The following is a 57,671-nucleotide window of genomic DNA, read 5'->3' as shown; positions in this document are numbered from 1 at the left end:
TCTTTGATATTCAGATTCATCGATGCCTGGACCTGCATCTTCTACCTGAATCACCACCTGCTTATTCACGCTCTTCAGCGTTACTCTAATCAAACAGCCCTCTGGCGAGTATTTACTCGCATTGGAGATTAAATTTTGCAGCAGTATGCCCAATGAAAACTCATCCCCTCGAATATTTGCACCTTTTCCAAGTAGTTCGATTTCTTGCTTTTTTGCTTCAATTTGTGGAAATAAACTAGCGATCACTGTTTGGCAAAGCGCCGCTGTGTCTATCGTTTCGAACTGACCTTGGTATTGTTCGGGGTTAGTACGGTTGAGCAATAAAATTTGTTCGACTACATGACTCATACGTTCGATACCTTGCTGCAGATATCCCATGTTGGTGTGGGTAGTATGGTTATTGTTAAGTTCTATAGCCAAATTATGAGCATTGATCTTCAAAACGCTTAAAGGTGTGCGTAATTCATGGGCTGCATCAGAGGCAAAGCGTTTTTCTCGAGAAAAAGCAGCGTTGAGTCGTTCAAACAATTGATTTAAGGTTTCTAGGACTGGACTGAGTTCGTTACCTTGATTTTGCTGCTCAATAGGACTGAAGTCGTCGGCTTTTTTGGATCGTAATTTTTCCGATAGCAGTCGCAAAGGGCGCAGCCCTGAACTCACTAATAAAAATATAATAATAGCTAACAATGGAATACACAGCACTAGTGGCGTCACGGCAGCTAGAATCATTTGCTCTGCTAGCTCAAAACGTCTGTTTACAGGCTGTGCTACCAACACCCATTTGTTGCTCGATTCAAAAAAATGCCCGAAGGTACGCCAACGCTGCGCTAAAAAATTATGCTCAGAGAACTCATTTTTGAAATCACTAATAGCGGTGTCTAAACTGGGGTTGGAGTTAACAATTAATTGATTGTGCTGCCATATTTGAAAGATAAAAGCGGCATCTGTTTGTGGTGTTAATGACTGAGTACTTAAGTCGGTAATGTCGACTAAGACAAGTGTTAAAGAACGTAACTCGTTATCAAATACACTGGTCGCTTTTGCCATACTGCTGCGGTAACCCTGAATCGCAGCTGCAAAAGTGACCAATGTAATTACCGACAATAAAATCAGCGTTAGATAACGGCGTATAGACACATTTAGGACTCTATTTTGGAGGAGGCTTTAATGCTGTACCCTACACCGCGAATTGTTTTGATAAAAGCCTCAGGGAGTTTTTTACGAAGATGGTGAATATGCACTTCCACTGCGTTACTCGCTACTTCTTCGCCCCACTCATACAATTTAGACTCAAGCTGTTCTCTTGATTGAATTCGCCCTGCTTGTTCTAAGAGTACTTTTAACAACATAAATTCTTTGCGAGATAACTCAATTAATTTACCCGCAACCTTTAATTCATGAGATGCACAGTCTAGGTTGACTTCTCCAATTGTAATAGTTGCACTGGTTGCGGTACCTAACCTTCTTTCAATGACACGCAAACGTGCAATCAGCTCGTTTACATCAAAAGGTTTACTGAGATAATCATCCGCTCCTTGATCTAGCCCTTTAATTTTATCGTCAATAGAATCTCGAGCCGTCAATATCAGCACTGGCAACTTTATATTTTTTTGCCTTATTTGTTTTAGTAGCGCTAAGCCATCCATGTCAGGTAAACCTAAATCAAGGATAAGCATGTCACATTCATTGGTTTCGATGGTGAGCAGTGCCGATCTGGCATCGGCCACATGGTTTGCGGTAAATCCTTCTGTTCTCAGAGATTGATGTAGCGCACGGGCGAGTGGTAAATCATCTTCAACTAGTAAAATTCGCATAGCAGTCAATGCTTCTTATTGGTGGATTACAACTTAGCTTAAAAAGTAGAAATAGGAAAATTAACTATTTTAAGTGAATAAGGTAAAGCGCAAGCTTAATCGGGTTTTCTTAAGTCATCCTTAAGAGCTGGATTGGCTGGGGGCTTATCTTTACGTTCAAACTCACCCTCGATGATATCTTCAGATTGATTTGGCCTGTGACCTTGTTGCTGGTGTTGAGTATAACTACCATCAAATGATTGATTCACTACCCTAACTGATAAATGTTTGAGTAGTCCTTTGGCGATAAGGGGGCGGGTCATAGGTAAGCTCAATAAAAATCCAATTCCGTCGGTGATAAAACCTGGAGTAACCAATAAGATCCCTGCAATGACCAATAAAAGACCTTCAGCCATTTCTTGACCTGGCATAGTGCCAGCCTGCATTTTTTGTTGGGCTTGCATCAAGGTACTGAGACCTTGTTGCCTCACTAATTGTGCTCCTGCAAAAGCAGTTAAAATAACGATGGCCACTGTATACCAACCGCCAATTTGCTCACCCACATTAAGCAATATGGCGATTTCGACAATAGGTAAAACAGCGAATAATAAAAATAGTTTAAACAAAGGTACCTCGTTATTTGGGTTATACGCTACAAGCTTTAGGTATAACCTACTTTTGATGTTGTGTTTGATATAATACTGGTATTAAAACCCCAAAAACCAAGTGGTGCATTGTTACAGAGTGTTGCGCCATTTGTCTAACGAGTTAAGAGACTGAGGTGTGTTTATCTTAAATTCAGGTAATTTCACTCAAAAGTGAAATTTGCCAGACTGAGTTAAGGTCTGTAAACAAAGTAACGTGGGGCCTTAATTATTTGTTAAGGTTTGTCCATTAAAGTATAAATAATAGTCATTGGCATTTCGCCAAGTTACCTTTAGATAAGAAGTATTGTAGATGAATTTGAGTTTTAGATATTTTGTTTTAGCACTGACTTTTGGTTTTTTCTGTTCTGCGAGTATGGCGCAAATGGAAGATCCCTTAGCCAACCTGTTTGGTGAAGAGCCGGAATTTTTGCAAGTTGATGAAGCGTTTCAATTCGACTTCAAGCAACAAGGTGATCAAGTTGTCCTAAGCTGGATTATTGCAGACGGTTATTATTTGTATAAAAAACAGTTTAAGTCAGTGACTAAAGGAGTGGAGTTAGGCACGCCAGTTTTTCCTGCCGCCGAGCAAGTTGAGGACGAATTTTTTGGTTTGTCGGATGTGTTTCGTGGACAACTGGATATTACTTATCCTGTTGTTACTTCAATCCAAGATGGCATTGTTAAAATTCGTTATCAGGGCTGTGCCGATGCCGGTTTGTGCTATCCACCTACCACCAAAGAGGTGTATCTAAATCAGGTTGGCGCTGTTGCAATGACAACGTCTGAACAACCAATACAAACTTCAAATGAAGATTCAACCACCACAGCGCCCATTTCAGAGCAGTTTGAATTAGCTAGCTTATTGTCCAGTGAACAAAGTTTATTTGTCACTCTATTATTATTTTTAGGCTTAGGAATTGGTTTAGCCTTTACACCTTGTGTGTTCCCTATGTATCCGATTCTATCGGGCATTGTGATTGGTCAAGGTAAAACTATTAGCACCTCGCGGGCATTTACATTGTCTTTTGTGTACGTCCAGGGCATGGCAATTACCTATTCGTTATTGGGGCTGATAGTGGCTTCGGCTGGCGTTCAGTTTCAGGCAGGTTTACAACATCCGGCTATTTTAATCGCTTTAATTGTCATCTTTGTTTTGTTGGCCGTAGTGATGTTTGGTGCTTATGAACTGCAGTTGCCTTCGTCATGGCAAGAAAAGCTTAATGCCATGAGTAATAAACAAACCAGCGGAAGTTATATAGGTGTATTAGTGATGGGCGCCATTTCTGGCTTAGTGGCATCACCGTGCACTACCGCGCCGTTAACGGGGATTTTGTTATTTATTGCCCAAAGTGGCGATTTAGTTCTAGGATTCAGCGCACTGTATGTGTTGAGTCTAGGAATGGGCATTCCATTGATTTTATTTGGTATTACAGGTGGTAAATTGTTACCTAAAGCAGGTAATTGGATGAATGTGGTTAAAGTCACTTTTGGCTTTATGATGTTAGCGGTTGCCATTATGTTTGTAGAGCGCTTAGTGAGCCATATCGCTACAGATTTTGCTTGGACACTGCTTGGATTAACAACTTTTACCTATTTTTATGTGATGAACCAAAATAGCCCAACAACTTTCTATAAGGGCCTTCGGGCATTATTGATATTTATTGGCTTGTTTGTTTCAGCCGGTTATGGCTATCAAACCATTAGCGCTCTGGATCACAACAAAACTGCGGTGCAGTCAGCAGGCAATAATACAGTCGCTCATCCGACATTTCTTAAAGTCAGCAGTATTGAAGATTTCAACCAGGCATTAGCAGAAGCTAATGCGCAAGGTAAATCAGTGATGTTAGACCTGTATGCTGATTGGTGTGTGGCCTGTAAAGAGTTTGAAAAATACACGTTTTCAGATGGTCAGGTAATAGCAGCGTTAAGTGATTCAGTTTTAATGCAAATTGACTTAACGGATAATAGCGAAAATAACATAAGATTTCAGGAGCACTTTTCGGTGTTGGGGTTACCTACCATTTTGTTTTTTGACACTCAAGGAAATGAAATCAGCACCGCAAGAGTCACAGGGTTTATGCGAGCAAAGCCGTTTGCTCAGCATATAAATAATCTTTTCTCTAAATAAGTCGAACTGGGTGTAAATGTGCGCTGTTATTTAAGATTTTGTAGCGCCGCAAAATATTTTGTATCTATATTTTCTATGCTTATTAGCTGTAGTGCCTTTGCTAGTTCGCCTAATTACTGCATGGATAATTGGGCATGTGTTGAAAAAGTAGAACAAAACAAACACGTCAGTTATTGGCTCTACAATAAAAAACCTTTTGTAGTGTCAGTGACCTTGGATGTACAAACAAGTAACTTAAAGTCCTCAAATAGCAATCAGGGGCAATACATTGTTAATCAAGTACTTCAAGGGCATCAGCGAATCAAAGTGCTTGAATTGCAACCCATGCACCAAGGTCAAAAAATCTGGTATGACGAATCTTTTTACTGGACGCCTGGCAATATGCTAGCAGTGCATCATGGAAATATTGCTTATCAGTACCCTTACGCCAAAGGGGCTTATTTTCCTATAGTGCAAGGATTTGGTGGCGGATATAGCCATAGAGGTGCGTCTAAGTACGCGGTCGACTTTGCCATGCCCATAGGAACACCCATACATGCGGCGAGGGCAGGGGTGGTGATTGATTTAGTTGCGCAGAATTCGCGAGGTGGTGCAAATCGGAGATACGCCAAATATGCCAACTATGTAGTCATTTTACATGATGATGACACTACAGGTGAGTATTATCATCTAGAAAAAAATGGGGTTGCGGTAACCTTAGGTGAGCGCGTAAAAGTAGGTCAAAAAATAGCTTACTCAGGTAATACAGGTTTTTCTTCTTTACCCCATTTACACTTTGCAATTTATCAGGCAAAACCCTTTGGCAAGTATCAATCACTTCCTTTTGTATTTGATTAAACTTGCCAGATGTATTTTCGCCTTAAACTACTCTATGGCTTATCGAGTACCAAAAATTTTATCCCCTGCATCACCTAGCCCAGGCAATATATAGCCTTGTTCATTAAGTTTTTCATCCACAGCCGCGGTATAAATTTCAACGTCTGGATGGGCGCTTTTTACTGCCGCTAAACCTTCAGGAGCAGCCACTAGAAACAACCCCATAATATGTTTACAGCCTTTTTGTTTTAATAAGTCGATGGTGGCGATAAGGGTGCCACCTGTGGCCAACATAGGGTCGACTATCAATGCCGTGCGTTTTGGCACGTCTTTTACTACTTTATCGAAATAAGCGACTGGCTGCAGGGTTTCTTCATCTCGATACAATCCTACTACGCTAATTTTTGCATTAGGAATGAGTTTTAGTACTCCATCCAACATGCCTAAGCCAGCACGTAAAATGGGTACAATTGTTATTTTCTTTCCTTTGATTTTCTTGATTTTTATTTTTTGACCATCCCAAGCTGTGGTCTCAACAATCTCAGTTTGTAGCTCCCTCGTTGCTTCATAAGTCAGTAAGTTGCCTACTTCACCGGCTAATTCGCGAAAATCTTTGCTACTGATCCCTTTTTCACGCATTAAGCCTAGTTTATGTTGAATTAAGGGGTGATGAATTTCGTGTACAGCCATATTAAGTTTCTCGTAATTATTGTGGAGGATTATAGGACTGAATAAATTTAAGTCCGTGCTCAAGGCATTCAGGATAGAACTGTTGAAAGCTAGACTCAAGTAAATCACTATGTTTGAGTACAAAATACTGAGCTTGTTCAGCGAACAGCACTTTATTTTTTAATCTATTCTGAATACTCGAAAAAGCGTGGAAACAGGTTTCTCGATGAATATATTTATTTAGCCATTGATGAGTCTTTAAACGTTCTGCTTGTTTGTTAAAGTGCAAGTTGTCAGCCAGTGAAAATTGCTCCAGTTGCTGATAAAACTGAGTAAATACCTTGTTAAAGTGAGTACTTGAGTAATTGTCCCAAGATTGCATGAGTAGATAATCAAAGTAGATATCAATGATTACCCCAGCCATTCTACGAATATCAGAAGGGAAGTTTTGCCTCAATTCACTGATTAATGGATGTGAATCAGTGAACACATCTATGCTTCTATGTAAGCGAATGCCCTTTTCAATTTCCGGAGGTAAATGCTGTAGTTGGCTACCTTTAACAAAGTCCCCAAGAAAATTTCCCAATAAACTTGTTCGGGTGTGACAGCCAATATGAATGTGTGCAATATAGTTCAAATTAAAAAGGCTCTTTGATTAAAAGATTAATAGCGCTGAGTAAAAACATAATATTCATTAACTTTGCAGCAATCTTCGCTGATAAGACCAGTATTTTGCTGCTAATTTCTATTTGCTCTCTATAATGGTCAGATAATTTAGGTTATTGTGTATTTATTGCACGAGAAATGATTTTTAAATGTTGTGTTTCCTATTGAGGCACACTACATAATCTTATTATTTAATAAAATGGTAAATCAGTGAAAGTATTAGTCATTAATGGCCCAAATCTAAACATGTTAGGCAAACGTGAGCCAGCAACTTATGGCTCGCAAAACCTACAACAAATTGTCAGTAAACTGGATGACTACGCCACTTCGATAGGCCTGAGTTTAACCCATTTTCAGTCAAATGCGGAACATGAGCTGATTGACACCATCCATAATGCTTTTGAAAAAATAGACTTTATCGTGATTAATCCAGGTGCATTTACGCATACAAGTGTTGCGTTAAGAGACGCACTTTTAAGTGTGTCTATTCCTTTTATTGAGGTACATTTATCCAATGTACATGCTAGAGAAGCATTTAGGCAGCATTCCTATTTATCCGACATTGCCCAAGGGGTCATTTGTGGATTAGGCGCACAAGGATATGAATTCGCTTTAACGGCGGCTAAACAATATTTAACAAAATAAACATCAGCAAAAATTGCTTGCTGAATAACTGACTTAGAGAGATAAAAATGGACATACGTAAAATTAAAAAACTGATAGAGCTAGTGGAAGAGTCTGGCATATCTGAATTAGAAATTACTGAAGGTGAAGAGTCAGTGCGTATTCACCGTGGTGTCACTGCTGCACAAGTTGCTGCGCCTTTGCAATTTGCACCACAACCACAATTAGCGCCTGCTGCACCCGTTGCTCAAGCTGCTCCTGCCGCTGCGGCTCCTGAAGCAGCTCCAGTTATCAGTGGTCATACTATGTGTTCACCTATGGTAGGGACTTTTTATCGCTCGTCATCTCCAGGTGCTAAATCCTTTGTTGAAGTCGGTCAAAAAGTGAATGTTGGTGATACCCTTTGTATTATCGAAGCAATGAAAATGATGAACCAAATTGAGTCTGACAAGGCTGGTATCATCAAGCAAATTTTAGTTGAAAATCAAGAACCAGTAGAATTCGACCAGCCTATGTTTGTGATTGAATAAAAGGTTTATGACAATGTTAAAAAAAGTCCTTATTGCGAATCGCGGCGAAATCGCTTTGCGAATTTTGCGTGCCTGTAAAGAGTTAGGCATTAAGACTGTGGCAGTGCATTCTACTGCTGACGAGTCACTCAAACATGTGTTGTTAGCTGATGAAACCATTTGTATTGGTAAAGCCTCAGCCACAGAGAGTTATCTCAATATTCCGCGCATTATTGCCGCTGCGGAAATAACTGATGCAGATGCCATTCATCCCGGTTATGGTTTTTTAGCTGAAAACGCCGATTTTGCCGAAGCAGTCGAAAAAAGTGGCTTTACATTTATAGGGCCAACTGCAGACACCATTAATCTAATGGGTGATAAAGTCTCCGCTATCAAATCTATGAAAAAAGCAGGTGTCCCCTGTGTACCAGGGTCTGATGGACCTTTGGGTGAAAATGAAGCGCGAAATAAAGAACTTGCTCAAGGTATTGGATACCCGATTATTGTTAAAGCCGCCGGTGGTGGTGGTGGTCGTGGTATGCGTGTAGTGCGCAGTGAAGAAGAGCTTATTTCATCTATTGCCATGACAAAAAGTGAAGCCGGTGCAGCTTTTAATAATGATGTTGTTTACATGGAGAAATTCCTTGAAAACCCTCGTCATGTGGAAATTCAAATTTTGGCCGATGGCCAAGGAAGCGCTATTCATTTAGGTGAACGAGATTGTTCTATGCAACGTCGCCATCAAAAAGTGGTAGAAGAAGCGCCAGCACCGGGCATTACCCCTGAAATGCGCGCTGCAATTGGAGCAAGGTGCTGCCAAGCCTGTATTGATATTAATTATCGAGGTGCCGGAACCTTTGAATTTTTGTTTGAAAACGGTGAGTTCTATTTCATTGAAATGAATACACGTATTCAGGTTGAACACCCAGTATCGGAAATGATTACAGGGGTTGATTTAATCAAAGAGCAACTGCGTGTCGCAGCAGGTCAAAAACTGTCTATCACTCAAGATCAGATACAAGTGAAAGGCCACGCCATTGAATGTCGTATCAATGCCGAAGATTCAAAAACCTTTATTCCAAGCCCAGGTAAAATTACTAAGTTTCATTCACCAGGTGGCCTAGGCGTGCGGTGGGATTCACATATTTACACAGATTATGTTGTCCCCCCTTACTACGATTCAATGATAGGTAAATTGATCACCTATGGCGAAACGAGAGAAGTGGCTATTGCGCGAATGCGTCATGCCTTGGATGAATTAGTCATTGGCGGCATTAAAACGAATGTCGATTTGCAGAAAAGCATCATGGCTGATGAAAGTTTTGCCGCTGGTGGCGCGAATATTCACTACCTTGAGAAAAAACTAGGAATGGGTGGTCATTAACCTGTCCTAAGAGTGAAAGTGATAAATAAAAAGAGCGTTTCTTCGCTCTTTTTTTATGCGCGTGTTTAGGGCCGTCAGTCTAATGTTATACTAGTGAAAATTTCTAATATTGAGTTTGTTAATGCCTTGGATCCAATTAAAAATCAACAGCCAAGCTGAAAACGCTGAGCAAATTGGCGAAATGTTATCAGCCAATGGGGCGCAAGCCGTGACCTTCGTGGATGCCAAAGATACTCCTATGTATGAGCCTAAACCTGGAGAAGTCATGTTATGGCCTGATACACAAATAGTGGGTTTATATGACGCGCAATACGATATGACCCGGGTCATAAGTCAACTGAGTAAGTCCAAACTCTTAGGTAAAGACTTTAATCACAAGTTAGACCAATTAGAAGACAAAGACTGGGAAAGAGAATGGATGGTAAACTTCCATCCAATGCAATTTGGTGAACGTTTATGGATATGCCCAAGCTGGTGCGATGTACCTGATCCCAATGCTGTGAATGTGATGCTCGACCCCGGATTAGCCTTCGGGACTGGTACTCACCCTACTACTAGTTTGTGTCTTAGATGGCTAGATAGTTTAGATCTATCCAAAGCGACAGTGGTTGATTTTGGTTGTGGTTCAGGGATTTTGGGGATTGCTGCCCTTAAATTGGGCGCTAAACGTGTAGTAGGCATTGATATCGATCCACAGGCATTATTGGCCAGCCAAGATAATGCCAATCGGAATGATGTAGGCGAAAAAATTGAGTTATATTTGCCTGAACATCAACCAATATTAGAAGCTGATGTGGTGCTTGCGAATATTTTGGCAGGGCCAATAAGAGAGTTAAAACAAGTTATCTCAGCTTACTGTAAACCCGGAGGGAAGCTAGTGTTGTCGGGGATTTTAGATAATCAGGCAGAAGAGATTAACGCTTTGTATAGCGACACTTTTAGTATGCAAACCATTGCCATTGATGGTGAGTGGGCTAGGGTGTCTGGGATTAAAAAATAGACGGGTTAACCCATCACAAGTATCAAGGGATAAAAAATGCGTATTAGATTTAAATCATCACTACTTATTAGCAGCTTAGTCTTCTCATTAACAACAATCGCGTTAGAAATACAGCCTTGGCAAAAGGCAGAAATAACAGAGGTTTGGGAGCCAACACCTGAGGTCGTTACTTTTGATAAAAATAACCTACCATCGGATGCAACAGTATTGTTTGATGGCTCGTCTTTAGATCTTTGGCAAAGTGTGAAAGAAGGTAAAGCCGAATGGTTACTACAAGATGGTGCTATGACTGTGGTTGCGGGTACAGGTGATATTAAAACCAAAGAGACGTTTTGTGATGTGCAATTACATATTGAATGGAAGATGCCCACCCAAATAACGAATGAACAAGGAGAATTGTTAACTGGACAAGGTCGCAATAACAGCGGCGTTTTTTTGCAGCAACGTTATGAAGTTCAAATACTCGACTCCTACAACAATAAAACCTATGCCAATGGTCAAGCTGGCGCCGTGTATAAACAACATATTCCATTAGTGAATGCCACTAAGGCTCCGGGTGAATGGCAAAGTTATGACATTATATATACCGCGCCGGTGTTTGATACTTCGGGAAAACTCAAAACTAAAGGGAAAACAACAGTTTTGCATAACGGTGTTTTGGTCCAAAATAATGTCGAAATACAAGGTGTTACTGCTTGGATTGGGGCACCAGTTTATGACGCGCATGGCTGTGATTCCATTCGCTTACAGGATCATGGAAATCCAGTAAGTTTTCGGAATATTTGGTTAAGAAAGTTATAACAAGCCAATAAAAGCTTGAGGTTTTCGGGTGACGGATTGTTATGTGCTAATCCGTCATATCCATAAGGCTAAGTTAACCCCCTCCATAGATATACTCGTCACAACTCCGAGGGATTGAACACCTTTTGTTACAGTCGAAGGGGTTATTTACCTTGTCGAGTTTTGAAATAATAGGAGCCCACTACAGTTTAATTTCTTTTTCTAAGTTAGAGCAATAAGCTCATATTCATTTACAGCCAGCTGTTGCTGGAACTCTTTAATTACCTGAGGTTTGATTTGAAACTACATCATCTTGGATTAGCCGTAAGTTTAGCTGCGAGCATGTCAGCTATAGCAGAAGAAAACGATAATATTGAAAATATACTAGTCACTGGAAGTTATAGCGCTATTGAGCAAGCGCAACTCACTTCGTCAGCCATTATTATAGAGCGGGATGCATTATTAGCGTTAAGTCCACACAGCTTGGTTGATGCATTACGTCAGATGCCGAGCTTATGGATCGAATCACAAGGAGGCCCGGGTGGCTTAACTTCTATTGTGATGCGTGGAGCCGAAAGTAATCACACATTAGTTTTGGTGGATGGTGTGCAATTAAATGATCCAACCAACACCCGTGGTGGGTCTGTCGATCTTAACCATATAAACATGCAATCCATTAAACGCATTGAAATTATTCGAGGTGCGCAATCTTCCGTTTACGGTTCTGATGCTCTGGCGGGTGTTATTCATATTATTACTATGGAGCCAGGAAGTAAGACTGAAGTGAACGCTTTTGCGACATTTGGAAGTGATGATTATTATACATACGGCGCTGGGATTTCTGGTTCGGTAGCCAATCTTGGCTATTCAATTAAAGCCCAAAAGAAAGATGCTGGAGAACCCCTAGAAGGCAGCAAGGCCAAGAACAAGGATTTGGTGGCAAAACTAAATTGGCTAGGTGACGCGCACCAAATTGATGTTGCGTACCGTTATTTTGATGGCAGCAATACCACCTACCCTGAGCAAAGTGGTGGGCCCAAATTTGCTCAAAGTGAAGATTTGGACAGTACTGATTACCTTAACCAGCAGGCTGCAGTTAATTGGTTATGGCAAATCACGCCTTTATGGAACAGCAGGGTGTCTAGTACTTGGTTTAGTCGCGAAGATAACTACCAATCGCCAGGCATAGTGCCTTACTCATCAGTACCAGCAAATGGCGCACAAACAGACTTTAACCGCACCAGCACCACTTGGGTAAATACCATTGGAGATCAAGAGCTACTTTGGGTAAATGTAGGTTTAGAATCAAAAAAAGAAGAAGGCGTTAGCGAAGGTTATTTGGAAATAGGCTTTACGTTACCTACAACCTTTGATTTGGATCGCCGCATCGACAGTGCTTTTTTGAATATAAATGGCATTGTGTTTGAGCATATGCTGTTGCAAGCCAGTGTGCGCCACGACGATGCACAAGGATTTGATGGGGATCAAAGTGTGCAGTTGGGTATGCGCTATCAATTGACCGATAATCTGAGCATTTTAGCCAATAGAGGTGAGGGTTTTAAATTACCGAGTTTTTTTGCATTAGGCCACACCCTAGTGGGTAACCCTGATTTGCAGCCAGAAACCTCAGTCACTATGGAATTTGGTGTTGAATGGCAGAGCTCACAAATAAGCGCAACGGCTAACTATTTTAATAATGAATATCGAGACTTAATTGATTTTGATGCTGAACTGTTTACTAATGTTAACCGAGCTAGTGTTGATATCAGTGGTGTTGATGGCAGTGTTCAATGGCAGTCGATAAATAAAAAATGGCTAGTTAATGGGCAATTTAATTACAGCGATATCGAAGCGCCAAATCCTCTTAATGGCCGGCCAAAAATCACCTTGGGTAGTGCTATAGGTTATCGTCCCGATGATCCGTTAAGTTATCACCTCCAAGTATTATGGGTTGATGAACGCTATGCCACCACTTTATACACTGGCGAAGTTCAACAACAGACCCTAGAAAGTTATGCGCGATTGGATGCAAATCTGCAATATCAATATGATGCTAACTGGCGGCTAACTTTGCAGTTAACCAATATTACCAATAGCGATTATCAGGATGATATTGGTTTCGAAGCTAATGGTCCGGCGTTTTATTTGGGTATTAACTATAAGATGTAACAGTTTGGATTCACTCTAATGATATTAGAGTTGGGTAAGTATCACTTCAAAAATCAATATTTGCTGCGCTTGCGTTTGATTCAATGACTATTTGTTTCGAGTTTATGCGCAGTTGCACCCTACTGCTGAATGTTAACTGCTATATGGTTTAATTACAGATTAAAAGCCAGCTTGGATGATACTTAGAGTAACAATGGTGCCGACTACCGGGGGTGAAACTGGTCTTTTTAGCTGCACCGCAGCGCCCAGTTGAACAGCTCGACATGCGGACGCCGCGCGGGAAGTCGAGCTTGGGTGCATATCATCATGGCCGTGTATTTGACTACTCAAAAGAATTTTTAGAAAGTAAACCTGAATATTTATGGCTGTGCTTACTGGTGGGTTGCGCAAATGTCATCTCAATAATGAGAAATCGCTACGCTTTGCTTTTTGTTTCGATGAAATTGCACGAGAAAATGGTGCCGACTACCGGAGGTGAAACTGGTCTTTTTAGCTGTACCGCAGCGCCCAGTTGAACAGCTCGACATGCGGACGCCGCGCGGGAAGTCGAGCTTGGGTGCATATCATCATGGCCGTGTATTTGACTACTCAAAAGAATTTTTAGAAAGTAAACCTGAATATTTATGGCTGTGCTTACTGGTGGGTTGCGCAAATGTCATCTCAATAATGGGAAGTCGCTTCGCTCAGTATTTTGTTTCGATGAATGTTGCACGGAAAGAATGGTGCCGACTACCGGAGTCGAACTGCTATGAGGCTTAGCTACTGATTATAAGATTTTTCACGGAATAAACCTGATTACTTATGGCTGTTCTTAGTGGTGGGTTGCGCAAATGTCATCTCAATAATCAGAAATCGCTACGCTTTGCTTTTTGTTTCGATGAAGTTGCACGAGAAAATGGTGCCGACTACCGGAGTCGAACTGGTGACCTACTGATTACAAGTCAGTTGCTCTACCAACTGAGCTAAGTCGGCACACAGGGTAAATCTTTCTGGGTGACGCCACTTTTGGGTTGTTGGTAAACTGCTTGGTAGCAGCTAATCCCGAAAGCGAGCGCCATTGTATGCATAATTTAAATGTTGTCAATCAAATAAAAAAAAATTTCAATCGAACGTCTAAAGTTTAATCAATCTTACTGCTTCAGCCTCTAGCAAAGGGAAATTTTCAATAGGCACGTATTCGCTCAAAGCCTGCATTGTTTTACCAAGTTCAGCATAATTATCTGCACATAAATTAAAGTGACCCATCTTGCGCTTTTGCCTTGGGCTTTTACCGTACCAATGTAAATGGCAACCGGGAATACTAAGCATATCTCGATTGAATGCTTTACAGCCAATGATGTTGATCATAGCTGTTGGTGAAGTGACTTTAGTTGAGCCTAAAGGTAATCCCCTTACGGCTCTGAGGTGGTTTTCAAACTGACAAGTGTCTGCGCCTTGCATAGTCCAGTGCCCTGAATTATGTACTCGAGGTGCTATTTCATTCACTAATAATTGTTGTCCAATCTGGAAAAACTCAACCGCTAATACCCCTACGTAATCTAGGGATTCCGCTAATTTATTGAAAATTTGTTGTGCTTGTTGATTAAGTGTTTCATCAACTTGTGGAGCGGGAGCAATAGAAACATGCAGTTGCCCTTGATGGTGTAAGTTTTCGGCGAGAGGGTAATAGGCAATCTCACCATTGCTGCTGCGCACTGCAACCAATGAAAGCTCACGATCAAAGTTGAGCATTTTCTCTACCACTAAAGGTACTTTGTGTAAGTCTAGTTGCGATAATTTCTCTTTTAATTCTGGCAAATCGTTTTTGTTTTGTAGGCGCCATTGGCCGTACCCATCATAACCATCGCGACTGGCTTTAATAATCAATTTTTCGCCGAGTTTTTCAACTGCTGCGTCCAATTGTTCAACGTCTGTGACTATCTCAAATGGACAGTTAGCAATAGCCAGTTTTTCTAGTAACTTCTTTTCTCGAAGTCTATCAGCGCCTGCCAAAATAGCTTCTACACTAGGTTTAAGCTTACCGCTTCCATGAACTAACTCGAGCAGATCTTCTGGTATATGCTCAAACTCAACTGTGATAGCGTTGACTTCCTCTATCAGCCTATCTAGGGAGTTATTGATAACCTGTTTAGTGACAGGATCGACAATTTTGTTATCTGCAACGTCTACTGCTTGAACACTTATTCCAAGTGGATAGCCTGCTAAAGCCATCATTCTTGCTAATTGACCTGACCCAAGAACTAATATGCTCATTTAGACATTCTCACGTTGGTTTTTATCATAAGGAGGGGAGGACCAATTCATCTTGTGCCAGCACAGTAGCGGTTTGCTCAGCACGAAAATCTTTGATTGCTTGTTGTACCTCTGGGTTTTGCAGGGCAATAACCTGCGCTGCCAGTAATCCTGCATTTGCTGCACCTGCTTCGCCAATCGCTAAAGTGCCTACAGCAACCCCTTTGGGCATTTGCACTATAGAAAGTAAAGAATCAATGCCATTGAGTTGGCTAGAGCGTACTGGTACTCCAAAAACAGGCAAATGGGTATGCGCTGCAATCATGCCGGGTAAATGTGCTGCACCACCCGCGCCACCAATAATTACTTGGTAACCCTGACTCGCCGCTTGTTCAGAAAAGTCAGTGAGTAAATTGGGGGTTCGATGAGCAGAGATAACTTTGGCCGTATAACTGACGCCAAGCTTTTCTAACATGTGAGCTGCGTTTTGCATGGTGGGCCAATCAGATTTTGATCCCATTACTATCGCCACGTTTGGCATAACTTTCTCTCTTAAATCTCATTTGGTGGTTCGGGGAATCATCCCCTAAAATTTTGGACGCGTATTGTAGCCTATCCCTTCGAGCATAGAAACCACCTGAATTGGTGGTTTGAATAAGTCTATTTTAATGCAGATCCATGTAATCCATGGTTAAGTCTGTGAGCAGTTTTACGCCGGTTTTCATACCTGAATCGTCAACATAAAATTCAGGGGTATGGTGGGCAGGGGCTTTGTCTGCTGGAGTATCTAATGGTTTACCTCCAACCCACAAATAGAGTCCCGGTATTTGTTCCTGAAAAAATGAAAAGTCTTCAGCGCCAGTGACTGCTTTGCTGTAAATAACATTGTCCCGTCCGGCACTTTTAATCAGCGTAGGCACCATCTTTTCTGTTAATGCAGGGTCATTGTAGGTAATGGGATAATAATAATCTAATGGTAATGTGACTGTCACCTCGGCGCGCATACTATCTGCAATGCCTTGTACTTTTCTGGGCAGGGCTTCATACATATGTTCGCGAGCCGCTTTGTTTAAAGTACGTATGGTGCCAACCAATTCTACTTCACTGGGAATAATATTTGAACGGTTACCACCATGAATAGAACCAATAGTTACCACAGCTGCTTCATCAATGAGTTTGATTTCTCGACTGACTATAGTTTGTAAGCTCATAATAATCTGTGCTGCAGTGGTAATAGGATCAACACTTAACCATGGGTAAGCACCGTGGGCTTGTTTGCCCTTAATCACAATTTTAAAAGGGTCAACGGCCGCCATCGCGCCGCCTTCTTTGTAGCGTATTTTACCTACATCCGTCTCTGAGCTGATATGTAAGCCAAAAATCACGTCCACGTCAGGGTTTTTAAGTACACCTTCTTTAACCATCATCTCAGCCCCTCCTTGTTCACCTCTAGGAGCGCCTTCTTCGGCGGGTTGAAAAATAAACTTCACTTTGCCCCGTAATTTGTTCTTCATCTTCACTAAAATTTCTGCAGCTCCCATTAACATAGCAACATGGGTATCATGTCCACAAGCGTGCATGACTGGCACATCCTTACCTTCAAGCTCTCCACGTTGAGTCGACTTCCAGGGTAAGTCATTTTGTTCAAGTACCGGCAGTCCATCCATATCCGCCCGTAGAGCCACTACCGGACCAGGTTTACCACTGTCAAGTACTGCTACTACACCTGTTATCGCTACACCCGTTTGTACTTCTAGCCCTAGGCTTTCAAGGTGTTTAGTGATGTATTTTGCTGTTTTAAACTCGCGGTTAGAGAGTTCAGGATTTTGATGTAAATGATGACGCCATTTGATGACCTCAGGTTCGATATCCGCAAGCATTTGTTCAAGACTAGCAGCAGCGATTATTCGAGGGGTAAACATTAATATTAACAATACGGCGGGTATGAAGGGTTTCATAAAACATCGACTGTAAGTGAACGGATATCTAATATCTTAAAAGCACATGGGCTTGTCAAATTTTAAGCAAAGATGCGTCAAAAAAGTTAAAAAAAATCCGCTAACAGTTCCCTGAAAGCGGATTTTTGTAAACATAAATATGATTAACTTTTCTGCCTGCGCATAGCAGTAAAGAACTCATTGTTGGTTTTTGTCATAGACAACTTACCAATAAGAAATTCCATGGCGTCTATCTCAGACATCTCATGGACTATCTTGCGTAATATCCACATTTTTTGTAATTCGTCTTGAGTGGTTAATAACTCTTCTCGACGAGTACCAGAACGATTGTAATCTATCGCTGGGAAGACACGTTTTTCAGCAATTTTACGGTTCAGGTGTAATTCCATATTACCTGTACCTTTAAATTCTTCGTAGATCACTTCATCCATTTTAGAGCCAGTATCAATCAATGCAGTGGCAATGATGGTTAGGCTTCCACCTTCTTCAATGTTACGTGCCGCACCAAAGAAACGTTTAGGTTTGTGTAATGCATTGGCATCTACACCACCTGTTAATACTTTGCCTGATGAAGGTATAACAGTGTTGTAGGCTCGCGCTAATCGGGTAATGGAGTCGAGTAAAATAACCACGTCTTTTTTATGCTCAACTAAACGTTTGGCTTTCTCAATCACCATTTCAGCCACCTGTACGTGGCGACTGGCTGGCTCATCAAATGTAGAAGCAACTACTTCACCGCGCACCAAGCGCTGCATTTCGGTCACTTCTTCAGGACGTTCATCAATCAACAACACCATCAATAAACATTCAGGGTGATTCGCCGCAATGGATTGAGCGATGTTCTGCAATAATAAGGTTTTACCTGCCTTAGGTGGTGCAACGATCAAACCACGTTGACCACGACCAATTGGAGAGGCTAAATCTAAAACACGAGCAGTGATATCTTCACTACTACCATTTCCACGCTCCATGACTAATCGCTGATTGGCATGCAAAGGTGTTAAGTTTTCGAATAATATTTTATTACGAGCATTTTCGGGACGGTCGTAATTGACCTCGCTTATTTTTAATAACGCGAAGTAACGCTCTGTATCTTTAGGTGGGCGTATTTTCCCAGCTATCGTATCACCAGTACGTAGGTTGAAACGCCTGATCTGACTTGGTGAAACATAAATGTCATCTGGTCCCGCTAAGTATGAAGAGTCGTTGGAACGCAAGAATCCAAAACCATCTTGAAGAATTTCCAGTACGCCATTTCCAAAAATATCCTCACCGCTTTTAGCGTGTGATTTAAGGATTGAAAAAATAATGTCTTGTTTACGAGCGCGGGCCATGTTTTCTAGCTTCATTTCTTCCGCTAGGCTAACTAGTTCACTGATCGGTTTGTTCTTGAGTTCCGTTAGGTTCATAATTGGTGGGTCTTTATGCTGAAGCTTGTTTTTAAAGCCAGTTTGATTGAGTGATTCAAAGGTTTTTTACTTATTTACATCTCTGATTTGAGCGAAGTATAGGGGTGTTCAGGTGTGAACACTATAAAAGTTAGCACCAAATAATTCCTGCGTCCAGTGAATTGTCTGCTTGTTAGCCGATTTAACTGCATTACACCTTGCTTGTTTAAAGTATCGGTCAATTTTTCAAAAAACTGAATAACAATTAATTTACAATAGGAATGGGCGCTGTAGGCATGTTGCTGGTAATTGCATATAAAAAGAAGCTCAGCATTTGCTGAGCTTTTATATTTCATTTTGTAATAACAAAGATTAGATATTTTCGTTCAAAAACTCTAAAAGTTGCGCTTTTGACAACGCCCCCACTTTAGTTGCCGCTACATTTCCGCCTTTAAATAACAACAATGTAGGTATGCCTCTTATGCCATACTTAGGGGGTGTTTCGTTATTTTCATCGACATTCAGCTTACCAACTGTTACTTTGCCGTCGAATTCATCAGCCACTTCATGCAGTATCGGTGCGATCATTTTACATGGACCACACCATTCTGCCCAAAAATCAACTAACACAGGACCAGCAGCATTGATAACATCGGCCTCGAAACTATCATCAGATAACTGGATAATTTTGTCGCTCATTCTTTTCTCCGTAATTTTTTCTCTGGCTGACATGACTCAGCGCGGTTATGATTGTTATATAGAAACTGGTTTTTAATGCAAGCAATGATAAGCTATAAGCTATGCCAACTACACATTTAACCGATACAAAATTTTCAGACTTACCCATAAATGCAAAGGTTGTAGAAGCCCTAACTGCGGCCAATTTCAGCCTTTGCACACCTATTCAAGCGTTGAGTTTACCACAGCTACTTGAAGGCAATGATATTGCCGGACAAGCGCAAACAGGAACAGGTAAAACCATCGCATTTTTGGTCGCCACTTTCCACTATTTGTTGACTAACCCTCAAGACTCAAAACGTCAGCCTAGGGCAATCATCATGGCACCTACCCGTGAGTTAGCGGTGCAAATTTTTAACGATGCAGAATTACTTAGCCAACACACGGGTTTAACCCTTGGGTTGATTTATGGGGGCGAGGGTTACCAAAGTCAACGGGAAAAGTTACAAGGTGGTGTAGATATTATTATCGGCACTACAGGTCGTATTATTGATTATTACAAACAAAATATTTTTTCATTAGCTGCTATTCAGGTTGCAGTCCTAGATGAAGCTGATCGCATGTTTGATCTTGGCTTTATTAAAGATATCCGCTTTTTGTTTAACAGAATGCCAAAATCTAGCGAGCGACTGAGTATGTTGTTCTCTGCTACTTTGTCTTATCGCGTTCAGGAATTAGCGTACGACCATATGGACAATCCTACTCATGTGCAGATTGAGCCAGAAAGGAAAACCGCAGAACGGGTAAAAGAAGAGCTGTTTTACCCTTCTGACGAAGATAAACCTTATTTGCTTCTCACTTTAATGGAAGAAGAATGGCCAGATAAAGCGATTGTGTTTGCCAATACTAAACACGGCTGTGAGAGAGTCTCCGATTGGCTAGAAGCTGATAATCATAGGGTAGGCTTGTTAAGCGGTGATGTACCTCAAAATAAACGTTTAAAAATCTTAGAGAACTTCACCAGTGGTGTTATTGATGTATTGGTGGCTACAGATGTTGCAGCCAGAGGTTTACATATTCCAATGGTAAGTCATGTCTTTAATTACGACTTACCTGATGATGCTGAAGACTATGTGCACCGAATTGGTAGAACAGGTCGAGCAGGTGAAAGCGGCAGTTCAATAAGTTTTGCTTGTGAAAAATATGCTTTGAATTTACCGGCGATTGAAGAATACGTGCAACATTCAATCCCAGTGACAGAGTACAATCCAAATGACCTACTGCGTGATGTAACTCCACCCAAAGCGCGATTTAAAAAACGCATGCAAAGTGGTAAAAGTCATCAAAAACGACCTTCAGGTCCACGCCCAAATCGAAATAGATGAATAATCAAACCGAAATTATTGCACCCTTTTCTCAACCTGAGCAATTGTATGCCGCCGTAGATTTAGGCTCTAATAGCTTTCATATGGTCATTGTGCGGGTTGTGGCAGGTAGTGTGCATATTATCGGTAAAGTAAAGCAAAAAGTGCGTCTTGCCGCTGGCTTAGATGAAAACATGATACTTGACCAGCAAAGCCTTGAAAGAGGTTGGAGTTGCCTTGAAACCTTTGCTGAACGCTTGCAGGATATTCCCCTTTCAAATATTAAAATTGTTGGTACTGCTACTTTACGATTGGCCGCCAATGCAGATGTGTTTATCAAAAAAGCTGAAAAAATTCTCAATCATAAATTAAATGTGATTGATGGAGAGGAAGAAGCGCGTCAAATCTATTTAGGTGTGGCTTACACCTCAGCAAATCAAGGTAATTCCTTGGTAATTGATATAGGTGGCGCTAGCACGGAAGTTATAGTGGGCAATGATATGACTCCGATTCATTTAATCAGTATGAATATGGGATGTGTCACCTTTAAAGAGCGCTTTTTTGCTGATGGAACTATATCAGAAGAGAGTTTTCAGCAGGCAATACAGGCAGCAAAGTCATTATTAGAACCGGTGAAAGATGACTTTATCAGTTTTGATTGGCAACAATGTTTAGGCGCATCAGGCACCCCCCAAGCCATTACTGAAATTTTGGTGACACAAGGTATCAGTGACTCCATCCGCATTGATTATCTGCATAATTTGAAACAGCAATGTATTGATTGTGTGACTATAGATTTATTACAAATAGAAGGCCTAATCGAGTCCAGAAGGGCCATCTTTCCTAGTGGTTTGGCCATATTGATTGCACTGTTTGAGCAGCTCAATATTCAAGAAATGCAGATATCGGGTGGCGCATTACGGGAAGGGCTTATTTATGGCATGTTAGACAACATGCAACAAAATGACCGTAGATTGCAGACGCTGGAGCAATGTATTGAGCGTTTCCACATGGATCCTGAACACGCTAATCGTGTTAAAAGCATTGCTCTTAGCTTGTTTAAGCAAGTACAACACCAGATGATGTTAGGCAAAGTGGATTGCGAAGCGATGTTAATGGCTGCGGCTATGTTGCATGAAATTGGTTTGCATATCGAATATAAGTTACATCATCAACATGGCGCCTACATTCTTAGCCACCTGCCTATGGTGGGTTATACACAACAGCAACGCGCTGGCATTAAGACCCTAGTACAATGTCATAGGCAAGAAATAAAGCTCGGCCTGTTTGATAGCTTCCATCCAGAGGTACGCCAAGCACTTTTGGTATTAGTGAGAATCTTACGTTTATCTTGCTTACTTTCTATTCGCCGTAAAGACAATTTACTGGCGGATTTTACGCTTCAAGTGTCAGATGAAAAGTGGGTGCTTACTTTTCCAAAAGGCTGGCTGAAGTCACACCCTTTGATAGACGCAGAACTAGCCAACGAAAAATGGCAGCAGCATAAAGTGGGCTGGCTGTTGGAGTGTTTTTAAATTTTTAACACAATGGTTTTATAACACTCCAAATAATTATAAGTGTTTTATTTAGAGGGTAATCTCCTTACCCTTTGCGTAAAAGTTGCGCCGCCTGCTTAGCAAAATAAGTTAAAATTCCATCTGCTCCAGCACGTTTAAACGCCATTAATGATTCTAAAATAACCTCATCTTCTTTTAACCAGCCATTGATAAACGCTGCTTTGTGCATGGCATATTCGCCACTGACTTGGTAAGCAAAAGTGGGTACTTTGAATTCGTCTTTACAGCGCCTAACAATATCTAAGTAAGGCATGCCAGGTTTGACCATAACCATGTCAGCTCCTTCTTGTAAATCCAATGCGATTTCGCGCAAGGCTTCATCAGAGTTTGCGGGATCCATTTGGTAGTTCTTCTTATTGCCACCTTTGATATTACTGGCTGAGCCGACTGCGTCTCTGAAAGGGCCATAATAACTCGAGGCGTATTTAGCTGAATAAGCCATGATGCAGGTATTGATAAAACCCTTGCTTTCTAAGACATGGCGAATAGCGCCAATGCGGCCATCCATCATGTCTGAAGGTGCCACAATGTCAGCGCCTGCTTCGGCATGAGATAATGCTTGTTTAACTAATACCTCTATTGTTTCATCATTTAACACATAACCATGCTCATCAATTAAGCCATCTTGTCCGTGAGAAGTGAAAGGGTCGAGGGCTACGTCTGTGATCACTGCAATATCAGGTACCGCTTGTTTGATGGCGCGGACTGCTTTTTGTGCTAAACCGTCTGGATTAAATGCTTCACTGGCACATAATGATTTGGCGTGCATCGGTGTCACGGGAAAGAGCGCTATCGCTGGGATACCTAGTTCAACCAGCTCATGTGCTTCTTTGACTAATAGATCAATAGACAATCGGTTAACACCAGGCATAGAAGGTACGGCTTGCTGTTGATTTTCGCCTTCTAATACAAACAAAGGGTAGATTAAGTCGCTGGCTGTAAGTTGGTTTTCTGCCACTAATCTACGGGTAAAATCCTGTTTACGTAATCTACGCATACGAGTGTTAGGGAATTGTTCAATCATAATTAATCCTGATGTTGAATAACATTCAATTGGCTGCCTTGTACATTATTTCGACCTGCATTCTTTGCATTGTAAAGTTGTTTATCTGCCAACGCTAAAATACTGTCTTCTGGTTGGTTTAACTCAGCTATTGCGGTACCTATTCCGGCGCTAATAGTGAGGTTTACGGACTCATCTTCTGCTTGTATGGTGGTTTTTTCTATTTCAGATCTAAGTTGCTCTACTAAGATCATCGCACCTTCTAGGTCGGTACTGGGTAAAATAAGCGCAAACTCTTCGCCACCGTATCGGCACACGTCATCACTGGGTCTTTTTAAGGCTTTTTCTAGGGTGCGCGCTACAGACTTAATGCACTCGTCGCCAACTAAATGACCATATTGGTCATTCACCTTTTTAAAGTGGTCGATATCCATCATGACAATAGACAATTGGGTCTGTTCTCGTCGACTTCTACGTACTTCTGCTTGGTATTTTTTGTCGAAATAACTGCGGTTACGGATCCCAGTTAAGGCATCTAAAGTATTTTTTTCTTTTAGTTCACGATTAGTTTCAGATAACTCACGCAGCGCAATTTCTAATTCTAAAGTACGTTCCTGCACTTTATATTCAAGCTCTTCGGTCGCGCTTTCTTGTAATAACAATAAGTCCTTTTGGGCATGTTGAGCTTGTCTTTCTTTGTTTAATAACTCTGCTTGTGTATTAATCAGGGCTTGGCGTTGTTCATTGTGACTAATGGCCAGAATGAGTGCTAAAAGCAGGGTTTCGATTCCTGCACCTAACATCAATAAATAGTATGAAGGTAAGCTAAAGTTTACAAGGTTAAGTGCGTCTAGACTGACGGCAAAACCACTGCAGAAAAGTACAGCGGAAGCCAAAGTATAGTATCCAGCAACTTTTAAACCCTTGATCCACAACCCAATAACCACAGCCAAGATAACGAGCTCACTGACACATAAAATCACTAAAAAGGTTTTTAGAAATACAGGAAGTGGTACAAACAAACTGAAGATCACACCCAGTAAAAAAACAGCGGCTATTATTCTGAGAAGTGTACTTAGTTTGTTATTAAAAGCTTTGACGTTAAGTAACCCAAGACAAAATATAATCGATAACCACACAGTCAAGTTGGCAAAAATGCCTACGGCATGTTGTTGTAGCCATGGATAATTAGGCCAAATGTAGCGATAGCCTAATCCTTGTATGGCCGATAAAGTTAACGCTATGCAAATGACATAGCCACTGTAGATTAAAAATATTGGGGAGCGGGTCGTGATGAAAAAGAATAGATTACTTAATCCCATTGCTAACATCAGCCCAAAGAAACCGCCCATGACTAAACTGTTTTTACTGGTATAGGCTAAGTAGTCTTGTTGTTGCCATACATTTAACGGTATTCGCATCGCGCCTTTTGTATAAACACTGATATACACATCAACAGGGTACTCACTTATTGGTACCGGAAAAATGAAATTTTCATGTTCAACTATACGTTCTGGGAAAACCAAGGTGTCGCCAATTGTATATTGGGAGAGCACTTTATTGTGCTGCACAAACCAAAGCTTAACTTTGTCTAATAATGGGTAGTCTATTTCTACTAACCGGGCGTTTGTTGGGGTGACATTATTGAGTGTGAATTTAAACCAATGTAGGTCATTAGACATTTCTAGTGACGCTAGATTCTGGTTATATTGCTGCCAACTATTGTTGGGGAGATTCAGAATATCAGTAATCGACAACTCACTTTCTGGATCAACCAAATGTGAAATATTCTGTACTTGTGTATTACTTGGACGCAGTGGATCGAAAACACTTGTAGTAACAAAAATTGCCGCTGTACCTAAGATGCCCATAATAAAGACAAATAACAGCCAGTCATTGTTTAATACATGCTTAAAAGAGCTATTTCCCATGATCAGCTCTTTTATTCAGAATATTGAACAACGCCCTTGAATTGGCTTGGCTAGACACTTGCAATGTGTGTATATCAGTTGCCATTAATGCAGCCACTTCTGCAGCTATAAAAGGCAGGTAGGCAGGCTCGTTATTACCCTTATCTAGCTTACGGTTGTTGGCGAGACCTTTGGGGCGCAAGTAAGGTGCGTCAGTTTCCAATAAGATACGATTTAATGGCAGAGACTTGACCGCTTCACGTAAGTCTTGGCCGCGTTTAAGGTCACAAACCCAACCCGTTATTCCAATATATAGGTCCAAATCTAAGTAACTATGCATTTGTTCAATCGTGCCGGTAAAACAGTGAACAACGCCCCCCTTTAACTCATTGCGATATTTTGACAGTAGTTGAATCTGCGCATCAAATGCGTCGCGCTCATGCAAAAATACCGGTAAACCTAGTTCACAAGCTAATTTAAGTTGCTCCTCAAAGGCAAAGAGTTGTTCTTGGGGGCTAGAAAAGTTTCGATTAAAATCTAAACCACATTCACCTATAGCCACAACTTGTTTCGATTTGGCTAAGGTTTTTAGGGTGTTGATTGTTTCAAGGGTAAATTGGCTGGCGTCATGTGGATGAATGCCTATTGTTGTGGATAAGTGATTGGGATGTTGTTCTGCTAAGTGAAGGGCTTTCTGACTCTTTTCTAAGTTAGTACCTGTAATAATGATATGGGACACTTGTGCCGCTAAAGCGCGTTCAAATACTGTCTTGAAAGACAAACGTTGGTCAGTAAAATTAACGCCTATATCACACCAAGACATGTGTTTACCTCATTCGTTCAATACACAAAAAAACAAGGCTCGATTTTAACTAATAGATTTTTCGAGTTTGAGCCTAGCCCAACAAAGATCGTCACACTACATTTAGGAACATCGTTCAAGGAACATCCTGCTGCTCTTGATCTGATTTATTACGAGAATAAATACTGCCAACTACTATGCCAAACTCATACAAAATCCACATAGGTATGGCGAGTAATGTCTGAGAGATAATATCCGGTGGTGTGAGCAACATGCCCACTACAAACACGCCGACAATAACATAGGGGCGTTTTGCTCGAAGCGCATCTGGTGTGGTCATGCCTGTCCAGCACATTAAAACAACCGCCACAGGGATTTCAAAAGCCAAACCAAAAGCGAAAAATATTTTCAGTACAAAATTAAGGTAACTACTAATATCGGTATTAATAACTACGCCTTCTGGCGCCACGCTAGAGAAGAATGCAAAGGCCAAGGGGAAAACCACATAATAAGCAAAGGCCATACCTAAATAAAACAATAGTGTGCTTGAGAGCAATAGCGGCGCCACCAAGCGTTTTTCGTTTTTATATAACCCCGGCGCTACAAAACCCCATATTTGATACAGTATTACTGGAATAGCAATAAAAAACGACAACACCATAGTCAGTTTAAAAGGAGCAAAGAAAGGAGAGGCTACGTCAGTGGCAATCATTTGTGCGTCTTCTGGCAGAGTGTCTAATAAAGGCGTTGCTAACCAGTGATACAAATCTTGGGCAAAATAAACCAAGCATAAAAACACCACAAACACACTAACCACGGCCTTTAAGACACGGCCTCTGAGCTCTATTAAATGAGCAATTAAGCTATTTGGATCAGCCATATCTACTCTTTAGAATAAGGTTTTTGAACGGACTTAGCAGCATCGCGAAGTTCATCGACAGATTTTTGTAATTCAGGAGACAGGTTTTCTAAGTTTTGTTGTTCGGCTTTTTTCAAATTTTCATGTAATTCATGAATTTTGAATTGTTGCTCCACTTCCTGGCGAAAACCACTTGCCATACCTTTAATGCTGCGAACTGTTTTCATGGTAGAGCGAATAGCACCGGGTAACCTTTCAGGTCCCAATACCACTAAACCGACAACCGCAATAATCAACAGTTCGAAAAAGCCGATATCAAACATTAATTATGCTCTTTTTTTTCGCTCTTGGTTTGCTGAACAGGCTTTTCTGCGTCGACAGCGGATTTATCTTCGACTTTCTCTTTAGCAACAAAATCAGCGTCCGTTTCTTTATCATCGTCACTCATGGCTTTTTTAAAACCTTTCATTGCAGAGCCTAAATCTCCACCTAAACCACGTAATTTCTTAGTGCCAAAAAGTAACACTACGATAACTAAAATAATCAGCAACTGCATCGGGCTAATACCAAACATAAAATACTCCTAGAAACTGTATGGAATTCATTATACTTAGCTTATTGGAAAGGTCACTGGATTTGATAGGCAAATCTCAGATGTTTGACTTTTTGAACACTAATTGCGGTAATCTTAATTCTGCCAACACCCATTGCTTGCGGATATTAGTAAGGAAAAGTGTGAAAAAAGCTCCTTTATTGTTTTTTGTCAGTATCGCGCTTATAACAAATAGTCATGCGCAAGAGACAAAAGAAGATTATCCATGGTTAGATACCATGCATCAAAGCATTGCCTCATCGGTCAACTCTAGTGCTATGTGGTTTGATGATTTTTTTGCGCTTAAGGAGTTTACTCATAATGAACAGGCCTATGGTGAGGCACGCATTCGCTTAGGTTGGGAGCCCAGAAGTCGGCATTTCAATGAATTTGAAACTCGTTTTAAAATTAGAGTGAAATTGCCCAACCTAAAAAATCGTGTGGATTTAGTTTTTTCTGACTACGACGATGACAGACCAAATAATGACATCCAAGCGTCGGGTAATAATGCCTTTGAAGAAAGAAATCGATTCAGTTTAGCCCTGCGCTGGCGAAGCAGTCCTGAGAGTGGCTTATCCCATCGTATTGGCGTGGGGCGTCGACTACAGGCGTTTGTTAAAAGTCGCTACCGCAACACTCATTTGTTGTCTGAAAAAACTAACCTACATTGGGAGACCTCGGCCTACATGTATAGTAGTGACGGATTAGGGGCAAATTTTTCTTGGCAATTAGCCCATAGTGCCACTAAAAACTCAATATTCAGGTGGAATAATAATTTCTATTATAGAGATAATAGTAACGATTGGTTATGGCAACATAGCTTGCAAAAACTGACACAATTCGATGAAAAAAATGCCTTGATTGCAGGTTTTTATATTGAAGGCCTAAGTCGACCAAATTACCATTTGGATGAATATTTAGTGAGTCTTAGGTGGCGTAAAAATGCCCTACGTAAGTGGCTATTTTATGAGGTTGAGCCTTTTATTTTGTGGCGCCGCGACGAAGATTTTAAAGCTTCTTACGGCATTGCTTTGAGACTTGAAGGTTATTTTGGCGATAGCTAGTGATTCGCAGCTATGACAGTTTATGACAAACCTAAGAAGTTTTAAAACGCCAAGCAAGGATCCAACTCACCCATCCCACGGTTAAACTGCAAACACTTGGCCACCAATGTGGTTGATAAATTGGCAATATCGCTGCGCAAACAATAAAGGTGGCGCCCACCAAAAGTAACTGTGAGCTACGGTGTTGCTGTCTTAATTGTTGTTGTTGCAATTCAAATTGTAGTTTTTGCTGCTCAGGTAATTTTTTAACTTGTTTTAAGGTGTCAAACACTAAGTCCGGTATTTCGGGTAATTTCTCAGACCAGTAAGGCAGATTAGTTGAAATCTTTTGATACATGGCTTTTAACCCAATTTGTTCTTTCATCCAGTTCTCTAAAAATGGTTTGGCGGTTTTCCACAAATCAAGCTGTGGGTATAACTGACGGCCTAAGCCTTCAATGTACAGTAGGGTTTTTTGTAGCAATACCAGTTGTGGTTGGATCACCATATTAAAACGTCTAGCGGTGTTAAACAGTTGCAGTAAAACGTTACTAAATTCAATTTCAGCTAAAGGCTTCTGAAAAATAGGCTCGCACACTTTGCGAATCGAAGCTTCAAAGTCGTCGATATCGGTATTCGAGGGTACCCATCCTGAGTCCACATGTAATTCAGCTACTTTACGATAGTTTCGATTAAAAAAAGCGATAAAATTTTCTGCTAAATAACGTTTGTCTTCACTATTTAGGGTGCCAACTATGCCAAAATCTATGGTGATATATTGGGGATCATTAGGGTTAACCGTGGATACAAAAATATTGCCGGGATGCATATCCGCATGGAAAAAACTGTCTCTAAAAACTTGCGTAAAAAATACTTCAACACCACGTTCAGCCAATTTTTTCATATTGGTATCACGAGCCACTAATTGTTTGACATCAGAAATAGGTGTACCGTAAATGCGTTCCATTACCATCACGTTTTTATGGCTGTAGTCGCTATAGATGGTCGGAACATACAAAGCCGTTGAGTTTTCAAAATTGCGCTTAAACTGAATGCCATTAGCGGCTTCGTGAGTTAAATCTAATTCATCGATTATAGTGCGTTCGTATTCTTCGACCACTTCAACTGGGCGTAAACGTTTGCCATCGGGTAATAAGTTCTGCAATGCACTGGCTACGGTGCGCATCAATTCAATATCAGATTGAATAGTGTGTTTAATGTTGGGGCGAATAACTTTAACAATCACATCTTGATTGCCATCTTTTAGTTTGGCGGCATGTACTTGTGCGATTGATGCTGAGGCTAATGGTTTAGTTTCAAATTCACTAAACACCTCTTCGAGCTCCGCCAAACCTAAGGCTTGGCGAATAATTTGTTTTGCAACTTCAGGGTCAAATGGCTCAACTTGGTCTTGCAGTATAGACAACTCAGTCGCCAAATCCGCAGGTAACAAATCTTTGCGAGTAGATAACATCTGCCCAAACTTGATAAATACTGGGCCTAATGTTTGTAACGCCAACCTAACACGTGTGCCTTGAGATTTATCTGGGTGTTTATTTCGCAACCAAAAAAAACTAATTCGGCCTAGTTTTGCATACCAAGGTAGCCATTTACTGGGAATGAGCTCATCTAGCCCGTGTTGCAACATCACCTTGTTAATCTGATAAAAGCGTAGAATTCTCACGTTAGCTATCTGTTCCTGTTTCGACTTTTTTGCCTTGCTCTAATAAAGCGATCCTGGCTGACAATCGTTCTGCTGCACTTCGTACTTCATTCACACCTAGGCTAAATTCGTATACTTCCTTTGGTTTGACCGCAATTGAATCACTTTGGGTTAAACGTTCACTCAGTTCAATCGCTCCTTGTTCTAATTGCATTTTAGCGGAATCGAACAAGGCTCTCATGCTAGCAAAGGTTTGGTGAGCCACCACATCGCCAGTGTACCCAGAGAGCTGCTCTTCCCAATCAATGTCTAACTCTTTGAGTAAGGTACTAAAGGTTTGTGCCACATAAATATCGCCGATTAGATTGAGCTGCTTTTGCTGAATAAGTTGGGTGAGTTGGCTGCTATCTTTGAGCTTGGGCAAGGTCTCTAAATTTAACTCAATTAAACAATCTACCATTTCAGAGGGTTCTAAACCTTCTTCAGCACCAATAACTGTGCGCACATCTATTTGCTCTGAAAAAGTAAAGAGTAATGGCCAAGGCAATTCTTTGACTGTTACTTGCAAAGATTTTCCGGCTAATTTTTTCAAGCGTTCTTGGCTATCTTCATCGAGCTTAAGCAATTGATTTATCGCCAACTCGATACCTGAAGTCATTAATTGAGCAAAAGGCATACTAAAATTTAAAGCCTCTATGCAGCGCGACTATACCACCTGTTAAGTTATGGTATGTGGTGTGTTCAAATCCTGCGGTATCCATCATAGTTTTGAGTACTTCTTGCTCTGGGTGCATGCGAATAGACTCGGCTAAATATTGATAACTATCTGCGTCATTAGCCACAAGCTGACCAATTTTAGGCAACAAATGGAACGAATACATATCGTAGGCCTTATTTAACATTTCGTTTGTGGGTTTTGAAAATTCCAACACCAACAAACGACCGCCAGGTTTTAATACTCGATACATTGACGCTAACGCTTTGTCTTTATCTGTGACGTTTCTCAGTCCAAACGCAATAGTAATAATATCAAAACTGTTATCTGGGAAGGGGAGTGCTTCGGCATTCGCTTGCACATATTGCACATTGCCTACTATGCCTTTATCACGCAATTTATCCCGGCCCACTTTTAACATGGCATCATTGATATCCGCCAATATCACCTGCCCTGACTCGCCAACAATACGCGAAAACTTAGCGGTTAAATCCCCTGTGCCTCCGGCTAAATCCAACACTTTGTGTCCAGCACGGGCACCGCTGCAATCTATGGTGTAACGTTTCCATAAACGATGCACACCCAAAGACATCAAGTCATTCATAATGTCGTATTTGGCTGCGACCGACTGAAACACTTCTTTAACCATATTCACTTTTTGGCTGGACTCTACCTGCTTAAAGCCAAAGTGAGTGGTTTGTTCTTCTGGTGTTTTAGTTTCAGGTGTTTCAGACGCGCTCATGAGTGTTCCTTGGATATCAATTGCAGCTAGTTTACCCAATTAAAGCGTGCGCCAACAGTGAATGTTTGTAGCTTTTTGAATGAGGTGGTTTGGTTAACAAGAGTATTGGAGGATATTAATAGCATAACCTCAGCCGATAATATTGTAATCGACTGAGGAGAGGGCGTATTAAAAGTTAAAGTGAGGCAATTATTTTATCTAAACCTTGTTTGGATTTTTTAACTGCTTGCATCGAAGATAGCCCATCTGGATATTCTTCTTGCTCTAAGACTAACCAACGTGTACCCCCTACTTGAGCTTGAGTTTTAATCAAAGTTGCCCAGTCGTACTGGTCTTCTCCTAGAATAGGGCTTGCACCTTGAGGAGTTCTATTTTTACCATGATAGTTACGTATCTTGATATGAGTAGTTAATGTGCGTCCGGCGTAACGTTTAACGTATTCAACGGCATCTTTGTCTGCAAAGTTTACCCAACCTACATCTAGCTGAAGTAATACATTTTGTGGGGTGTTTTTGGCAATGTAATCCCAATAAGTCGATTCTTGATATGCGTCGAATTCTTTGTCGTGATTATGGTAACCAATCAACATGCCTTTTTGGGCAAGTTTGCTAGATAATTCTGTTAATTCCGAGGTTAAACTTGCCACGCCATCGGCACTCCAGGCTCGACTATCCATAGGCACAACAACTAAATCAACGCCTAATACTTTTAAGAAGTTGAGTGTCGGTTCTAATTTGTCGCCTCTTAGGCCTTCAAAACCAACGTGCGCTCCACTAGCTTTTAGACCCAAAGAGGTTAAATATTCTTTTAACCCTTCTGGATTATTTGAAAATTCACCAAAATTTCCGGCAAACTCTACACCTTGAAATCCCATATCTGCGAGCTGTTGTAAAGTGCCTTTAAAGTCTTTTTCAAGGGCATCTTTGACTGACCATAATTGCACACTCACAGGAGGGGCTATAGTTTTTTCTTCTTTGTTGTTTTGTGAGGCAGAGCAAGCCGTTAGTCCGATTAAAGTCAGCGCTAAATAGCAAGAAAGTAAAATTTTATTCATGTTTTCACCTTTGGTTAACGTAATTATAGGTTGAGCTTGGTTGTGATTTAAAATTAATGTGACATTTTTACCAGTGCGATTTGTTGCAATGGGATTGAATCAGAGGCTAAAAACTCGAACAAAATTTGCAAACCATCCTGATCGTCTTGTGCTAATACCACTACTAATATGGTGGTTTCTATATCAAGCAAAGGCCTATTTAAAAGGCCTTTGCTAACAATTATCGGATTACTGGGAAACCTTATATTCAACAACTCCAAAGCTTGAATACGAATATTGGTAGCAGTAGTGTGCTCTTCAGTCATTTTTGTCAAAACAGTTGCAGCTAATTCATAATTGTATTGATGTGTAATACCCATGGCTTGAAGCAACACTTTGCCTTTGGTATTGAACAAAATCCCAGGTAGATACCGTAAAACTAAAGTATTCATAGGCGCTCGGGATTGATTTCCTAAACTAGGTAAGCCGTTAATTAGCGTCAATGGGATTAATGTCATTCCAACCTGCAATGGCTGCTAGTGCTTCTGAGGTAAGTCGCTGATTTAGGCCCATGTGGCGAGCATAAAACAGCAGATGTTTTGCATTTTCAGCAACCGAAGATAAAGGACTCACTAAAAAGTCCATGAAGAGCACAGTATTTAAACAATTCATTGTTAAATTTATGTAAATGTAACATTAGCAAGATGGTAGCTAAAAACTTAAATTTTGAGTAGGTAGTATTCAGTCGCCAATGCAATAAATTCGGCGTTTTTTGAGGCGATATATTTAAAATAGAACTAATAGAGAAATTATCTTACTGTTGATTAAAATAACCAGAACACTGGCTAGATATAATTATCTCCGACACTTTTAGAGATAATCATACTCAATTCCTGTAATGACAGGCCGCTTTGTTGTTGCAGTTCGTTAAAGCTTTGCTGAATGGCAGTTAGGCTTCGTTTGGATTGTACAGAACCAGAAATAATATCGCGATTGGTAAAATAACTCACCACATCATTAGTTAGTAAAAAGGTATCTTTACCCATAGCCCGCAAACCATAAGGGCCAGTGTTACCGCCGAGTCTAGCGCCATGTTTTTTTAAATAAGCCCAAAGGCCAATAATATCTTCACTTGGCCAATCAGCAACAAACTTTGCAAAACTACCATGCTCGCGAGCAACTGTATCAATCATTATGGCGTTGTCTCGGATCGTCCGAACTTTGGTATAATTGCGAATAATACTTGGGTCTGTGGCCTTTTGTTCGAGCATTTCATCAGGTATTAAAAGTATTTTTTCGATATTAAAATCAAAAAATACTCGCTCAAAATCAGGCCATTTATTTCTCACCACTCGCCAAACAAAGCCCGACTGGAATACTTTTTTAGTGAACTCGGCTAAAAATCTATCGTCACCAATTTGACTCAGTGTGTGATTGTCCAGAGGCGTGTCGATTATGGCTGACAAGGCTTGCGGGCCTCCTTTTCGCTCGCAGGCTCGTTGATTGATTTGTTTAAAGGTTTCCAAATTAAGCATGTTTTCTACTTTTTAATATCTGTGGTCGCAGGTAAGTGGCAAGACTATAATTCTAAGTAAAAGGGGTTAACCACCGAGCGCTGAGCTACAAAGAGGCTACGGGCACAGAGAATCAGGATTACCCCGACTTTGTTCTGTGCCCTTTTCGATCTCTGTGGTTTTAGGTCTTTTGTCTTTTTAGTCGCCCTGCTTTATTAGCAATGGCTTTAAGCGGTTATGCCAGAATGACGGAGTAAAGCATCCACTTCAGGCTCTCTACCTCTAAACGCTATAAACAACTGCATGGGGTCTTTGCTTCCTCCCATTTCTAGTATGTTAGTCAAAAAGTCATGGCCTGTTTGACGATTAAAAATCCCTTCTTCTTCAAAACGACTGAAAGCGTCAGATGAAAGCACTTCAGCCCATTTGTAGCTGTAATAACCCGCAGCATAACCGCCGGCAAAAATATGTCCAAAGCTATTTTGAAAACGATTAAAACTAGGTGGAATGAGCACTGCAACTTGCTTACGTACCTCGTCTAACCATTGCTGCACATTGGTTTCTCCAGCAACAAAATTTTCATGCAAACCAAAATCAAATAAACTAAATTCTAGCTGCCTGAGCATCTGCATGGCTGATTGAAAGTTGCGGGCTGCTAACATATTCTCAAGTAAAACTTTAGGAAGCGGCTCGCCTGTTTCAAAGTGCCCAGAAATAAAACTTAAGGCTTCTGGTTGCCAGCTCCAATTTTCTAAAAATTGGCTAGGTAATTCTACTGCATCCCAAGGCACGCCGTTGATGCCCGACACGCCACCTACGTTTATTTTTGTCAGCATATGGTGGATGCCATGACCAAATTCATGGAACAAAGTGACCACTTCGTCGTGGGTAAATAACGCGGGTTTGTTTCCTACCGGGCCATTAAAGTTGCAGGTTAAATAGGCAACTGGATATTGCTGGCTACCGTCTAATTTTTGTCTGCGCACTTGGCATTCGTCCATCCAAGCGCCACCGCGCTTTTTCTCACGAGCAAATAAATCAAAGTAGAAGCTGCCACGCAGTGCACCAGTCTCGTCATGAATATCATAAAAACGCACATCTTTATGCCATGTGTCTACGTTGTCGCGAGGTGTTATGGTTAAGTCGTATAAACGTGATATCACCTCAAACAAACCTTTCACAACAGTATTTTCGGGAAAGTAGGGGCGCAATTGTTCATCAGAAATTTTGTAGGTTTGCTCTTTTAACTTTTCACTGTAATAAGCGTAATCCCAAGCTTGTAATTTATCTGTTTGATAGTGTTCTTGGGCATAAGCGGTAAGAGTCTGAATATCTTGTTGTGCCTGTGGTTTGGAGCGTTTTGCTAAGTCTTGTAAAAAGCCATTTACTTGCTCACTTGAATTGGCCATTTTACTTGCTAATGAATATTCAGAGAAATGTTTAAAGCCTAATAGTTGCGCTAGTTCCTGCCGTAAACCTAAGGTTTCGTTGATGATTTCGGTATTATCCCATTTACCTGCATTCGGCCCCTGATCAGATGCTCGAGACGTATAAGCGCGATACATTTCTTCTCGTAACTTTGCGCTATCTGCATGGGTCATAACGGGTAAATAACTTGGAATGTCTAAGGTAAATAACCAGCCAGTTAGATTTTTACTTTCGGCTAATTGTTTAGCCGCTTCTAAAGCTGATTCGGGTAATCCAGCTAGTTGCGATTCATCAGTAATTTGCTTTTGCCAGCCTAAGGTTGCATCCATTACATTATTGCTAAAGGTTGACCCTAGGTCTGATAAACGACTTTGTATTTCGGCATAACGCGCCTTTTTGGTGTCATCCAAAGCCACACCTGATAGTTTAAAATCTCGAATAGCATGGGAGATCACTTTTTGTTGCGCTTCTGATAAGTCAGCAAAACTATCACTAGCTTCGATTTGGCAATAGGCGTTGTACAAGTCCGTGTTTTGGCCAACCCAAGTACCGTATTCAGATAAATAAGGTAAACAGGCATCATGGGCTTCTCGAAGTTCATCATTGCTGACCACTGAGTTCATATGCGAAACAGGAGACCATTTACGACTAAGTTGATCGTCTATTTCTTCAATAGGCGCCACTAGGCTATCCCAGCTGTAAGTGTTTTGATTCAACAACTCGGTAATTTTAGTTTTACAGGCTTCAATAGCTTGTTTGATAGCGGGTTGAATATGCTCAGGTTTGATGGCCGAAAATTTGGGGAGGCCAGATAAGTCAGTAATAGGGTTGCTCATAAAAGTACTCTTCTCTTTACAGTTATTCAAAGAAATTGGGTTGCTTAGACGAAATCTCAATAGCAGACCGCTTGTTGGTGTATTAAATTTTTGCCTGTGTAATTTAATTTCAGTATTGTCGTTCTATCTAATCCTAGAATTCCATCGACTGACTAGATTGCATTAATAGATAAATTGCGGTGTCATTTTTGTCAGTTAAGCTTTATCTTCAACTAAATATTTTTAATTAGGCAGATTCATGGCAGATTTTGATTATATATGTATTGGTGGCGGCAGTGGCGGTATCGCTTCGGCAAATCGTGCCGCTAAACACGGTAAAAAAGTAGCATTGGTAGAAGCAAATGCGATTGGCGGTACTTGCGTCAATGTGGGCTGTGTTCCGAAAAAAGTCATGTGGTTTGGCGCTCATGTCGCTGAAGCAATTAACCTGTATGCACCTGATTATGGTTTTGATGTCACAGTGAATAACTTCAATTGGCAAACCTTAGTGGATAGCCGCGAAGCCTACATAAAACGTATTCACGGTAGTTATGGAAGTGGTTTCGAAAAAAATGGGGTGACCTTAATCAATGGTTTCGCCACTTTTGTGAATAAAAACACTATCGAAGTGAACGGTAAGCAGTACACCGCAGATCATATATTGATTGCCACAGGTGGACGCCCTACGCAGCCTAAAATTCCAGGTGCTGAATTGGGCATCGATTCAAATGGTTTCTTCGACCTAACAGAGCAACCTAAGCGGGCTGTTGTCGTTGGTGCTGGTTATATCGCAGTTGAACTAGCAGGTGTCATGCACGCGCTGGGCACAAAAACCGACTTAGTGGTTCGTAAACATGCGCCACTGCGTACTTTTGACACTATGTTATCTGAGACTTTGGTAGAGCTTATGGCTCAAGATGGTCCAACTTTACATACCCATGCCACACCTACTCAAGTGATAAAAAATTCTGATGGCTCTTTAACTATTGAATTTGAAAGCGGCAAGTCAATCGATACTGATTGTGTGGTTTGGGCAATAGGCCGTGAACCCGCCAACGATAGAATAGGCTTAGAAAATACCGGTGTTGAGTTAAACGAACGTGGCTACATTAAAGTCGATAAATTCCAAAATACTAACGTCGACGGCATTTACGCAGTGGGCGATAACATTGGTTACGTTGAATTAACTCCTGTAGCAGTTAAGTCTGGTCGTTTGTTATCTGAACGTTTATTTAATGGGCAAACCAACGCGCATATGGACTACTCCCTAATTCCTACAGTTGTTTTTAGTCATCCACCTATTGGTACAATTGGCTTGAGTGAAGCTGAAGCCATTGAGGAATATGGCGAAGCTAATATCACTGTTTACAACTCAGGTTTTGCGGCTATGTACACGGCTGTCACTAAACATCGCCAAATGACTCGCATGAAGTTGATATGTGCAGGCGAAAACCAAAAAGTAGTAGGTTTGCACGGTATAGGCGCAGGAATGGATGAAATACTCCAAGGCTTTGGCGTAGCAATGAAAATGGGCGCAACTAAGGCTGATTTTGATTCTTGTGTGGCGATCCACCCAACCAGTGGCGAGGAGTTTGTTACCCTCAATTGATTTTCTAAAAGAACAATAGTGTTTAATTGCCTGAATATGTCGCAGAGATATTCAGGCTTTTTTTTGTCTAATCTAGAGTACTAAACAAATTCCAAGGGTTATTCACTTGTTAGCAAAAAAGGGGGGATGAGATAGATCGAAACTGCCATGTCTTTTTAATAACCGCTTTTGCAAGAAACTTTCACTACATTAAATGTTAATTGTTATAGGATGTTTATTAACCACAGTTTAACAGTTGGGAAGCGCAGTTCGCAGAATACAGTTTTATTTTTTCTTATGTATAAACCCATAGTCAACATGATTAAGTGGTGTGAATAAAGTTTAAAAATAAGGTATTACCATGGATATGAGTTTGTTTTTTGTGGCTGGAGCAGGGATAGCATTATTACTGTTTCTGGTTATCACTTTAAGTGTTCCTGCTTTTCTCGCTCTGTTAGTCACTAGTCTGTTGGTGGGGCTAGGGTCTGGTTTAGAACCACAACAAGTTATTATCTCTATTAAGAATGGTATGGGTGGCACACTAGGCTTTGTGGCCATTGTTGTTGGATTAGGTGCCATTCTGGGGCAAATACTAGAAAGCTCTGGTGGCATTGAACGTATTGCTGGCAGTTTAGTGCGTTCATTTGGGCCAGAAAAAGTGCAATGGAGTTTAGGTTTTACGGGTTTTATTGTGGCTATACCGGTATTTTTTGATGTGGCCTTTATTATTTTAGCGCCACTGTTATATGGACTAGCCAACCGTTCTGGGCGCTCACTTTTATTTTATGCAATCCCCCTATTAGCGGGATTGGCTATCACCCATAGTTTTATCCCCCCTACGCCCGGCCCTATTGCTGTTGCTGAGTTGATTCATGCCGATTTGGGCTGGGTTATCTTATTTGGCGCATTAACAGGGATCCCCGCAATGATTATCGCTGGTCCCTTGTTTGGTAAATTTATTAGTAAAAGAATTTTCATTACTGTGCCTGATGCGCATAAAACTCAAGAGAAACCTTCTGAAGTACCTGCACCAAGTTTTGCATGGGTTGCCTCAATTATTTTATTGCCATTAATGCTGATAATGTTGGCCACTACTAGCCCTTTTTTTCTGCCTCAAGATAGTGTGTTATTAGCGATCCTTAGCTTTTTAGGTCATCCATTTGTGGCGCTAACTATGGCGACAATATTGGCGCTGTTGGTTGCTCATAAAAAATGTGACTTAAATAAACAGTCACTGCTTAAAATCGCTAATAAAGGTTTAGAGCCTGCAGGTGTTGTTATTTTGATTACCGGTGCGGGTGGCGCGTTTAAACAAGTATTGATTGATTCCGGGGTAGGACAGATGTTGGCTTCGGTATTTATCGAAGCGCAATTTTCAGTATTGGTCTTAGGGTTCTTATTGGCGGCTATTACGCGGATTGCCCAAGGTTCGGCAACAGTTGCCATGATTACTGGTGCCGGTCTCATCGCCCCAATATTGGAACTACAGCCCATGTCTGCCGCCATGTTAGGTTTATTGGTCATTGCAATATCGTCTGGTGCAACTATTATGTCACACGTCAATGATTCTGGCTTTTGGTTGGTGAGTCGTTATTTAGGTATGAGCGAAAAAGACACCTTAAAGAGCTGGACAGTTATGACCACTTTGATTTCATTGATAGGCTTAGTCAGTTGTTTGCTGATATCTCTATTTATTTAAGAGGCTAGTGTTGATAGACAAAATGGCTTGGCATTAATCACTCCACATAGCCTGTAACATTGTTGTCTAGACAAATTAATAAGCTGGGCTTACTCTTATTCGATATTTATAAATAAGGAACCATAATGTCTGACAAGGATCAGCCTGAACAACACGACATTGCTCCATCTTCAGAAATAATCACACCAGCCCCTTCTCTTGCTCCCGTCGCTCCCAATCAAAGAATAAACGCCTTAGACATATTGCGAGGCTTTGCACTGCTTGGCATTTTATTGATGAACATTGAGTGGTTTGGCCGACCCATTAGTAATCTTGGTGGTTTTAATCCTGACCTAACGGGTCTTGATCATGCGGCCGGTTGGCTTGTTAGATGTTTTGTAGAGGGGAAGTTTTATAAACTTTTTGCGCTTTTGTTTGGAATGGGCTTTGCGGTAATGTTAACTCAGGCAATGGACAAAGGCAGACCCTTTGGAGCATGGTTTACCCGCAGAATGTTCGTGTTATTTGTGTTTGGTTTATTACATATGTTTTTTTTGTGGCAAGGCGATATTTTACATGACTACGCTTTTGCTGGTTTGCTGATGTTGGGTTTTATTTATTTGTTACGCAAAAAACGTTTCCAGAAATTCAACAATCCTAGCTCTATATTAAAGTTGGCTTTGTGGTGGTTAAGTATTCCCATGCTAATGGCTAGTTTTGCTGGGGTAGGTTTTGGGGTGTTTTTAGACCGCCAATCTGTTTCTGAGCAATGGCAAGAAAGGCAAGAAATAAGAGTATTAGTTTCACAACTTGAAGCTGATGCTGAGGCTAAGGCGTTATTATCACCAGAAGTGGTGGAGCCAGAGATATCAGAGGAGTTACCAAAAGAGCTTACAAATGAGGTACAAGAGCAAGCTGATCCCGAATTAGTTGAAGAAGACCTTGTTGAATCAGAAGAGATTGAATTAACACCTCAAGAACAGGCACAACAGATCTTTGAATCTGAACAAGAGCATGAACAATCAGCTTTAGATGAAATCGCGGCCCTAAGAGATGGCAGTTATTGGCAGGCAACAGTGTTTAGAGCCAAGGCTTCGATGATGTGGTTAATATTTACACCAATTTTCGCTCTGACTTTGTTATTGCCTATCTTTTTACTTGGATATTGGCTAGTTGTATCCGGTGCGATCAAAGATCATGCACAATATCCTAAGCTATTTGGTTATATGGCTCGTATTGGTCTAGGTGTAGGATTATTTGTGACTGTAGGAGGATTAGTAATTATAGGGCACCCTGCAGTGGAGCATATACAACCTATTCAAGCAGTAGGGAATGTTCTATTTAATGGCGGTCAGTTTTTTATGGCTGCAGGTTATCTTGGACTGTTGATTAGGCTGTTAGACTCACCTAAATGGCAAAAGCTGTTAGCCAAATTAGCCCCGATGGGGCGTATGGCTTTAACCAATTACATTATGCATTCTATTATTCTATCTAGTCTATTTTATGGTTATGCGGGGGGACTTTATGGTGAAGTATCTCGGGCATCACAAATGTTAATTGTACTGGCGATAGTTATTATACAAATTCCATTGTCTAGCTGGTGGTTAAAGCACTACCAGTTTGGTCCCTTAGAATGGTTGTGGCGTTCGTTGACGTACAAAAAATGGCAATCTTTTAAGGTTTTAAGTGTTTCATAACATCAGGATAAACTGTTCTAAAAAATAGAACAAATTGGGCTGAATGTTGCGTTATTTTTTCAGAAGTAACGCGCCTATACTTTCCTCATTAACTTAAAAGAGGAAAGCATTATGTTAGTTTTAAGAAAATCATCACAGCGCGGTAGCTCAGATCATGGCTGGTTAAACAGCCGTTTTTCTTTTTCTTTTGCCGATTATTACGATCCTCAGCATATGGGGTTTTCGAAGCTACGGGTGATCAACGACGATAGTATTCAACCTAGTAAGGGGTTCGATACTCACGGGCACCGTGATATGGAAATTATCAGTTATGTACTCGAAGGTACAATCGCCCACAAAGATAGCCAAGGGAATATTGAAACTTTGCCAGCAGGTGAATTCCAATTGATGTCGGCAGGCAGCGGTATTTCACACAGTGAACATAATCCTTCGAGCACAGACGTCTTGAAATTGTTGCAGATTTGGATCGAACCTAAGGTCAAAGGACAAAAGCCTGGCTATCAACAAAAAAACTTTGGTCAAGACGAAGGTTTAATTCATATTATTAGTCCTGATGGTATAAATGGCACATTGCAGATCAAACAAGATATGCATCTCCATCAATTGATTTTATCTTCTGGAAAACAAACCCACTTAACCAGTGACCTGCCTAATCAATATGTGCACTTAGTCAGTGGTCTTTTGCAAGTTAATGGTGTTGTAATGGCACCTGGGGATGGGCTTAAAATTACTGATGAAGATGAGCTTGTTTTTACGTCAACTGGTGAAGAGTTGGTTAAGGCTTTAGTTTTTGAACTGCCTTAAAGGAAAACCAAGGCCAGTCGTATTTGAGCTATCACAATTACACCAATGTATTGTTACAAGTTACTGAGTCTTGCTCCTTTATTTGGGGAGAAATTGGCACATCAGCACTAAGCTTCATAAAGTAAAATTCAGGGATGAATTTTATAAAATCAAATCATCACAAATTTACTTATTTAATAACTGTTTTAGGCTTGTTACTTCTTTGACGTTACGCAGGTATATACTGTCTATTGCCGCTTCAGCTTGATTGCGATGTAAACCAAGTTGCATAAATAATTTATTCCCATCAGGTTTAGTTTGTACTGGTAGTTTGACAAGGGCAGGGTGGTGGTTAAACCATACACTAATATGTCCACTTTGTTGCGACTCAGACCATGTGATGGCCATTGCAATTTTATGCCATTCGCCAATCTGCAGCCTTTCTTGCCAGTGGATCTTGCGTTTTGGGAGACTGCTAAAAAATGACAATTCGGTGGCAATTTTGTGGTTTTCTATTTTAGGAGTTACAAAAAATCCCATGCTTTGCAGATAGCTGTTATCTGTTTCCCAATAAGCAATATTGTTAAGGGTTTTTATAGGTTTATCTAAAAAGAATTCCCAAGATAAAAAGGTACTTTCACCTTCGTTGGTTGTGCAGCCGTTGTGCTTAACTTCAGTTCTGGTGTGGCCGTTTGGCCAGGTTGAGTCTGGTGCAAGGGTCAGTTTGATAACCTGCGATTGGGTATCTAGTGGATCGTTAGTGATAGCTATATTATGTGGGTTAAGTTGGTAGTCCCACCCAGAGGTCTGACCATTTTCGACGGCAGCTTGCCAGTTCGGGCATGCGTTGGTGAATAAGGGTAAAAATAACAATAAGTTAAAAAATTTTATCAATTATAAAAGCCTTAATCACAATAAGTCTGATAATAGTGGAGTAATAAAGGGTACACTATCGCCATTAGCTGTGAAATATATGTTTGTCTAATAGCGATTGTTATTCTATTTGGATCAGGATTTTCTCATTTGTATTCGATAATAAAATATTGTTGGTTTCTTTTGATTTTGGTTGCACAGAACCTTAATTCTAAAGAATTAGTTTTGGTTGCAGGTTTATCAAAACCTCCCTATGTCATTCCTGAAGAAGATTCTGGCTTCGAAGTTGATCTTATGCGTGGTATTTTCGCTAAATTGGGACACGACATTTCTATGTTGTATGTGCCTTATGGACGTACTTACGAAACCATGAAACAAGTGAAGGCAGATATTGGGCTAACTCAAATTAAGCAAGGTGGAGTAGAAGCCGAAATATTAAGCCTACCTTATGTTACCTATCAAAATGTTGCTGTTAGTTTATTAAAAAAATCGATTAAATTGGATGAATTTAAAGAGTTGAAATCCTTAGTCGTGGTCGCTTTTCAGAATGCTAAAAGGGTCTTAGGATCAGCCTTTGCAGAGGCCACTAAACAAAGTCCATTGTATATCGAGTTACCAGAACAACGTAATCAAGTGGAATTATTGCTAACTGGCAAAGTTGACGTAGTTGTTATGGACATCAACATATTTAAGTATTTTGCAAAGTTGCTAACGGGAACTGGGCAAATGGAAAAAATGCAGGTGCATAATCTGTTTGCAGCAACTCAATACAGCGCAGCGATTCAGGATCCCGATTTGCGAGAAGCATTCAATCGAGAATTTGTTAAATTTCGTAATACTGCCGAGTACCATAAATTGCTGGAAAAATATGATATGACTAAGGGCGGCGGATATTACTTTTACAACAATAGTTTACCAAGATAAAAGTACACGGCACTTCAGGTGACTTAAATAAAGTTAGCTATTTCACTTAATTCTTTTTTACTCAAAGCGTGCTGTGGCACAGTGGCATCTTCTGCAGGGTAACCCACAATTAATAACATATAGGGTCGCTCGTTATCTGGGCGGTCGCATATTTTGGATAAAAAACTCATAGGTTTGGGGGTATGGGTAAGCGTTACCAGGCCACTGTGATGCAAAGCGTTGATAAGAAATCCCGTAGCAATGCCTACAGACTCATGCACGTAATAGTTAGTTTGTTTATTACCATCTTCTAGTTGTGTATTCTTTTGACTGAAAATAGCGATGAGCCAAGGGGCGTGCTCTAAATAAGGTTTATCAGCATCAGTGCCTAAAGGTTTTAATGCACCTAACCATTCATCCCCTCCGCGACCTTGGTAAAAACCTTTTTCGTGGGCTTCAGCCTGCTGGCGCACTTGTGATTTAATTTCTTTTGAATGTATAGCTACAAAATGCCAAGGTTGGTGATTGGCGCCATTAGGCGCAGTGCCTGCCGCTTTGATGCAGTTTTCAATGATAGTTTTGTCGACCGGACGATCACTAAATTTGCGTATGCTATGGCGACGTTTTATATCTGCATAAAATTGCTCAGAGCGCACCAGCATTTCTGCTGGTGGATATTCTATAAAATCAGTTAGAGGTAAAGCATCATGTTGTTGCATCGGCGTCTCGTTTTGTTTTTTGCTCACTGTATTTTATTGAGACAGCTTTTTCCAGAAGTTAACGCTATGCTACCTTTTGAGAAGCCTCACGACTGGATAGGTATTCGTTGTAAGTGCCTTGGAAATTAATGACTTCATGATTGCTAATTTCAATGACTCGCGTGGCTAATGATGAAACAAACTCTCTGTCGTGACTAACAAAAATCAAGGTGCCATCAAACTTTTTAAGGGCGTTGTTTAATGCTTCAATCGCTTCCATATCCATGTGGTTAGTAGGTTCGTCCATTATTAACACATTAATATCTGACATCATTAACTTGCCAAACAACAAGCGATTTTTTTCGCCACCCGAGCAGACCTTGGCTTTTTTATTAAAATCGTCAGCGGTAAATAATAAGCTGCCTAATAATCCCCGTACTGCTAAGTCATCATGTTTAGGGGTGCGCCATTGTGACATCCAATCAAATAAAGTGAGATCGCCATCAAAGTCAGCGGTACTGTCTTGTGGGCAATAACCAATGCTGGCGTTTTCAGACCATTTGACTACACCACTACTAGCTTGCAAGTCATCAATTAAACAGCGTAAAAAGGTGGTTTTACCCACGCCATTTTCACCAATTATTGCGAGTTTAGCGCCGGCTTCTAGAATTAAATCTGCGTTATTAAACAGTGGTTTGTCATCAAACCCATGACTCAATTGTTCAAGGATTAACGCCTGACGGTGCAGCTTTTTGTGCTGTTTAAGCATGATTTTAGGGGTGCGTCGGCTAGACGACTTTACTTCGTCTAAGGTGATTTTTTCCATCTTCTTAGCACGAGAAGAGGCTTGTTTGGCTTTAGATGCATTCGCTGAGAAACGATTTACAAACGCTTGCAGCTCGTCAATTTCGGCGCTTTTCTTGGCATTTTCTGTGAGTAACTGTTCTTGTATTAATGAAGATGCCGCTTGGTATGCTTCATAGTTTCCTGGGTAAATTCGTAATTCGCCATAATCGATATCCGCCATATGGGTACACACTGAATTTAGGAAGTGTCTGTCATGGGAAATAATGATCATGGTGCATTTACGTTCGTTAAGCACGCCAGCAAGCCAATTAATAGTATAAATATCCAAGTTGTTGGTGGGTTCATCTAACAACAATATATCTGGGTTAGAAAACAACGCCTGTGCTAACAACACCCGTAATTTCCAACCAGGAGCAACCTGTGCCATGAGTCCAAAATGATAATGCTCAGCAATTCCTGCCTGTAGCAATATTTCACCGGCTCTAGATTCTGCGGTGTAACCATCCATTTCGGCGAATTGGGTTTCTAATTCAGCTACATGCATGCCGTCTGCTTCACTCATTTCTGGTTTTGAGTAGATAGCATCTCGTTCTTGTTTAACTTTCCATAGTTTTGCGTCGCCCATAATAACAGTATCAACTACTGTGTATTCTTCAAAAGCGAATTGGTCTTGGCTTAACGTTCCTAGTTTATCCCCTGGAGTAATAGATATGTTGCCAGCGCTCGGCACTAAATCACCACTGAGGATTTTCATAAATGTGGATTTACCACAGCCGTTAGCACCAATAAGTCCGTAGCGGTTGCCGTGGCCAAATTTAGCGGAGATGTTTTCAAACAAAGGCTCAGCGCCAAATTGCATGGTGATATTTGCAGTAGAAATCAAAAGTAGGTCGTCCAGAAAAAAGAAAATTAATCGATATGCCTAACAAGTGGGCTAACACTCGACAAACAAAGGCCGCGCATCATACGGAAATATGCTGCTAAAGTCGAGCTGAGTTGATGCTTATTTATACAGGTTACAATTATTGTACTTATTATAAACTGCTTGTTAGCATTAATATGCCCACTAAATTTTTAATGGATTATTTATGCCTCTTCCTTTTGGTTTGAAATCATTTGTTGTTATTTTGCTGATACTTTTTGTATCCGCATGTGCCTCACCACCACCTATTAGTGAAATTGACCGATTGACGGCTCGCGCTCAACGGGTTGAAATTATTCGCGATGACTTTGGGGTGCCACATATCTACGGTAAGTCAGACGCAGACGCCGTATTTGGTTTGTTGTATGCACAAGCTGAAGATGACTTTAAGCGGGTAGAGCGCAATTATATATGGGCTATCGGAAGACTTGCAGAGGTTGAAGGTAAAAAAGCCTTATACAGTGATTTGCGGGCCCGTTTGTTTATGACTATTGCGCAAGCAAAATTAGCGTATGAAAATTCTCCAGAATCACTTAAAGCCTTATGTGATGCCTTCGCGGACGGGCTCAATTATTATCTGGCTACACATCCAGAAGTCAAACCTGCACTGTTGACGCGTTTTGAACCTTGGATGCCGATGTTTTTTTCTGAAGGGTCAATTGGTGGTGATATCGAACAAATTTCAGTGAAAGGTATAAAAGCCTTTTATGGCAGCAGAATTGATAGCCCTTATACACAAGATTTAGCTATGGCGGAGCCTAGCGGTTCCAATGGTTTTGCGATTTCTGGCAAGTTGACTAAATCTGGACATGCCATGTTATTGATCAATCCCCACACCTCGTTCTACTTTCGACCAGAAGTGCATGTGGTGAGTGAAGAAGGCCTCAACGCTTACGGCGCTGTGACCTGGGGGCAGTTTTTTGTTTATCAGGGATTTAATGAAAAAAATGGCTGGATGCACACTTCGACACATGTGGATTTTATGGATGAATACCTTGAAACCATTGTCGAGCGTGGTGATGATTTATATTATCTATATGACGGTGACGAATTAGAGGTGGATAACTCATTTGTTTCCTTGAGGTATCGGGATGGGGACACTATTAAATATCAAACCTTCCCTACTTATCGTACCCATCATGGGCCAGTGACTCATATGGTGAATGGGCAATGGGTCACAACACGTATCAATTGGGATCCGGTGACGGCATTGCAACAATCGTTTATTCGCACTAAAACTTCAAGCCATGATGGATTTCGTACCATGATGAATATGCGAACTAACTCTTCTAACAACACTGTGTATGCCGATGCGGACGGTAACATTGCGTATTATCACGGGAATTTTATCCCCAAGCGTGACCCTAGCTTTGATTATTCTAAGCCGGTGAATGGTTCTATTAAAAACACTGACTGGAATGGTCTGCACACAGTAGATGAAACCATTAGCATCCTTAACCCTGAAAATGGTTGGATCCAAAATGCTAATTCTACGCCTTTCACAGCCGCGGGTGAATTTAGTCCCAAAGCTGAAGATTACCCGACTTATATGGCCCCAGATCCTGAAAATTATAGAGGTATTCACGGGGTACAAGTATTAAAAGACCAAACTGATTTTACTTTAGATAAGTTAATAGAGGTGGCCTATGACCCCTATTTACCCGGTTTTAAAACCCTCATATCCGGTCTAATTAACGCTTATGACGAAACCCGCAATCCACCTAGAAATTTAGCTGAACCTATTAATGCTCTGCGTCAATGGGATTATCGGGTATCAGTGGATTCTAGCGCCATGTCGCTGGCGCATTTTTATGGCATGCAGTACTTGGCAGAGGGTGCTCGTCCAGAGAGTAAAAGTTTGATGCAAATTATCGAACATTTTGGCACTAATTCGCTGCGTTCAGAGAGATTAAAGATCTTTGAACTGGCAGTAGAAAAGCTGATCGCCGATTTTGGCCAGTGGGATACACCATGGGGTGATATTAATCGACTACAAAGACTCACCGGTGATATTGATTTGCCTGTGGACGACACGCAACCAAGTATTCCAATTGGTTTAGCATCAGGCCGCTGGGGAGCTTTGGCGGCTTTTGGTGCCCGAAGTGTGGATGGGAGTAAAAAACTTTATGGTTACAGAGGTAATAGCTTTGTAGCTGTGGTGGAATTTGGTGAAAAGGTAAAAGCCAAATCTCTTTTGGCAGGCGGTCAAAGTGGCGATCCCAGCTCTGCTCATTTTTATGATCAAGCGCAGCGTTATGCTCAAGGGCAATTTAAAGACGTTGCTTATTATAAAGACGATGTGTTGAAGCGGGCAGTAGAGCGTTATCAACCGGGTAAGCGCCAATAGATTTGGTGCCTACCCTTAAGTAAGGTTAAAAAGTTTAGCAGGTTAACCTTTCGCCATATCGTTGCCTTTTGCATCAGCAGGTCGTGCTTTTAAATATTGTTGTGTCATTTTTTCAGCTGAGCGACCTGCTACATAGCCACCTAAACCAATTTGTAACAGAGTCCAGGCGTCACCCGCTAGTGGATTGGGTAACCACCCAAAACTATCGAATACCACTAAAGCTAAAAACGTAAGCATAGTGATAGGCCTCCAGTTACGTTGCATCCACGATTGGCCCGTGGCCTCGGCGGTGATAATGGCCGTTTTGCTCTCTAATAACTTGCTTTCGTAATCAATCACTTTTGCCAGTAATTCGTTTTCTACGGCTTTTATTTGCGCTTGAAGTTTGAGTTTTTCTTCGTCGCTGGTGTGGATTTCGTCAATTAACTTTACGGCAGGTTCAAAGATGTTACTAATAAAAGAAAAAACGTTCATATTCCCTCCTAGGAATGTTGTTGTTCTGGGTTAGGCATCATCTTTTTAAATGCCCCATAGTGTTTTTGTATTTTGTCGCCATAGACTTTTTTCTGACCTTTACCGTTGTACATACCAGCAAAATCTTCAAAGGCTAGATCTTTTAGGTATTGCAGCATTCTGGGTGAGAAAAAATTAAATAATCCGTTAACTTGGCCCTGAATACTGCCAGCAAAGGCATTAAACATTTCTAGCACCGATTGATACCCAATTCGCTCAAAATGAAACCCCATAATTTGTGGTGCCCCCATGCTGATTGACAACATGGCTGCGTTTTCATCTAACTGACGAGCAAATTCAAATATTTGCCATTCATTGGATTGACGGCCATGAAAAGACTGCCATTCGCCAATGGGTTCCCTGCGCCATTCGTGGCCTTGCCATACTTTGTCATTGCTATATCTAAAATGTTGTCGAAATTGTTGCGGGTTGTGTTGACCCCAAAATTTCCAAAATTTATGAATTTCGAAACGGATGATCATACGATCACTGTTGTTTTGTTCGAATCCTTTGCCAGAGCTTTCTACGCACAAAACCGCCAAGGCACAGGCTACGTCGAGTTGCTTGTTGTTGCTTAAGTCAGTTAATAAGGCGCCCCATCGATTCCATGTCGCGGCGGCATTACGTTGTTCACTTGATCCAGTAACAGTTAATATGGTTGTAGGGGTAAGGCGGGATAATCCTTGTTCAATATGAGCAGAAGGAATAATGACATCGTCTTGATGATCAGATAATGCAATAGGATCTTGTTGTTGCGCATTGATAGCTGTTTCGGTCATTGGGGTGATAAAACGACTGGCCACATAACCCCTATTGCCATTAAAGCGTATCTGACTCCAATCATGTTGTTGGCCTTCTACCCATACTTGTCCGCCCATAGTGATTTGGCCAAACAGACTTGCGCTTGGGTAGGGTGCAGAGCGCACATTCAGGAGGTCTGCACTGACCTTGGCATAGTAGCCTTTTGATACGTAAACCAGATCGACAAATCGTGCCGCAACATAGGCAGTTTCACCATTAAACTCAATCTCTAACCAGTCATTTAAAAAGGCTAGCGTTTTAATTGACGCACCTCGGCTAATTGTTGCTAAGTGTTTGGCACTGGTTGATGGGGCTTGGCGTACATTTAATTTATTGGTGTTAACTGTGCCGGTTAGTCTGGCTAAGTCATTAACCGGTCTCAAATAGTGGGCTGAAACAAAACCAAAAGTATCCTTGTAATGGAGTTGTATCCAATTATCAAAAGGGCCTTCCCCTTTGATTACCATGCCTTCAGTGAGTTGCCCTAAAATCGCACTACTGGGCGTTGGCATACTGCGTACGTTGAGTAATGAAGTTGAAACTGCGCCTATCATATTGGATGCCCGCTTTGGGTATATAGAACGAGGAAGTCAATCACGTCATTGATCCTTTGACTGATTTTTGAACAGTTATGAATATAGAGTGCAGTTCGAAAATTTACAATATTGGTTGGCTAGTTAATATCTTTGGTGACCTGTAGATCAAAATTTGAATATTCCATTGGCTTTATTTTTGCTCCGAGCTCTCGGCGCCTCTGAGGTGCAATACCTTTTTGTTTGGTTTTAAATCGCAAATTTTGAATTGACCACTTCGTAAACTAGCCGAGCTGCTAACTTGGCCGTGCGGTTGTCGATGTCGAAGTGAGGATTCATTTCGGCAATGTCAGTTAGTTGCCAATTGAAGTCAAAAACATCTTGTGATTTGGCTATCCAATGCAGCATCTTGATGACAAACTCTACTGAAATACCTAAAGCACTAGGTGCACTGACGCCAGGCGCAACGCTTGCAGGAAATGCATCAAGGCAAACAGTGACATAAAGTTCATCTACAGCAGTCAGCATTGGCTCAAGTAATTGTTTGGCAGCGTTGAGATTGCAATCAATATCCAGCAGATAGCGTGTTTGGCTTTGTTTGGCATAAGTAAAAAGCGCAGAGGTATTGGAAGATTCAGCCACACCTAAACATGCATAATGAAACTCTCGGTTGTGAGTCTGGCAATATTCAGAAATTTGTCTAAAAGGCGTGCCAGAACTGGCACCCAGCGAAGGATTACGTAAGTCAAAGTGGGCGTCAAAATTAATGATGGCTATTTTTTTAGTTGGATCTTTTGCAAGATGTTGCACTAAGCCTTGGTAACTGCCCCAAGCAATTTCGTGTCCGCCACCTAAACCAATAACAAATGCATGTTCATTTAAACTTTTGGCTATTTGTTGGGCATAGTGCGTTTGCGCCTCAGCTAAGTGTGTTCCCGCTACAATATTACCTCGATCGTGCAAACCACAATCAGCGTGCCAAGCAAAGTTAGCAAGGGTTTTACGTATGGCATTTGGGCCTTTAACGGCTCCAACCCTGCCTTTATTGGAGGCCACACCTAAATCACATTCGAAGCCGAGAAGGGCACAACTAGTGGTTTGTGGCTGGGTATCGACTATCTGATGCCATCGCAGCCCATTTTGACCGTCTTCTGTATCATCACGGCCTTGCCAGTGGTAGGTTTTTACAAGTTTAGCGTTAGTCATGATATTTAACACTGCCGTCCAGCAAACCACTTAGCCACTGGCCTATGTTGGTTAATGCCATAAACCAGTTCAGCAGGGTGTTCGATATCCCATAAACATAAGTCAGCATCCTTTCCGATGTTGATTTGGCCTTTGTTTGGTAAATTGAGTGCTTTGGCAGCGTGAACTGTGACTCCGTAAAGTACTTCTTCCGGAGTTAAACTAAATAACACACTGGCCATATTCATTATGGTTAAAATGGACGCTATAGGTGAACTACCGGGATTTAAATCTGTGGCAATGGCGATAGGCACATTGTTGGCTCTGAGCTCGGCAACTGGTGGCTTTTGGGTTTCATTCAGATAATAAAATGCGCCGGGCAATAACACTGCTACCGTATCAGATCTTTTTAATGCGGGGATATCTTTAGGATCTAAATATTCAATATGATCCACAGACAGCGCAGCAAACTCAGCTGCCAATTTGGCACCTTTTAAGTCTGAGAGTTGCTCAACATGGGCTTTCACATTTAAGTTGTGCATTTTTGCTGCAGTAAATATTTTGCGGCATTGCATGGGCGAAAACCCAATGCTTTCACAAAACACATCAACACAACTGGCTAATTGTTGTTTAGCCACGGCCGGTATCACCTGATCGCAAACAAATTGCACATAGTCATCAGGGTTAGAACGGTATTCTTTAGGCACAGTGTGGGCACCAAGGTAAGTTGGCACAATATTCACTGGTAAATGCTCAGCAATTTGCCTGGCTACCTTGAGCATTTTTATTTCGGTCTGCATATTCAAGCCATAACCCGACTTTACTTCTATGCTGGTGACGCCTTCTTCAACCAACCTCGCTGCACGTTTAATGGCACTGCTAAGAAGTGTTTGCTCTGAAGACTCTCTAGTGGCATTAACCGTGCCTTGAATACCACCACCTTGTTGGGCTATTTCTGTATAGGTTTTACCTTGCAGTCTTTGTTCAAACTCATTGGCTCTATTGCCGCCGTAAACTAGATGGGTATGGCAATCAATAAAGCCCGGTAATAACCATTTATTTTCGCCATCAAAACTTTCATTACCTTGATAGTTTTCTTGGGACGGATCGAAAATGGCCAACACTTCGCCATTTTTTATTGCCACTGAACTTTGAGTGAGTTCGCCGTATGGCGTCCCATTTTTTTGCATAGATGCAATACGTACATGCTCTAGCACTAAATCACACTGCTTAGTCACAACTCACTCCAACTGAATTTGATGTAAATTAGTTTACTTGTACATACTTGTATATACAAGTATGTTGCTATAGATTATATGGCTATAGTAGGCAGGTTAACTTAGTGGTTGATGATGAATAAAAAATCTTCGGTGCAAGCCAGATTTGTACAAATTAAATCGGCACTTTTAGAAAAAATAGAAAGTGGCGAGATGTCTCCCGGTGACAAAGTGTTGTCTGAAAACCAATTAGCAGAAAGTTTTGCTGTAAGTAGAATGACCGCGCGCCGTGCTTTGACCGAATTAGTGAATGAGGGGATTTTGGCTCGATCCCAAGGTGTGGGCACTTTTGTCTCCGATAGCAGGCCCATGAGTTCTATTCTTGAAATACGCAGCATAGATGATGAAATTTCGCAGCGTGGACACAAATATACAAACCAAGTGTTAAGCGTAGATTCGATTCAGGCTTCAGAGCAACAAAGTGCTTGGTTAGGTGTGCCGGAAAATAGTCTGGTTTTTCACACTAAAATTGTGCACATGGAAAACGGGCTCGCCATTCAATTTGAAGACCGCTTAGTCAATCCTGTTTTAGCGCCCGATTATATTAAACAAGATTTTAGCAAAACTACTGCCAATCATTATTTAAGCGAAGTGGCCCCACTGACTCAGGCAGATCATTCGGTTGAAGCTATATTGCCCGACCAAGGCTTGGCGCAGCTATTGAACATTGCTTTAGACCAACCCTGTTTGAAACTAAGTCGTCGAACTTATTCAAGTAAAGGCATTGTCAGTTACGCCCGTTTATATCATCCAGGTAACCGCTATCGAATTGGTGGCCACCTAGATTTTCACCCATCAAAGTAGGACCTTTTTATGAACCGTTATGATCCCAGTCGCACTATCCGTGCTCCAAGAGGTACTCAACTCAGCGCTAAAAGCTGGCAGACTGAAGCGCCTCTTAGAATGTTAATGAATAACCTTGATCCTGAAGTCGCAGAGCATCCTCATAGTTTAGTGGTGTACGGTGGAATTGGGCGCGCTGCTCGAGATTGGCCCAGTTATGACAAAATAGTTGAGGTACTAACACGCCTAAACAAGGATGAAACTTTACTCATCCAAAGCGGTAAACCTGTAGGTGTGTTCCCTACCCATGAAAATGCGCCAAGAGTATTAATTGCCAACTCAAACCTAGTGCCACACTGGGCAAACTGGGAACACTTTAATGAATTAGATAAACAAGGCCTAATGATGTACGGGCAAATGACTGCCGGGTCTTGGATCTACATTGGCTCACAGGGCATAGTGCAGGGCACTTATGAAACCTTTGTCAGCGTGGCTAAACAACATTTTCATGGTGATGCTACAGGCCGCTGGATATTAACCGGGGGGTTAGGTGGCATGGGCGGTGCACAACCTCTTGCTGCCACCATGGCGGGCTTTTCAATGTTGGCCATTGAGGTAGATGAAAGCCGTATCGACTTTCGAATCAAAACGGGTTATTTAGACAAAAAAGCAGAAAACTTAGATCATGCGCTAGAGCTGTTAGCAGAGGCTAAATCAACCAACCAAGCCGTGTCTATTGGGTTGTTAGCCAATGCTGCAGATGTTTTCCCTGAATTAGTAGTGCGTAATGTGACACCCGATGTGGTGACCGATCAAACCAGTGCACACGATCCATTAAATGGTTATTTACCTCAGGGTTGGAGTTTAGAGCAGGCAATAAAAATGCGTGCCTCCAATGAAACTACAGTAGTGAAAGCTGCTAAACAATCTATGGCAGTGCAAGTTAATGCCATGTTAGATCTACAATCCAAAGGCGCAGTCACACTTGATTATGGTAACAACATTCGGCAAATGGCCTTAGAAGAAGGCATTAAAAACGCTTTTGATTTCCCGGGTTTTGTACCTGCCTATATCAGGCCATTATTCTGCCAAGGCATAGGACCATTTCGTTGGGTGGCGTTATCTGGTGACCCAGAAGATATCTATAAAACCGATGCCAAAGTTAAAGAACTGATCCCAGATAACGCTCATTTACACCAATGGTTAGATATGGCCAAAGAACGCATTCAGTTCCAAGGTTTACCCGCGCGTATTTGCTGGGTTGGCTTGGGCGAAAGACAAAAGTTGGGATTAGCCTTTAACGAAATGGTCAGAACTGGTGAGTTATCAGCGCCAGTTGTAATTGGTCGCGATCACTTAGACTCTGGCTCTGTGGCATCACCTAACCGTGAAACAGAAGACATGTTAGATGGCTCGGATGCGGTATCAGATTGGCCCATACTCAATGCCATGCTTAACACCGCTGGTGGCGCAACTTGGGTAAGCCTGCATCACGGTGGTGGTGTTGGCATGGGATTCAGCCAGCATTCTGGCGTGGTGATTTTGTGTGATGGCACCGAAGAAGCCGATAAACGTATCGCCAGAGTATTACACAACGACCCCGCTACAGGAGTGATGCGCCACGCTGATGCAGGGTATGACATTGCCAAAGAATGTGCGCAAAAACACAATTTAGACCTGCCGATGTTAGACAAAGAAGGGGATAAATAATGGCACATATTGTTATACATCCGGGGCAACTCACTCTATCGCAATTACGAGATGTGCAACGTAAACATATCCCTATTGCTTTATCACCTGATGCTTATGATGTTATCCACCAAGCTGAAAAAGTAGTCCTAGATGTGATTGCGCAAGACAGAACGGTTTATGGCATCAACACCGGTTTTGGTTTATTAGCCAATACCAAAATTGACGTCTCAGAGTTAGAGCTTTTACAACGAAGCATAGTGTTATCCCATGCTGCGGGTATTGGTGATTTTATGTCTGAAGACGTGGTGCGTTTGTTGTTATTGCTTAAAATTAACTCGCTGTCCCGTGGCTATTCAGGTATTCGCTTACAAGTCATCGAAGCCCTAATCACCTTGTACAACAAAGAAATCTACCCAGCTATTCCCGAAAAAGGCTCGGTAGGCGCATCAGGCGACTTAGCACCCTTGGCCCATATGAGTGTAGTGCTCTTAGGTGAAGGCGAAGTAATTTATCAAGGTACCCGTATTTCAGCGGAACACGCCCTAAAAATAGCGGGCTTAGAAAAAATTGCCTTAGCACCCAAAGAGGGATTGGCCTTACTTAATGGTACCCAAGCCTCTACTGCGTTTTCTCTTAAAGGACTGTTTTGTGCTGAAAACGCCCTTAATAGCAGTATTGCAATAGGAGCACTCAGTGTCGAAGCGGCTCTGGGTTCACGGGTGCCTTTTGATGAACGTATTCATCAAGTGCGCGGCCATCAAGCACAAACCGATGTAGCAGCAGCTTACAGAGCCTTATTAAAAGAGTCGTCTATTGGTCACTCTCACGATGGCTGTGCAAAAGTCCAAGACCCTTATTCATTGCGCTGCCAACCCCAAGTGATGGGCGCCTGTTTGCAACAAATGCGTTTTGCCGCACAAACACTGGTAGTAGAAGCCAATGGTGTATCAGACAACCCGTTAGTGTTTGCCGATAGTGGTGATATTTTGTCTGGCGGTAATTTTCACGCTGAAATTGTGGCTATGACTTCAGATATGTTAGCTATAGCCTTAGCGGAAATAGGAGCCCTGTCGGAAAGGCGTATGGCCTTATTGATTGACTCGCACCTAAGTGGTTTACCCCCCTTTTTAGTGGATAACGGCGGAGTAAATTCAGGTTTTATGATTGCACAAGTCACCAGTGCTGCCCTTGCCAGTGAAAACAAAACCCTAGCGCACCCAGCCTCAATAGACTCCTTGCCCACCTCGGCCAACCAAGAAGACCATGTCTCTATGGCCACTTTTGCAGGCAGACGTCTATGGGATATTTTCGATAACGTAGCAGGCATTTTAGCGATTGAATGGCTTGCTGCTAGTCAAGGACTCGACTTTAGAGCACCACTAGAAACCAGCGACAAACTCAAATCAGTCAAAGCCCTGTTACGCACCAAAGTGCCCTTTTACGACAAAGACAGATATTTTTCTCCTGACATAGAAAATGCCAAAAAATTGATAGTGAATCGCAGTTTGTTAGACAATGTTGGTATCGATTTACTTTAATAAGTTGTTGAGTGAAGGCTCTTGCTAGCATAACCAATGGACTTGTTCTGCTAGCTGATAACATGTTGTTCTGGTATATCTATTGGGCTTGATTTGATCACAAAATATCAAATCTAACTTAGCCTTTTCAAAAGCCTAAGTTTATGAAATGCTGTAAAAAATTAACCGGAATGTCGAGGTAAGTATGAGACTAGCGTTTGTATCTAACCCGACATCCGTCTAATACACTGTTAGTTGTACTCAATAAACTCAAAGGAATTATCTGTGGAATGTGTTAGAAAATTTTGGTTTTGGTTTACTTTAATTGTTTGTCCTATTTTAATTCTTTGGGCTGTCTATACCATTGGAAAGTTAGTAGGCAATGCTATGGTTTCACAATCTAGTATGCCAGCTATTGATAGCACTCATTTGGTCGCAATTTGTGCTGGCATTTGTGCTGTGTCTGTTCTCTTAAATACTTTACGTAAAGCAAAAGTACGCTTTGCAAGAGCAAACAACTAACAAGAGACTATGGCGTCAATAGCTAATTTTTAGCCTTTGGCGCTTCCCACA

General features: G+C 41.3%; 52 protein-coding genes and 1 tRNA gene (1 of these 53 running past the window's edge). 21 read left to right on the top strand and 32 right to left on the bottom strand.

Going from position 1 to position 57,671, the window contains the following annotated elements; translation table 11 throughout:
• The 3 genes from AAC000_RS20295 to AAC000_RS20285 all read right to left on the bottom strand — a co-directional run.
• Positions 1 to 1,137, bottom strand: partial view of an ATP-binding protein gene (locus AAC000_RS20295; RefSeq protein WP_339725396.1) — the 5' portion only. The gene continues 189 nt to the left of window position 1, outside the view; 1,137 of the gene's 1,326 nt are visible here — the first part of the coding sequence; it begins with the start codon at positions 1,135 to 1,137; the stop codon falls past the left edge of the window.
• Between the two features lie 2 nt (positions 1,138 to 1,139).
• Positions 1,140 to 1,814, bottom strand: coding sequence for a response regulator (locus AAC000_RS20290; RefSeq protein ID WP_339725394.1), 675 nt, complete (start codon positions 1,812 to 1,814; stop codon positions 1,140 to 1,142).
• Positions 1,815 to 1,909: 95 nt separating this feature from the next.
• On the bottom strand, positions 1,910 to 2,419 hold the full coding sequence (locus AAC000_RS20285) for an FxsA family protein (RefSeq protein WP_339725392.1): 510 nt from the start codon (positions 2,417 to 2,419) through the stop codon (positions 1,910 to 1,912).
• Positions 2,420 to 2,750: 331 nt separating this feature from the next.
• Between AAC000_RS20285 and AAC000_RS20280 the strand changes: the two genes are divergently transcribed.
• Together AAC000_RS20280 and AAC000_RS20275 are read left to right on the top strand one after the other, a co-directional pair.
• The gene (locus tag AAC000_RS20280) at positions 2,751 to 4,568 is read left to right on the top strand and encodes a protein-disulfide reductase DsbD (protein WP_339725390.1); all 1,818 of its coding nucleotides are present in this window, start codon (positions 2,751 to 2,753) and stop codon (positions 4,566 to 4,568) included.
• A gap of 120 nt (positions 4,569 to 4,688) precedes the next feature.
• Entirely contained in the window at positions 4,689 to 5,405 is a 717-nt protein-coding gene (locus AAC000_RS20275) for a M23 family metallopeptidase (protein ID WP_339725389.1), read from the top strand.
• Between the two features lie 39 nt (positions 5,406 to 5,444).
• Here the strand turns inward: AAC000_RS20275 and upp are convergent, their stop codons facing one another.
• The gene (upp, locus tag AAC000_RS20270; RefSeq protein WP_339725388.1) at positions 5,445 to 6,074 is read right to left on the bottom strand and encodes a uracil phosphoribosyltransferase; all 630 of its coding nucleotides are present in this window, start codon (positions 6,072 to 6,074) and stop codon (positions 5,445 to 5,447) included.
• A 16-nt stretch (positions 6,075 to 6,090) separates the two neighbouring features.
• Positions 6,091 to 6,690, bottom strand: coding sequence for an ACP phosphodiesterase (locus AAC000_RS20265; protein ID WP_339725387.1), 600 nt, complete (start codon positions 6,688 to 6,690; stop codon positions 6,091 to 6,093).
• Positions 6,691 to 6,929: 239 nt separating this feature from the next.
• Here AAC000_RS20265 and aroQ point away from each other — a divergent pair, with 239 nt between their 5' ends.
• The 6 genes from aroQ (at position 6,930) to AAC000_RS20235 (ending at position 13,185) form a co-directional block, all read left to right on the top strand.
• Positions 6,930 to 7,364: a type II 3-dehydroquinate dehydratase gene (aroQ, locus tag AAC000_RS20260; protein WP_339725385.1), complete on the top strand. Its 435-nt coding sequence runs from the start codon at positions 6,930 to 6,932 to the stop codon at positions 7,362 to 7,364.
• A 47-nt stretch (positions 7,365 to 7,411) separates the two neighbouring features.
• A complete protein-coding gene (accB, locus tag AAC000_RS20255) occupies positions 7,412 to 7,873 on the top strand; it encodes an acetyl-CoA carboxylase biotin carboxyl carrier protein (protein WP_339725383.1) in 462 nt (153 codons plus the stop codon).
• Between the two features lie 13 nt (positions 7,874 to 7,886).
• Complete coding sequence (accC, locus tag AAC000_RS20250; protein ID WP_339725381.1) at positions 7,887 to 9,236, top strand: acetyl-CoA carboxylase biotin carboxylase subunit; 1,350 nt, start codon at positions 7,887 to 7,889, stop codon at positions 9,234 to 9,236.
• A gap of 121 nt (positions 9,237 to 9,357) precedes the next feature.
• Positions 9,358 to 10,236 carry a 50S ribosomal protein L11 methyltransferase gene (gene prmA / locus AAC000_RS20245; protein ID WP_339725379.1) on the top strand — a complete coding sequence of 293 codons (879 nt, stop codon included), beginning with the start codon at positions 9,358 to 9,360 and terminating at the stop codon, positions 10,234 to 10,236.
• Between the two features lie 36 nt (positions 10,237 to 10,272).
• Positions 10,273 to 11,037, top strand: coding sequence for a DUF1080 domain-containing protein (locus AAC000_RS20240; RefSeq protein ID WP_339725377.1), 765 nt, complete (start codon positions 10,273 to 10,275; stop codon positions 11,035 to 11,037).
• Between the two features lie 276 nt (positions 11,038 to 11,313).
• Positions 11,314 to 13,185 (top strand): TonB-dependent receptor, encoded by a 1,872-nt coding sequence (locus tag AAC000_RS20235; RefSeq protein ID WP_339725375.1) that lies wholly within the window; start codon positions 11,314 to 11,316, stop codon positions 13,183 to 13,185.
• Positions 13,186 to 14,081: 896 nt separating this feature from the next.
• On the opposite strand, the gene AAC000_RS20230 is transcribed toward AAC000_RS20235, so the two are convergent.
• The 6 genes from AAC000_RS20230 to trxA all read right to left on the bottom strand — a co-directional run bounded on the left by AAC000_RS20230 (position 14,082) and on the right by trxA (position 19,462).
• Positions 14,082 to 14,157: transfer RNA gene (locus tag AAC000_RS20230), tRNA-Thr, on the bottom strand.
• Positions 14,158 to 14,298: 141 nt separating this feature from the next.
• Positions 14,299 to 15,438, bottom strand: a complete 1,140-nt coding sequence (locus AAC000_RS20225; protein WP_339725373.1) for a 5-(carboxyamino)imidazole ribonucleotide synthase — start codon at positions 15,436 to 15,438, stop codon at positions 14,299 to 14,301.
• Positions 15,439 to 15,463: 25 nt separating this feature from the next.
• Positions 15,464 to 15,958, bottom strand: coding sequence for a 5-(carboxyamino)imidazole ribonucleotide mutase (gene purE, locus AAC000_RS20220; RefSeq protein WP_339725371.1), 495 nt, complete (start codon positions 15,956 to 15,958; stop codon positions 15,464 to 15,466).
• Between the two features lie 124 nt (positions 15,959 to 16,082).
• Positions 16,083 to 17,339: an amidohydrolase gene (locus AAC000_RS20215; protein ID WP_339725418.1), complete on the bottom strand. Its 1,257-nt coding sequence runs from the start codon at positions 17,337 to 17,339 to the stop codon at positions 16,083 to 16,085.
• A gap of 179 nt (positions 17,340 to 17,518) precedes the next feature.
• Positions 17,519 to 18,784: a transcription termination factor Rho gene (rho, locus tag AAC000_RS20210; protein WP_339725369.1), complete on the bottom strand. Its 1,266-nt coding sequence runs from the start codon at positions 18,782 to 18,784 to the stop codon at positions 17,519 to 17,521.
• A 351-nt stretch (positions 18,785 to 19,135) separates the two neighbouring features.
• On the bottom strand, positions 19,136 to 19,462 hold the full coding sequence (gene trxA / locus AAC000_RS20205) for a thioredoxin TrxA (RefSeq protein ID WP_007625278.1): 327 nt from the start codon (positions 19,460 to 19,462) through the stop codon (positions 19,136 to 19,138).
• Positions 19,463 to 19,563: 101 nt separating this feature from the next.
• On the opposite strand from trxA, the gene rhlB reads away from it, so the two are divergent.
• The gene (gene rhlB / locus AAC000_RS20200) at positions 19,564 to 20,826 is read left to right on the top strand and encodes an ATP-dependent RNA helicase RhlB (RefSeq protein WP_339725362.1); all 1,263 of its coding nucleotides are present in this window, start codon (positions 19,564 to 19,566) and stop codon (positions 20,824 to 20,826) included.
• A complete protein-coding gene (locus AAC000_RS20195) occupies positions 20,823 to 22,340 on the top strand; it encodes a guanosine-5'-triphosphate,3'-diphosphate pyrophosphatase (RefSeq protein ID WP_339725360.1) in 1,518 nt (505 codons plus the stop codon). Before rhlB ends, AAC000_RS20195 begins: the two co-directional genes overlap by 4 nt.
• A gap of 67 nt (positions 22,341 to 22,407) precedes the next feature.
• Here AAC000_RS20195 and hemB read toward each other — a convergent pair whose 3' ends face one another.
• The 6 genes from hemB to tatA all read right to left on the bottom strand — a co-directional run bounded on the left by hemB (position 22,408) and on the right by tatA (position 27,530).
• A complete protein-coding gene (gene hemB, locus AAC000_RS20190) occupies positions 22,408 to 23,406 on the bottom strand; it encodes a porphobilinogen synthase (protein ID WP_339725358.1) in 999 nt (332 codons plus the stop codon).
• A gap of 2 nt (positions 23,407 to 23,408) precedes the next feature.
• Positions 23,409 to 25,316, bottom strand: a complete 1,908-nt coding sequence (locus AAC000_RS20185) for a diguanylate cyclase (RefSeq protein WP_339725356.1) — start codon at positions 25,314 to 25,316, stop codon at positions 23,409 to 23,411.
• On the bottom strand, positions 25,306 to 26,118 hold the full coding sequence (locus tag AAC000_RS20180; protein ID WP_339725354.1) for a TatD family hydrolase: 813 nt from the start codon (positions 26,116 to 26,118) through the stop codon (positions 25,306 to 25,308). The genes AAC000_RS20185 and AAC000_RS20180 overlap by 11 nt, the downstream gene beginning before the upstream one ends.
• A gap of 115 nt (positions 26,119 to 26,233) precedes the next feature.
• Entirely contained in the window at positions 26,234 to 26,977 is a 744-nt protein-coding gene (gene tatC / locus AAC000_RS20175) for a twin-arginine translocase subunit TatC (RefSeq protein ID WP_339725352.1), read from the bottom strand.
• 2 nt (positions 26,978 to 26,979) lie between these two features.
• Positions 26,980 to 27,279 carry a Sec-independent protein translocase protein TatB gene (gene tatB, locus AAC000_RS20170; RefSeq protein WP_339725350.1) on the bottom strand — a complete coding sequence of 100 codons (300 nt, stop codon included), beginning with the start codon at positions 27,277 to 27,279 and terminating at the stop codon, positions 26,980 to 26,982.
• Positions 27,279 to 27,530, bottom strand: a complete 252-nt coding sequence (tatA, locus tag AAC000_RS20165) for a twin-arginine translocase TatA/TatE family subunit (protein WP_339725348.1) — start codon at positions 27,528 to 27,530, stop codon at positions 27,279 to 27,281. The genes tatB and tatA overlap by 1 nt, the downstream gene beginning before the upstream one ends.
• A gap of 161 nt (positions 27,531 to 27,691) precedes the next feature.
• Here tatA and AAC000_RS20160 point away from each other — a divergent pair, with 161 nt between their 5' ends.
• Positions 27,692 to 28,612: a hypothetical protein gene (locus AAC000_RS20160; protein ID WP_339725346.1), complete on the top strand. Its 921-nt coding sequence runs from the start codon at positions 27,692 to 27,694 to the stop codon at positions 28,610 to 28,612.
• Positions 28,613 to 28,643: 31 nt separating this feature from the next.
• Here AAC000_RS20160 and ubiB read toward each other — a convergent pair whose 3' ends face one another.
• The 8 genes from ubiB to prlC all read right to left on the bottom strand — a co-directional run bounded on the left by ubiB (position 28,644) and on the right by prlC (position 36,522).
• Positions 28,644 to 30,275 carry a ubiquinone biosynthesis regulatory protein kinase UbiB gene (ubiB, locus tag AAC000_RS20155; protein ID WP_339725345.1) on the bottom strand — a complete coding sequence of 544 codons (1,632 nt, stop codon included), beginning with the start codon at positions 30,273 to 30,275 and terminating at the stop codon, positions 28,644 to 28,646.
• A gap of 1 nt (position 30,276) precedes the next feature.
• Positions 30,277 to 30,930, bottom strand: a complete 654-nt coding sequence (locus AAC000_RS20150) for an SCP2 sterol-binding domain-containing protein (protein ID WP_339725344.1) — start codon at positions 30,928 to 30,930, stop codon at positions 30,277 to 30,279.
• Position 30,931: 1 nt separating this feature from the next.
• Positions 30,932 to 31,711: a bifunctional demethylmenaquinone methyltransferase/2-methoxy-6-polyprenyl-1,4-benzoquinol methylase UbiE gene (ubiE, locus tag AAC000_RS20145; protein WP_339725342.1), complete on the bottom strand. Its 780-nt coding sequence runs from the start codon at positions 31,709 to 31,711 to the stop codon at positions 30,932 to 30,934.
• 175 nt (positions 31,712 to 31,886) lie between these two features.
• On the bottom strand, positions 31,887 to 32,765 hold the full coding sequence (locus AAC000_RS20140) for a sugar phosphate isomerase/epimerase (RefSeq protein ID WP_339725341.1): 879 nt from the start codon (positions 32,763 to 32,765) through the stop codon (positions 31,887 to 31,889).
• Between the two features lie 53 nt (positions 32,766 to 32,818).
• A complete protein-coding gene (locus AAC000_RS20135) occupies positions 32,819 to 33,262 on the bottom strand; it encodes a hypothetical protein (RefSeq protein WP_339725340.1) in 444 nt (147 codons plus the stop codon).
• Entirely contained in the window at positions 33,234 to 33,377 is a 144-nt protein-coding gene (locus AAC000_RS20130) for a hypothetical protein (protein WP_339725338.1), read from the bottom strand. Before AAC000_RS20130 ends, AAC000_RS20135 begins: the two co-directional genes overlap by 29 nt.
• Positions 33,378 to 33,589: 212 nt before the next feature.
• On the bottom strand, positions 33,590 to 34,279 hold the full coding sequence (locus AAC000_RS20125; protein WP_339725336.1) for a DNA-3-methyladenine glycosylase I: 690 nt from the start codon (positions 34,277 to 34,279) through the stop codon (positions 33,590 to 33,592).
• Positions 34,280 to 34,485: 206 nt separating this feature from the next.
• Positions 34,486 to 36,522, bottom strand: a complete 2,037-nt coding sequence (gene prlC, locus AAC000_RS20120) for an oligopeptidase A (protein ID WP_339725335.1) — start codon at positions 36,520 to 36,522, stop codon at positions 34,486 to 34,488.
• Positions 36,523 to 36,760: 238 nt separating this feature from the next.
• On the opposite strand from prlC, the gene gorA reads away from it, so the two are divergent.
• The 4 genes from gorA (at position 36,761) to AAC000_RS20100 (ending at position 42,268) form a co-directional block, all read left to right on the top strand.
• Positions 36,761 to 38,110 (top strand): glutathione-disulfide reductase, encoded by a 1,350-nt coding sequence (gene gorA / locus AAC000_RS20115; RefSeq protein WP_339725333.1) that lies wholly within the window; start codon positions 36,761 to 36,763, stop codon positions 38,108 to 38,110.
• Positions 38,111 to 38,450: 340 nt separating this feature from the next.
• A complete protein-coding gene (locus tag AAC000_RS20110; protein WP_339725331.1) occupies positions 38,451 to 39,788 on the top strand; it encodes a gluconate:H+ symporter in 1,338 nt (445 codons plus the stop codon).
• A gap of 125 nt (positions 39,789 to 39,913) precedes the next feature.
• Positions 39,914 to 41,464, top strand: coding sequence for a DUF418 domain-containing protein (locus AAC000_RS20105; protein WP_339725329.1), 1,551 nt, complete (start codon positions 39,914 to 39,916; stop codon positions 41,462 to 41,464).
• 111 nt (positions 41,465 to 41,575) lie between these two features.
• Entirely contained in the window at positions 41,576 to 42,268 is a 693-nt protein-coding gene (locus AAC000_RS20100; protein ID WP_339725327.1) for a pirin family protein, read from the top strand.
• 165 nt (positions 42,269 to 42,433) lie between these two features.
• On the opposite strand, the gene AAC000_RS20095 is transcribed toward AAC000_RS20100, so the two are convergent.
• Entirely contained in the window at positions 42,434 to 43,141 is a 708-nt protein-coding gene (locus AAC000_RS20095; RefSeq protein WP_339725325.1) for a heparin lyase I family protein, read from the bottom strand.
• A gap of 168 nt (positions 43,142 to 43,309) precedes the next feature.
• Here AAC000_RS20095 and AAC000_RS20090 point away from each other — a divergent pair, with 168 nt between their 5' ends.
• Positions 43,310 to 44,044: a transporter substrate-binding domain-containing protein gene (locus AAC000_RS20090; protein ID WP_339725323.1), complete on the top strand. Its 735-nt coding sequence runs from the start codon at positions 43,310 to 43,312 to the stop codon at positions 44,042 to 44,044.
• Positions 44,045 to 44,067: 23 nt separating this feature from the next.
• On the opposite strand, the gene AAC000_RS20085 is transcribed toward AAC000_RS20090, so the two are convergent.
• On the bottom strand, positions 44,068 to 44,742 hold the full coding sequence (locus AAC000_RS20085; RefSeq protein WP_339725322.1) for a nitroreductase family protein: 675 nt from the start codon (positions 44,740 to 44,742) through the stop codon (positions 44,068 to 44,070).
• Between the two features lie 64 nt (positions 44,743 to 44,806).
• Positions 44,807 to 46,411 carry an ABC-F family ATPase gene (locus AAC000_RS20080; RefSeq protein WP_339725321.1) on the bottom strand — a complete coding sequence of 535 codons (1,605 nt, stop codon included), beginning with the start codon at positions 46,409 to 46,411 and terminating at the stop codon, positions 44,807 to 44,809.
• Positions 46,412 to 46,616: 205 nt separating this feature from the next.
• Between AAC000_RS20080 and AAC000_RS20075 the strand changes: the two genes are divergently transcribed.
• The gene (locus AAC000_RS20075) at positions 46,617 to 48,797 is read left to right on the top strand and encodes an acylase (RefSeq protein ID WP_339725319.1); all 2,181 of its coding nucleotides are present in this window, start codon (positions 46,617 to 46,619) and stop codon (positions 48,795 to 48,797) included.
• A 42-nt stretch (positions 48,798 to 48,839) separates the two neighbouring features.
• Here AAC000_RS20075 and AAC000_RS20070 read toward each other — a convergent pair whose 3' ends face one another.
• The 4 genes from AAC000_RS20070 to hutI form a co-directional block, all read right to left on the bottom strand.
• A complete protein-coding gene (locus tag AAC000_RS20070) occupies positions 48,840 to 49,271 on the bottom strand; it encodes a 3TM-type holin (RefSeq protein ID WP_339725317.1) in 432 nt (143 codons plus the stop codon).
• 8 nt (positions 49,272 to 49,279) lie between these two features.
• The gene (locus tag AAC000_RS20065; protein ID WP_339725315.1) at positions 49,280 to 50,665 is read right to left on the bottom strand and encodes an N-acetylmuramidase domain-containing protein; all 1,386 of its coding nucleotides are present in this window, start codon (positions 50,663 to 50,665) and stop codon (positions 49,280 to 49,282) included.
• A gap of 228 nt (positions 50,666 to 50,893) precedes the next feature.
• Positions 50,894 to 51,850: a formimidoylglutamase gene (gene hutG, locus AAC000_RS20060; RefSeq protein WP_339725313.1), complete on the bottom strand. Its 957-nt coding sequence runs from the start codon at positions 51,848 to 51,850 to the stop codon at positions 50,894 to 50,896.
• 5 nt (positions 51,851 to 51,855) lie between these two features.
• On the bottom strand, positions 51,856 to 53,067 hold the full coding sequence (hutI, locus tag AAC000_RS20055) for an imidazolonepropionase (protein WP_339725311.1): 1,212 nt from the start codon (positions 53,065 to 53,067) through the stop codon (positions 51,856 to 51,858).
• A 111-nt stretch (positions 53,068 to 53,178) separates the two neighbouring features.
• Between hutI and hutC the strand changes: the two genes are divergently transcribed.
• From hutC to AAC000_RS20035, 4 genes are all read left to right on the top strand, one after another.
• Entirely contained in the window at positions 53,179 to 53,910 is a 732-nt protein-coding gene (gene hutC, locus AAC000_RS20050; RefSeq protein WP_339725309.1) for a histidine utilization repressor, read from the top strand.
• 9 nt (positions 53,911 to 53,919) lie between these two features.
• Positions 53,920 to 55,599 carry a urocanate hydratase gene (gene hutU / locus AAC000_RS20045; protein ID WP_339725307.1) on the top strand — a complete coding sequence of 560 codons (1,680 nt, stop codon included), beginning with the start codon at positions 53,920 to 53,922 and terminating at the stop codon, positions 55,597 to 55,599.
• A complete protein-coding gene (gene hutH / locus AAC000_RS20040) occupies positions 55,599 to 57,119 on the top strand; it encodes a histidine ammonia-lyase (RefSeq protein WP_339725305.1) in 1,521 nt (506 codons plus the stop codon). Before hutU ends, hutH begins: the two co-directional genes overlap by 1 nt.
• Before the next feature lie 264 nt (positions 57,120 to 57,383).
• Positions 57,384 to 57,620, top strand: a complete 237-nt coding sequence (locus AAC000_RS20035) for a hypothetical protein (protein WP_339725303.1) — start codon at positions 57,384 to 57,386, stop codon at positions 57,618 to 57,620.
• Positions 57,621 to 57,671: the final 51 nt, after the last annotated feature.

The sequence above is a fragment of the uncultured Paraglaciecola sp. genome, from assembly GCF_963977085.1.
In the GTDB taxonomy this organism is placed as follows: domain Bacteria; phylum Pseudomonadota; class Gammaproteobacteria; order Enterobacterales; family Alteromonadaceae; genus Paraglaciecola.
Note: the sequence above shows the minus strand (reverse complement) of the source record. Positions and strands in the feature narration are given on the sequence as shown.

Coding starts and splice junctions, on each gene's coding strand:
- AAC000_RS20105 (WP_339725329.1), top strand. CDS start 39,914: ATGTCTGACAAGGATCAGCCTGAACAACACGACATTGCTCCATCTTCA.
- AAC000_RS20135 (WP_339725340.1), bottom strand. CDS start 33,262: ATGACATTAATCCCATTGACGCTAATTAACGGCTTACCTAGTTTAGGA.
- AAC000_RS20150 (WP_339725344.1), bottom strand. CDS start 30,930: ATGCCTTTTGCTCAATTAATGACTTCAGGTATCGAGTTGGCGATAAAT.
- AAC000_RS20085 (WP_339725322.1), bottom strand. CDS start 44,742: ATGCAACAACATGATGCTTTACCTCTAACTGATTTTATAGAATATCCA.
- AAC000_RS20070 (WP_339725317.1), bottom strand. CDS start 49,271: ATGAACGTTTTTTCTTTTATTAGTAACATCTTTGAACCTGCCGTAAAG.
- upp (WP_339725388.1), bottom strand. CDS start 6,074: ATGGCTGTACACGAAATTCATCACCCCTTAATTCAACATAAACTAGGC.
- AAC000_RS20185 (WP_339725356.1), bottom strand. CDS start 25,316: ATGGGAAATAGCTCTTTTAAGCATGTATTAAACAATGACTGGCTGTTA.
- ubiE (WP_339725342.1), bottom strand. CDS start 31,711: ATGAGCGCGTCTGAAACACCTGAAACTAAAACACCAGAAGAACAAACC.
- AAC000_RS20075 (WP_339725319.1), top strand. CDS start 46,617: ATGCCTCTTCCTTTTGGTTTGAAATCATTTGTTGTTATTTTGCTGATA.
- tatA (WP_339725348.1), bottom strand. CDS start 27,530: ATGTTTGGTATTAGCCCGATGCAGTTGCTGATTATTTTAGTTATCGTA.
- hemB (WP_339725358.1), bottom strand. CDS start 23,406: ATGATTGAACAATTCCCTAACACTCGTATGCGTAGATTACGTAAACAG.
- rhlB (WP_339725362.1), top strand. CDS start 19,564: ATGCCAACTACACATTTAACCGATACAAAATTTTCAGACTTACCCATA.
- AAC000_RS20290 (WP_339725394.1), bottom strand. CDS start 1,814: ATGCGAATTTTACTAGTTGAAGATGATTTACCACTCGCCCGTGCGCTA.
- accC (WP_339725381.1), top strand. CDS start 7,887: ATGTTAAAAAAAGTCCTTATTGCGAATCGCGGCGAAATCGCTTTGCGA.
- AAC000_RS20215 (WP_339725418.1), bottom strand. CDS start 17,339: ATGTTTACCCCTCGAATAATCGCTGCTGCTAGTCTTGAACAAATGCTT.
- prmA (WP_339725379.1), top strand. CDS start 9,358: ATGCCTTGGATCCAATTAAAAATCAACAGCCAAGCTGAAAACGCTGAG.
- AAC000_RS20110 (WP_339725331.1), top strand. CDS start 38,451: ATGGATATGAGTTTGTTTTTTGTGGCTGGAGCAGGGATAGCATTATTA.
- AAC000_RS20140 (WP_339725341.1), bottom strand. CDS start 32,765: ATGAATAAAATTTTACTTTCTTGCTATTTAGCGCTGACTTTAATCGGA.
- tatB (WP_339725350.1), bottom strand. CDS start 27,279: ATGTTTGATATCGGCTTTTTCGAACTGTTGATTATTGCGGTTGTCGGT.
- hutH (WP_339725305.1), top strand. CDS start 55,599: ATGGCACATATTGTTATACATCCGGGGCAACTCACTCTATCGCAATTA.
- purE (WP_339725371.1), bottom strand. CDS start 15,958: ATGCCAAACGTGGCGATAGTAATGGGATCAAAATCTGATTGGCCCACC.
- prlC (WP_339725335.1), bottom strand. CDS start 36,522: ATGAGCAACCCTATTACTGACTTATCTGGCCTCCCCAAATTTTCGGCC.
- AAC000_RS20195 (WP_339725360.1), top strand. CDS start 20,823: ATGAATAATCAAACCGAAATTATTGCACCCTTTTCTCAACCTGAGCAA.
- hutU (WP_339725307.1), top strand. CDS start 53,920: ATGAACCGTTATGATCCCAGTCGCACTATCCGTGCTCCAAGAGGTACT.
- accB (WP_339725383.1), top strand. CDS start 7,412: ATGGACATACGTAAAATTAAAAAACTGATAGAGCTAGTGGAAGAGTCT.
- gorA (WP_339725333.1), top strand. CDS start 36,761: ATGGCAGATTTTGATTATATATGTATTGGTGGCGGCAGTGGCGGTATC.
- tatC (WP_339725352.1), bottom strand. CDS start 26,977: ATGGCTGATCCAAATAGCTTAATTGCTCATTTAATAGAGCTCAGAGGC.
- trxA (WP_007625278.1), bottom strand. CDS start 19,462: ATGAGCGACAAAATTATCCAGTTATCTGATGATAGTTTCGAGGCCGAT.
- AAC000_RS20180 (WP_339725354.1), bottom strand. CDS start 26,118: ATGTCTTGGTGTGATATAGGCGTTAATTTTACTGACCAACGTTTGTCT.
- hutC (WP_339725309.1), top strand. CDS start 53,179: ATGATGAATAAAAAATCTTCGGTGCAAGCCAGATTTGTACAAATTAAA.
- AAC000_RS20275 (WP_339725389.1), top strand. CDS start 4,689: ATGGATAATTGGGCATGTGTTGAAAAAGTAGAACAAAACAAACACGTC.
- AAC000_RS20065 (WP_339725315.1), bottom strand. CDS start 50,665: ATGATAGGCGCAGTTTCAACTTCATTACTCAACGTACGCAGTATGCCA.
- AAC000_RS20125 (WP_339725336.1), bottom strand. CDS start 34,279: ATGCTTAATTTGGAAACCTTTAAACAAATCAATCAACGAGCCTGCGAG.
- AAC000_RS20100 (WP_339725327.1), top strand. CDS start 41,576: ATGTTAGTTTTAAGAAAATCATCACAGCGCGGTAGCTCAGATCATGGC.
- AAC000_RS20225 (WP_339725373.1), bottom strand. CDS start 15,438: ATGAGCATATTAGTTCTTGGGTCAGGTCAATTAGCAAGAATGATGGCT.
- rho (WP_339725369.1), bottom strand. CDS start 18,784: ATGAACCTAACGGAACTCAAGAACAAACCGATCAGTGAACTAGTTAGC.
- AAC000_RS20280 (WP_339725390.1), top strand. CDS start 2,751: ATGAATTTGAGTTTTAGATATTTTGTTTTAGCACTGACTTTTGGTTTT.
- hutG (WP_339725313.1), bottom strand. CDS start 51,850: ATGACTAACGCTAAACTTGTAAAAACCTACCACTGGCAAGGCCGTGAT.
- AAC000_RS20240 (WP_339725377.1), top strand. CDS start 10,273: ATGCGTATTAGATTTAAATCATCACTACTTATTAGCAGCTTAGTCTTC.